Raw genomic sequence first — 57,671 nt, 5'->3', positions numbered from 1 at the left:
GGCCGCAGGCTGGCCGGCGGACGTCCTGTCATGGGCATCTGCGTCGGCATGCAGATCCTGTTCGAGCGCGGCATCGAGCACGGCGTGGAGACCGCAGGGCTGGACGAGTGGCCAGGCACCGTCGGCCCGCTCAAGGCCGACGTCGTCCCGCACATGGGCTGGAACACCGTCCAGGCCCCCGGGGACTCCCAGCTCTTCGCCGGTCTCGACGCCGGGGCACGGTACTACTTCGTGCACTCCTACGCGGCGCACGACTGGTCCCTGGAAGTCACCAACGCCAAGATCCGCGCGCCCAGGGTCACCTGGTCCACGCACGGCGAGCGCTTCGTGGCGGCCGTGGAGAACGGCGCGCTGTGGGCCACCCAGTTCCACCCCGAGAAGTCCGGCGACGCCGGCGCCCAGCTGCTGACCAACTGGATCGAGACGCTGTAATGACGAAGCTTGAACTGCTCCCCGCCGTCGACGTCCGCGACGGCCAGGCCGTCCGTCTCGTCCACGGCGAGTCCGGCTCCGAGACCTCGTACGGTGACCCGCTGCAGGCCGCCCTCACGTGGCAGCGGGCGGGCGCCGAGTGGCTGCACCTCGTGGACCTGGACGCCGCGTTCGGCACCGGTGACAACCGGGCGCGGATCGCCGAGGTCGCCCGCTCCATGGACATCAAGGTGGAGCTCTCCGGCGGCATCCGTGACGACGCCTCGCTCGCCGCGGCCCTCGCCACCGGCTGCACCCGCGTCAACCTCGGCACCGCTGCCCTGGAGACCCCGGAGTGGGTCGCCAAGGTGATCGCCGAGCACGGCGACAAGATCGCCGTGGGCCTCGACGTCCGCGGCACCACCCTGCGCGGCCGCGGCTGGACCCGCGACGGCGGAGACCTCTACGAGACGCTGGCCCGCCTCGACTCCGAGGGCTGCGCCCGCTACGTCGTCACCGACATCGCCAAGGACGGCACCCTCCAGGGCCCCAACCTGGAGCTCCTGAGGAACGTCTGCGCAGCCACCGACAAGCCCGTCGTCGCCTCCGGCGGCGTCTCCTCGCTGGACGACCTGCGGGCGATCTCCTCGCTCGTCCCGGACGGCGTCGAGGGCGCGATCGTCGGCAAGGCGCTCTACGCGAAGGCGTTCACCCTCGAAGAGGCGCTCAAGGCGGTCTCCGCATGACGGACTCCGTACGCCGCCTCTCCACCGGCGCCCCCTGGGAGGACAGGTTCGGCTACTCCCGCGCCGTGGAACTGCCCGGCGGACTCGTCCTGGTCTCCGGCTGCACGTCGGTGGTGAAGGGCGAGATCTCGGCGGGCAGCCCGTACGAACAGACCATGACCGCCTTCGGTGTCGCCTTCGAGGCGCTGAAGGAGCTCGGCCTCGGCCGCGAGGACGTCGTGCGCACCCGGCTGTACCTCACGCACGCCCGGGACGTCGACGACGTGGGCCGCGCCCACAGGGAACTCTTCGAAGACGTCCGGCCCGCCGCCACGATGATCATCGTGTCCGGGTTCGTCGACCCGAGCCTGGTCGTCGAGGTCGAGGTCGAGGCATTCAGGGCAGGTACGCAGTGAGCCTCGCCGTACGGGTCATCCCCTGCCTGGACGTGGACAACGGCCGGGTCGTCAAGGGCGTCAACTTCCAGAACCTCCGCGACGCGGGCGACCCGGTGGAGATGGCGAAGCTGTACGACGCCGAGGGCGCCGACGAGCTGACCTTCCTGGACATCACCGCGTCGAGCGGCGACCGGGAGACCACCTACGACGTGGTGCGCCGCACCGCCGAGCAGGTCTTCATCCCGCTCACGGTCGGCGGGGGCGTCCGCACCACCGACGACGTCGACAAGCTGCTGCGCGCCGGTGCCGACAAGGTCGGCGTCAACACCGCGGCCATCGCCAGGCCCGAGCTGATCCGCGAGATCGCCGAACGCTTCGGGCGCCAGGTGCTCGTCCTCTCGGTCGACGCCCGCCGCACCCCGGCGGGCACGTTCGAGGTGACGACGCACGGCGGACGCAAGGGCACCGGCATCGACGCCGTCGAGTGGGCGCACCGGGCGGCCGAGCTCGGCGCGGGCGAGATCCTGCTCAACTCGATGGACGCCGACGGGACGAAGGACGGCTACGACACCGAGATGATCGCCGCCGTGCGCAAGCACGTCACGGTTCCCGTCATCGCCTCCGGTGGGGCCGGCCGGCTCGCGGACTTCGCGCCCGCGATCGTCGCGGGCGCCGACGCGGTGCTCGCCGCGTCCGTCTTCCACTTCGGTGACCTGCGGATCTCCGAGGTCAAGGGTGCCCTCCGGGAAGCCGGCCACCCGGTCCGCTGAGGACCGCTCGACGGCAGGAATCCCGCGAGGGGCACAGAGGCCCGGTCGCGAAGACCGGTGATCTCACCGATGTGCGCACCCGGGGTGCACCACCAGAGTGACGACCGCCAACGAAGAACGGCGGCAGCCACGCGGTGCACCCCGGAGCCTTGGGCGAGGTTCCCGGGTCCCCGAGCACGGTGTGGTTGCGCCACAACCGAGAGGACCCCCTCGTGCACCAGCTCCTCACCTCCGGCGGCACATCCCCGCGCCGTCACCCGGTGGCCACGGGCCGCACCCGCACTCTCAGGAATTTGCTGGTCACCGCAGCCGCCACCGCCGGTCTCTTCACCGCGCTGGTCCCCGCCGGCGCCCAGGCCGCCGACAACCCCTACCAGCGCGGCCCCGCGCCGACCGTGTCGAGCATCGAGGCGAGCCGCGGCACGTACGCCGTCTCGCAGACCACGGTCTCCTCGCTGGTGAGCGGCTTCGGCGGCGGCACCATCTACTACCCGACGTCCACCGCCGACGGCACCTTCGGCGCGGTCGCCGTCGCCCCCGGTTTCACCGCCTCCCAGTCCAGCATGGCCTGGTACGGACCGCGGCTCGCCTCCCAGGGCTTCGTCGTCTTCACCATCGACACCAACTCCACGATGGACCAGCCCGCCAGCCGCGGCGACCAGCTCCTGGCCGCACTGGACTACCTGACGCAGCAGAGCTCGGTGCGCAGCCGGATCGACAGCTCCCGGCTCGGCGTGATGGGCCACTCCATGGGCGGGGGCGGCGCGCTGGAAGCCGCCAAGGACCGCACTTCGCTGAAGGCGGCGATCCCGCTGACCGGCTGGAACACCGACAAGACGTGGCCGGAGGTGCGGACGCCCACCCTGGTCGTCGGCGCGGACGGTGACACCGTGGCGTCGGTCGCCTCGCACTCCGAGCCGTTCTACAACACCCTGCCCAGCACGCTCGACAAGGCGTACCTGGAGCTCCGCGGAGCCTCGCACTTCACGCCCAACTCCTCCAACACCACGATCGCGAAGTACAGCATCTCGTGGCTGAAGCGCTTCATCGACAACGACACCCGGTACGAGCAGTTCCTCTGCCCGCTGCCGCAGGCGAGCCTGACCATCGCCGAGTACCGGGGCACGTGCCCGCACGGCTCCTGACGCAGGGCGCAAGGGCCGTACCGGGACATCCCGGTCCGGCCCTTCCGCATGCCGCCAACCCCCGGGTACTGTGCCGCCGCACAGCACCCGGCGCCTTCCGTTGGGAGACCGCCCCGCACCGGGCCGTCCGGGCCCGGCATCCGGACCGGCATCTTCCGAGGTTGTTTACGCAGAAGTAACGTGGCGGCCGTGACCTCATCCACGACCGTGCACAGTCCGCTCCGGCTGTACGGCCGCAGCGGTGAACTCGCCATTCTCCAGGGGCTGCTGGCGCGACTGCGGGCAGGTGACGGCGGTGCGCTCGTCCTGGCGTCGCCGCCCGGCCTCGGCCGCACCGCGCTCCTGAGAAGGACCGCCGCCCACCACGCGGACGACCAGGGGCCGGTGCTGTACGCCACGGGGGCGCCCGCCGAGCAGCGGCTGCCCTACAGCGGACTGCACGCCCTGCTCTGCTCGGCGCCCGGCGTGCCGCCGGCGGAGGCCGACCGGGTGCTGCGCTCCGGCGTCACCCCGGGCGGTCTGCTCGGCCTGCTGAGAGGGCTCGGCGCCCGACGGCCCCTGCTGGTCTGCGTCGACGACGCGCACGCCTGGGACCCCGACTCGCGGGCCGCGCTCGGCTTCGCCGCCCGCCGGCTCGGCGCGGGCAGCAGGGTCGCCGTGGTCCTGGGAGCGGAGGACGAGAGCAGCTTCGCCGGGCTGCCGGCGCTCCGGCTCGGCCCGCTCGGCGACGACGCGGCCGCCGCCCTGCTGGACCGGCTCACCGAAGGGACCGGCGGCGTCGACCCGGTCGTACGCGGCGAACTGCTGCGGGAAGCGGCCGGGAACCCGCGCCTGCTCGCCGGAATCGCCGGCCGGCTCACCGCCGACCAGCTCGCAGGACGCACCGCGCTGCCCTACCCGCTGCCCGGCGCCGAAGGCGTCCTCGACGCGCACGCGGCCCACCTCGACGCCCTCGCTCCGGACACCCGCACCCTGCTGCTGCTGGCCGCGGCGGCCGACGAACACGAACCGGACGGCGCGGGCACCGACGCCGCGCTCCTCATGCGGGCGGGGGCGGGCGCCGGGCTCACCGCCGGCTTCCTCGACGACGTGCTCCTGGGCTCCGCCGGAATCACGGGCATCCTCCAACGGACCGGCAGCCGGCTGCACTTCAGCCATCCGCTGCTGCGCCGCGCCGTCCTGCACCACGCGCCCCCGGCCAGGCGCCGGGCCGCTCACGAACTGCTCGCCACCCTGCTGGCCGGGCCCGGCGCGTCACCGCTGCCCTCCCTCGTCCAGCGGGCCTGCGCCGCTCCGGGCCCCGACGCGGCGCTCGCCGGACAACTGGCGGCGGCGGCCGTCGCACCCCGCCCGCACGCCGAACGCTCCGCCGCGCTCGCCCGGTCCGCCGCGCTCTCCCTGGACGAACCGCTGCGCGCCGCCCGGTTCGCCGCCGCGGCCGAACACGCCAGGCTCGCGGGCGACGCGGGCCGCTCCCGCGCCCTGCTCGCCCGCACCGGCGCCCACACGGTGGCCGGGCACCCCTCCTCGTACGGCACGGCCCGGGGGAGCGGCACCCTCACCGCCGGAGGTCTCGCCGCCTACGTACGCGGCATGCTCGCCCTGCGCGACGGACCCGTCGCCGACGCCCGGGAGGCCCTCATCACCGCGGCCGGGCTGCTCGCGGCGCACGACCCGCGCCGCGCCCTTGACGCCCTCCTCGGGGCGGCCGAGGCCGCCTGGGCGATGGGGGACGCCGTCGCCTACCTGGACGCGATGAGCAGGATTCCCGGCTCCCCGCAGGACCGGGCGCTGGCGCTCTACCGGGCCGGGATGTGCGCGATGCTCGGCGGGCGCACCGAGGAGGGCCACGCCTCGCTGCGGGAGTGCCTGGACACCTCCGAGGCCACCGAGGACCCGGGCGCCCTGCTGCGGGCCGGGGTCTCGGCACTGGTCCTCGGCGAGGTCGAGGACGCCTGCCGGTCCGGCGCCCGGGCGCTGGCGGCCGTCCGTACGCGCGGCCCCGAAGCGCTGCTGCCGCAAGCCCTGGAACACCTCGCCTACGCCGAACTGCGCGCCGGCCGCCACGCCAGAGCCCGCGCACACGCCCTGGAGGGCCTGCACGCCGCCCGCCGTACCGGGCAGCCCAACGCCTCCGCCCACCTGCACGCCGTCCTGGCGCTCGCCGCCTCGGTCGAGGGCCCCGCCGAGGCGTGCGCCGCCCACTGCGACGCGGCCCTGGCCGGTGCGGGGCCGCACGGCCTCACGCAGGCGGCGACCCTGGCGACCTGGGCCGTGGCCCGCGCCGACCTGGCCGCCGGACGGCCGGGCGAGGCGGCGGCCAGGCTCGCGCCGCTGGTCGGCCCGGGGCCCCGGCGCGGCCACTTCGCCACCCGGCTGCTCGCCATACCGTGCTACGTCGAGGCCGCGGTGCTCTCCGGCCGCGCGGACGAGTCGCCGAGCGCCGTGGCGGCGGCCGTCGAGGAGTTCGCCGCCTGGTCCGGGCGCACCACCGACCCGCAGGTCCCCGCCCAGCTGGCCCGCTGCCAGGCCCTGCTGGCGCCCCGGAGGAGGCCGCCGCCCGTTACGCGGAGGCCATGGCCCACCACGACCGGGCGGGCGGCGACTTCGAACGCGCCCGTACGCAGCTCCTCCACGGCCAGTGGCTGCGGCGCCGCCGGCAGACCCGGGCGGCCCGGAGCCCTCTGCGCGACGCCCTGGTCGCCTTCGAACGCTGCTCGGCCCGCGCCTGGGCCGAGCGGGCCGCCGGCGAGCTCCGCGCGGCCGGGGAGGCGGTGGACGCACCCGAGACCACGGGGCCCGCCCCGCTCGCCGGGCTCACCCCGCAGCAGCAGCGGATCGCCCGGTACGTGGCGGAGGGCGCCACCAACCGGGAGGTGGCGGTACGCCTCTCCGTGAGCCCCCGGACGGTCGACCACCATCTGCGCAACGTCTTCGCCACCCTCGGCATCAGGTCGAGGACCGAACTCGCCAGGGTGCTGGGGCGCGCGTAGGGGGCGGCGTTCCGGTGCTCCGGCGACCGCATGTGTCCGGGAGGTTGCAGGACCGTGATGATAAGAACTCCGCAGACCCCTAGGTACCGACTGGGCGGTATGCCATTCTGCGGGCGTCAGGATCATTCGGTGTGCTCGTGCCCAAGGCCGGGCCGGGTCACCGGAGCCGGTCTGTCCACGAGCCGGCCGATTCCCGGTGGAGGCCGCCATGCCACAGGTCGTACGTTCACGGATCAGGGCGCTGCACGGGCCGCCCCCCGTAGCGCCGTCGCCGCACCGCTTCCGTTCGCTGGCCGACCGCGAGGCCGTCGCCGTACTGCACCGGGCCGCCCGGGTGCTCATCGCGGGCCTGCCCGAGCTCACGGACCGGCTCGTCGAGGCGCTCCGGGAGCAGGAACCCGGGTACCGCACCGCCATCGAGAACGAACCGGCCGAGGTGTGGCAGGAGGTGCACCACTCCCTGCGGCACAACGTCGGTTCTCTCCTCCGGCCCCGCGAGTCCCGGGAGGCCGCCCACCGGACCTCCCGGTGGATCGGCGAGGCCCGGGCCAAGCAGGGCGTACCCCTGGACGCGGTGCTGCACGCCTTCCGGATGGGCGGCGCGATGGTCTGGCAGGACCTCGTCGACGAGACCGCGCGCCGCCACCCCGAGGACATCAGACTGCTCGTGCATGTCGCCGCCGACGTCTGGAACTTCGTCGACGAGCACTGCGCCGTGGTCGCGGACGCCTACCGGCAGGCCGAACGCAGGCTGGTCTGGCGGCGCGAGAACCAGCAGCGCCTGATGACGGCCGCCCTGCTCGACGGCACGGCCAGGATCGCGGAGCTGCCGGACGCGGCGGCGATGCTGGGGCTTCCGGTGGACGGCCGGTACGCCGTGCTCGCGGTCGCCGCCGCGCGCCGGGCCCCGCACGGCGCGGACGAGCAGCCGCTGACGCTGCCCGCCGGCACGGACGTGCTGTGGCACCCGGGCCAGGAGACCGAGTTCGCGATCCTGGCACTGGCCCCGGGGTCCGCGTCCGTGGAGGGCGACGCGCACGGCCGGGCGCTGGACCAGGACGAACTGGCCGTACTGGCAGGCGGTTTGTCGGCGGCGCCGGGGACCCGGGTCGGCATCAGCTCCGTGGTCGGCGGCCTCGCCGCGCTCGGCGACGCGCGCCGGCTCGCCGAGACCGCGCTGCGGTCCTGCCCCTCCTCGGGCGGAGTCGTACTGCTCGACGAGCACCTGCCGACCGCGCTCGTCGTCTCGTCCCCCGGCCTCGGCAGGGCACTGGCCGCCCGGGTGCTGGGGCCGCTCGACCGCCTCGACCCGGCCGACCGCGACGTACTGATCGGGACGCTGACCGCCTGGCTGGACTCCGACGGGTCGGCGCAGCGGGCGGGGGCGCGGCTGTACTGCCACCGCAACACGGTGCTCAACCGGCTGCGGCGCTTCGAGCAGCTGACGGGCCGGTGTCTGACACGCCCGTCCGACGCGGTGGAGGTCTCCCTGGCGCTGGCGGCACGCCGGCTGCTCGGCGTCTGAGGGCGGGGCCGGGGGTTCGGGGACCCTGCCCCGCCCTCCCGGCCCCCCATCGCCGGACGGGCGCCACGTACGCCCGCCACGTCCGCGCCCGCACAGTCCTCCACCGGCGCGCTGTCCGGGGCGCCACCGGCACGTTCGGGCCGCCGGCCTCCGCCGCCCGCGGCTTCGGAGTCCCGCCGGTGACCGGCGCGTCGGACGCGCCGGTCCTACATCTCCAGGCGCGACAGCCGCAGCCTGGCCACCGCGTCCTGATCGCCCTCCAGACCGGCCTTCGCCACGTCCTGCCGCCCGAACAGGAACATCAGCAGCTCACCCGGTTCCCCGGTCACCGTCACCACAGGGGAGCCCTTGCGCGCGACCACCGTCCGGCCGTCCGGGCGGCGCAGGACCAGCCCGACCGGGGACCGGCGGCCCACCAGCCGGGCCGTCCGTTCCAGACGCGACCAGAGCGCGTCGGCGAAGACCGCGTCCAGCTCACGGGGCGACCAGTCGGGCTGGGCCCGGCGGACGTCCTCCGCGTGGACGTAGAACTCGACCGTGTTCGCCGCCTCGTCCACCTGCTTCAGGGCGAACGGGGAGAGCCTCGGCGGACCCGTGCGGATGAGCTGGACCAGCTCCTCGTAGGGCTTCGCGGCGAACTCGGCCTGCACCCGCTCCAGCCGGTTCCTGAGTGCTCCCAGGACCACTCCGCCCGCCGCGTCCGGGCGCCGCTCGCGCACCACCGCATGGGCGGCCAGGTCACGGGTACGCCAGCCCTCGCAGAGCGTCGGCGCGTCGGGACCCGCCGCCTCCAGCAGGTCGGCGAACAGAAGACGTTCACGCTTCGCATGGGTCGACATGTCCGCCAGGGTACGACCGCGCCCCGCCGTCCGCCCAGTGGACGCCCGCCCGGAAGGCCCTTCCCGGCACGGCACAATGGGGGCCATGACCAGCACGCCCACGCCCGGCGCCCCGTCGCCCGGTACGCCCGCCAGCAGCCTCGACCCCGCCATCGCCGCCCGCCTCAGGCGCGGCGCCGACGGGCTGGTCCCGGCCATCGCCCAGCAGTACGACACGGGCGAGGTCCTGATGCTCGGCTGGATGGACGACGAGGCGCTGCACCGCACCCTCACCACGGGCCGCTGCACCTACTGGTCCCGCAGCCGCCAGGAGTACTGGGTCAAGGGCGACACCTCCGGCCACGTCCAGCGGGTGAGATCCGTGGCGCTGGACTGCGACGCCGACACCGTCCTCGTCCGGGTGGACCAGACGGGCGCCGCCTGCCACACGGGCGACCGCACCTGCTTCGACGCCGACGTCCTCCCCCTCGCCGAGTAAGGTCACCGGCCATGGATCTTGAGACCTTCCGCAAGCTGGCCGTCGACCGGCGCGTCATCCCCGTCAGCCGCCGGCTCCTCGCGGACGGCGACACCCCGGTCGGGCTCTACCGCAAGCTCGCGGCCGAACGCACCGGCACCTTCCTGCTGGAATCCGCGGAGAACGGCCGGACCTGGTCCCGCTACTCCTTCATCGGCGTCCGCAGCGCCGCCACCCTGACGGTCCGCGACGGACAGGCCCACTGGCTGGGCACCCCACCCGTCGGAGTCCCCACGGACGGGGACCCGCTGCACGCCCTGCGCGCCACCATCGAGACCCTCCACACGCCGCGCGACCTGACCGACGACGAGAAGCTGCCGCCGTTCACCGGCGGCATGGTCGGCTACCTCGGTTACGACATCGTGCGCCGGCTGGAACGCATCGAGGAGCACGGCGGGGACGACCTGAAGCTCCCCGAGCTCACCATGCTGCTCACCTCGGACCTGGCCGTCCTCGACCACTGGGACGGCACGGTCCTCCTGATCGCCAACGCGATCAACCACAACGACCTCCAGACGGGCGCCGACGAGGCGTACGCGGACGCCGTGACCCGGCTCGACGCCATGGAGCAGGACCTCCGCCGCCCCGTCGAGAACGCCCCCACCGCGCTGCCGCCCTCCGAACTCCCGCCGTACACCGCCCTCTGGGGCGGCCCGGCCTACCAGGACGCCGTCGACGACATCAAGGAGCGCATCAGGGCCGGCGAAGCCTTCCAGGTGGTGCCCTCCCAGCGCTTCGAGACCCCGTGCACGGCGAGCGCCCTGGACGTCTACCGGGTGCTGCGCGCCACCAACCCCTCGCCGTACATGTACCTCCTGCGCTTCGACGGCTTCGACGTCGTCGGCTCCAGCCCGGAGGCCCTGGTCAAGGTGGAGGACGGGCGGGCCATGGTCCACCCCATCGCGGGCACCCGGCACCGCGGCGCCACCCCGCGGGAGGACCAGGCCCTCGCGGACGAACTCCTCGCCGACCCGAAGGAGCGCGCCGAGCACCTGATGCTCGTCGACCTCGGCCGCAACGACCTGGGGCGGGTCTGCGAACCCGGCAGCGTCGAGGTCGTCGACTTCATGTCCGTCGAGCGGTACTCGCACGTGATGCACATCGTCTCCACCGTCACCGGCCGCGTCGCCGACGACCGCACCGCGTTCGACGTCCTCACCGCCTGCTTCCCCGCGGGCACCCTCTCCGGAGCGCCCAAGCCGCGCGCCATGCAGATCATCGAGGAGCTGGAACCGACCAGGCGCGGACTGTACGGAGGCTGCGTCGGCTACCTCGACTTCGCGGGCGACTCCGACACCGCCATCGCCATCCGTACCGCCCTCCTGCGCGACGGCACCGCGTACGTCCAGGCCGGAGCGGGCGTCGTCGCCGACTCCGACCCGGTCTCCGAGGACACCGAATGCCGCAACAAGGCCGCCGCGGTCCTGCGCGCCGTCCACACGGCCAACCGCCTCCACGCGCTCTGAAGGCGTAAGGGATAGTGGAGTACGTGAGTGCTGTGCCCGTACCCCCGACCCGTGACCGAGCCGCCACCGCGCCCGACAGCGCGGGAAACCGCCGGAGCCTGGCCGCCGCCCTGCTCCTCGGGGCGGCGGGCTCGACCGTCGTTCTGCTCGCGTCCGGACAGACGTGGGCGAAGGGCGAGGCCGCGGTAGGCGGCGGGACCCTGCCCCTGACGGCCGAGGGCCAGGAGGTCACGGGCCTGCCCGCGGCCCTGGCCGTCGTCGCGCTGGCCGCCCTCGTCGCCGTGTTCGCGGTCCGGGGCGCCGGCCGCGTACTGGTCGCCGGACTCCTCGCCCTCAGTGGCCTGGGCGCCGCCCTGAGCGCCGGTTCCGGTGGTTCCGACAGCGCTGCCCTGGACGAGAAGGCCGCGCAGACCACCGGGAACACCTCGGCCACCATCGATGCCCTGACCCACACCGCCTGGCCCTACGTCACGGCCGCCGGCGGGCTGCTGATCCTGCTCGCGGGGCTGCTCGCCCTGCGCCACGGAAGCCGCTGGCCCACCATGTCGGGACGGTACGAGCGCGACGGCTCCCCCGCCCCCGCAGGGCCGCGCTCACCGCCCCGGACCCCGACCGCCCCGAGGACCTCTGGAAGGCCCTGGACCGCGGCGAGGACCCCACGCGCGAGGCATGACCCCCCAGCTCACGCCCCACCCGCGCGTACGGGACAATGGGAGCGAGCTTTCCGCACAGCGACACCTTCAGCGCAACACCAACGAGGAGCAACTCATGGCGGGCACCAGCCACGGACACACCCCGGCCGCCTGGACGGGTGTCATCATCGCGTTCATCGGCTTCTGTGTCGCGGGCGTCTTCACGGTCGCGGCCAACCCGCTCGGCTTCTGGGCCGGCATCGCCGTCATCTTCATCGGCGGCATCGTCGGTCTCGCCATGAGGGCCGCCGGGCTCGGCATGCCGAAGGAGTCGGACGAAGTGGCGCAGGCCAGGGCACGGGCGGGCCAGGCCCAGACGTCCTGACGTCCGGCCACCGGAAACACCACGCGAGGCGCGGCCCGGCCCGGGCTGCGCCTCGCCGCGTGAACGGGGACAATCACCGGGTGGACGCCTCGCCAGCCCAAGACGCCGCCCCGCTCCCGGACGGCCCCCCGCCCGCCACCGCCCCCGTCCCCGGCTCCGCCCGTGAGCGCACCTCCCGGCTCAGGCGGCTCGCCGCCCCCGCGGGCGTGCTCGCCCTCGTCCTCGGAGCCTTCGGTTACGTGGGCACGGTCGACCCGAACGAACCGGGCCACTACCCGGTCTGCCCGCTGCTCCAGCTCACCGGAGTGCTCTGCCCCGGCTGCGGCGGCCTGCGCAGCGCCCACGCCTTCGCACACGGCGACCTCGCCACCGCACTGGGCTCGAACGCCGTCGCCGTCGCCGGCTACGCCGTGTCCGCCGTCGTCTGGGTGCTGTGGGTGGTCCGCGCGAGCCGGGGCGAGCCCCTGCGCATCGCGCTCGCCCCGGTCCTCTGGTGGGGCGCCGGCGCGCTGCTGCTGATCTTCGCGATCGTCCGGAATCTGCCGTTCGGATCGGCGCTGGCGCCGTGAATGCCCAGGTACTGGGACGCGTGTCGACACGATGCGGGCCAGGCGGCCTCCTGCGGATACCATCGGGATGGCTGATCCTGTTCTCTCATCACCGTCATCACCGTCCCGGAAGGGGGCCGCTCGCGTGAGTGTGCTCGACGAGATCATCGAAGGCGTTCGCGCCGACCTCGCGGAGCGGCAGACGCGCGTCAGCCTCGACGAGCTCAAGGAGCGCGCGGCCCGCGCTCCCGCGGCGAAGGACGGGGTCGCCGCACTGCGCGGCGAGGGCGTGACCGTCATCTGCGAGGTCAAGCGTTCCAGCCCCTCCAAGGGGGCCCTGGCCGCGATCGCCGACCCGGCCGCGCTCGCCGCGGACTACGAGGCCGGCGGCGCGTCCGTCATCTCCGTCCTCACCGAGGAGCGCCGCTTCGGCGGCTCGCTCGCGGACCTGGAGGCCGTCCGCGCGAAGGTCGACACCCCGATCCTGCGCAAGGACTTCATCGTCACCTCGTACCAGCTGTGGGAGGCCCGCGCCTACGGCGCCGACCTCGCGCTGCTGATCGTCGCCGCCCTCGACCAGGAGGCCCTGGTCTCGCTGATCGAGCGCGCCGAGTCGATCGGCCTGACGCCGCTCGTCGAAGCGCACGACGAGGAGGAGGCGGAGCGCGCGGTCGACGCCGGAGCGAAGATCATCGGTGTCAACGCGCGCAACCTGAAGGACCTCAAGGTCGACCGCTCCACCTTCGAGCGCGTCGCCCCCGAGATCCCCGACCACATCGTCAAGGTCGCCGAGTCCGGAGTCCGCGGGCCGCACGACCTGATCGCCTACGCCAACGCGGGCGCCGACGCCGTGCTCGTCGGCGAGTCCCTGGTCACCGGCCGCGACCCGCGGGCCGCCGTCGCCGACCTGGTCGCCGCGGGTGCCCACCCCGCTCTCCGGCACGGACGGGGCTGACCACTCCGATGTCCGCCGACCGTCCCGTACGCCGCCTCCGGCAGGGCTCGCGCCCCGTCGGGGCGGGCGCCCGGGTCCCGCACGCGCCGCTGGCCCGCGGCTGCCGCCCCCGCGGCTGCCGCGCCCCCGCCAGGCGCGTGCACGGCCGGCGCGTGCGGTACGTGATCGGCGACGAGCCGGGACAGGTCAACGGCATGCGATGGCGCACGGGGTCCGCGCCGTAGCGAGCCCCGGCCGTCACCCCCCGTCGCAGCAGACGGGGGACCCGCACGACCGCACCGCACCGACCGCACCGCGGTGGGCGTGGCGCTCGCCCCACGGCGCACACGGTGAATCCATCCGTTGCAATGTCGAGGAGCATGTCGCATGTCGTCCGACTTCTTCGTTCCGGACCCCGAGGGTCTGATCCCCAGCGCAGAGGGGTATTTCGGCGCCTTCGGCGGCGCGTTCATCCCGGAGGCGCTCGTCGCCGCCGTGGACGAGGTCGCCGTCGAGTACGACAAGGCCAAGAGCGATCCGGCCTTCGCCGCCGAGCTCAACGAGCTCATGGTCAACTACACCGGGCGCCCCAGCGCGCTGACCGAGGTCCCGCGCTTCGCCGAGCACGCCGGCGGCGCCCGGGTCTTCCTCAAGCGCGAGGACCTGAACCACACCGGCTCGCACAAGATCAACAACGTGCTGGGCCAGGCGCTGCTCACCAAGCGCATGGGCAAGACCCGCGTCATCGCCGAGACCGGCGCGGGCCAGCACGGAGTCGCCACGGCGACCGCCTGCGCGCTCTTCGGTCTCGACTGCACCATCTACATGGGCGAGATCGACACCGAGCGGCAGGCGCTCAACGTGGCGCGGATGCGGATGCTCGGCGCCGAGGTCGTCGCGGTGAAGTCGGGCTCCCGCACGCTCAAGGACGCCATCAACGAGGCGTTCCGCGACTGGGTCGCCAACGTGGACCGCACGCACTACCTCTTCGGCACGGTCGCGGGCCCGCACCCGTTCCCCGCGATGGTCCGCGACTTCCACCGGGTCATCGGTGTCGAGGCCAGGCGGCAGCTCCTGGAGCGCACCGGCCGGCTGCCGGACGCGGCGGTCGCCTGCGTCGGCGGCGGCTCCAACGCCATCGGCCTCTTCCACGCCTTCATCCCGGACGCCGGGGTCCGTCTGATCGGCTGCGAGCCGGCCGGACACGGCGTGGAGAGCGGTGAGCACGCGGCGACGCTCACCGCGGGCGAGCCCGGCATCCTGCACGGTTCGCGGTCCTACGTCCTCCAGGACGACGAGGGCCAGATCACCGAGCCGTACTCGATCTCGGCCGGACTCGACTACCCGGGCATCGGCCCGGAGCACGCCTACCTGAAGGACGTCGGCCGCGGCGAGTACCGCGCGGTCACCGACGACGCCGCCATGCAGGCGCTGCGCCTCCTCTCCCGTACCGAGGGGATCATCCCGGCCATCGAGAGCGCGCACGCGCTGGCCGGGGCACTGGAGGTCGGGAGGGAACTCGGCGGGGACGGACTGATCCTGATCAACCTGTCCGGCCGGGGCGACAAGGACATGGACACGGCCGCCCGTTACTTCGGGCTGTACGGCGGGGCCGACGCGGTCGTCGAGGCCGACGTCGCAGACGGGGAAGCAGAGGTCACCAAGTGAGCGGCAACGTGGAGCTGTTGGACACCGTCCTCGCCAAGGCGAAGGCGGAGGACCGGGCGGCGCTCATCGCCTACCTGCCCGCCGGGTTCCCGACCGTCGACGGCGCCATCGCCGCGGTCAAGGCGGTCATCGCCGGCGGCGCGGACGTCGTCGAGGTCGGCCTGCCGCACAGCGACCCGGTGCTCGACGGACCGGTCATCCAGACCGCCGACGACATCGCGCTGCGCGGCGGCGTCAGGATCGCCGACGTGATGCGGACGGTCCGCGAGGTGTACGAGGCGACCGGCGTCCCGGTCCTCGTCATGACGTACTGGAACCCCATCGACCGGTACGGCATCGCCCGCTTCACCGCGGAGCTCGCCGAGGCGGGCGGCGCCGGGTGCATCCTGCCCGACCTGCCGGTCCAGGAGTCGGCGGTATGGCGTGAGCACGCGGCCGAGCACGGCCTCGCGACCGTGTTCGTCGTCGCGCCGAGCAGCCAGGACAAGCGTCTCGCCACCATCACGGCGGCGGGCTCGGGCTTCGTCTACGCGGCCTCCCTCATGGGCGTCACCGGCACCCGGGTGTCGGTCGGCGAGCAGGCCCAGGACCTCGTGCGGCGCACCCGCGCCACCACCGGCCTGCCGGTCTGCGTGGGGCTCGGCGTCTCCGACGCAGCGCAGGCCCAGGAGGTCGCCGGCTTCGCGGACGGCGTGATCGTCGGCTCGGCCTTCGTCAAGCAGTTGCTGGACGCTCCCGACGAGGCCGCCGGTCTGGAAGCGGTCCGCGCGCTCGCGGCCGAACTGGCCGAAGGCGTTCGAAAGCGCTGAGACCGGGCGTCCCCCGTACGGGTGGACTCGGACCGGGGAGGCACGCACGTGCCTCCCCGGTTCGTTGCTGCGGGTGTGAGCGAGAACCATGAGGGAAACAGGACCGCGCGCGACCGGCTCGTCCAGCAGCGTGAGCGGGACCGGGCGCGCGAGCGCCGCCGGCGCACGCTGATCGTCGCGAGCGCGGTGGTGGGAGTGCTGGGGCTGGCCGCCGTGGTCGGTCTGATCGCCGCCGAGGCGGGCAAGGACGACGGCGGCAGCGGGGCGGGACCCGCGGTCGCGCCGTCGGGCGCCACCGGCGAGGAGGCCCTCACCCTGCGGGTCGGGCCGGCCGACGCGCCGTCCACGCTCACGATCTGGGAGGACTTCCGCTGCCCGGTCTGCGCCCAGTTCGAGACCGCCTTCCGCAAGACCCTCCACGACCTGCAGAGCAGCGGCCGGATCAAGGTCGAGTACCACCTCGCCACGATCATCGACGGCAACGTCGGCGGCAGCGGATCGCTGCGCGCCGCCAACGCGGCGGCCTGCGCGCAGGACGCCGGCAAGTTCGCCGACTACCACGACGTGCTCTTCGCCAACCAGCCCGCCGAGTCCGACGACGCCTTCGCCAGGAACAGCAAGCTGATCGAGCTGGCGGGCAAGGTCGAGGGCCTCGACACCCCGGCCTTCCGCAGCTGTGTGGAGGGCGGCACGCACGACAGCTGGGTCCAGAAGTCCAACACGGCCTTCGGGGACGGCGGATTCCAGGGCACTCCGACCGCCCTGCTCAACGGCGAGTCGATCTTTCCCAGCAAGGACGGGCAGCAGATCTCCGAGGCGAATCTCAAGAAGTGGGTCGCCGAGGCCAACAAGGGCAAGGAGCCGGCGAAGGTCACCCCGACGCCGTCGGCCTCCTGAGAAGGGCGCGGGGCGGGCCCGTCCGGGCCGCCCCGTTACCCAGAAGTTGCCGGACGGCCTGCCGTACGTCCCGCTCGGCAGGGTAGCGTCGACCCCGTCATGAACCTTGCCTTCATTCCCAGCCCGTCGACCGGTGTGATCGATCTCGGCCCGATCCCCCTTCGCGGCTACGCGTTCTGCATCATCATCGGTGTCTTCGTCGCCGTCTGGTTCGGCAACAAGCGCTGGCTCGCCCGGGGCGGCAAAGCCGGCACAGTCGCCGACATCGCCGTCTGGGCCGTGCCCTTCGGACTTGTCGGCGGCAGGCTCTACCACGTCATCACCGACTACCAGCTGTACTTCAGCGAGGGTGAGAACTGGGTCGACGCCTTCAAGATCTGGGAAGGCGGCCTCGGCATCTGGGGCGCGATCGCGCTCGGCGCGGTCGGTGCCTGGATCGGCTGCCGCCGCCGCGGAATCCCGCTGCCCGCCTGGGCCGACGCGCTCGCCCCCGGTATCGCTCTCGCCCAGGCCATCGGCCGCTGGGGCAACTGGTTCAACCAGGAGCTCTACGGCAGGCCGACCGATCTGCCCTGGGCGGTGAAGATCAGCGAGGGCCCGAACCGCGTCGAGGGCACCTACCACCCGACCTTCCTGTACGAGTCCCTGTGGTGCATCGGCGTCGCACTCCTGGTCATCTGGGCTGACCGCCGCTTCAGGCTCGGACACGGGCGGGCGTTCGCGCTCTACGTAGCGGCCTACTGCTCGGGCCGCGCCTGGATCGAGTACATGCGGGTCGACGAGGCCCACCACGTGCTGGGGCTCCGGCTCAACGTGTGGACCTCGATCATCGTCTTCGTGCTCGCCGTGACGTACATCGTGATCTCGGCGAAGCTGCGGCCGGGGCGCGAGGAGGTCGTGGAGCCCGAGGAGCGGGGCCGGGCCGACCTGTCCAAGGACGGTGCGGGCACCGGTGAAGACGCCGGTGCCGCCGATTCGGCCGACACCGCTGATCCGGCCGGCACCGCCGATTCGACCGACGCCACCGGCTCCGGCGGGCCCAGGGCCAACGGCGCTCCGGAGACCGCGGACAAGGGCTGAGGCTTCCGCGCGGGCGCACCCACCGCACCACGGCCGCCGGACGGGCTCGGTACTCCGAGCCCGTCCGGCGTCTCTCACGCCCGTCCGGCCAGCGTCAGTGTCCGCCGCGCGGCGGCCACCACCGCCGCGTCCACGAACCGCCCGTCCGCCAGCGCCTGCGCGCCCGTGTCCCGCAGGGCCGCCGCGACGATCTCCTCGGCGGCCTCGATCTCCTGGGCCGTGGGCCGGAACGCCCGCTCGATGACCGGAAGCTGGCGGGGATGGATCGCCGCCCGGCCCCACAGCCCCAGGGACCGGCCGCGGGCGCACGACGACCGCAGGCCGTCCAGATCCCGCAGGTCGGGGTAGACCGACTGGACGGGCGGGTCGAGCCCGGCCGCTCGCGCCGCGACCACGGTGCGGCCGCGCGCCCAGTCCAGCCCGGCGTCGTCCCGTACCCCCAGGTCCGCCCTGAGGTCCGCCTCGCCCAGCGCGACGCCCCGGACCGAACGGTGGGCGGAGGCGATGGTGTACGCGTGCTCGACGGCGAGCGCCGACTCCAGGAGCGGGTAGAGCGGGACGCCCGGTGCCAGCGCCGCCAGATGCTGGACGCCCGCCGCGTGCGTGATCTTGGGGAGCCGGAGCCCGGAGAGGCCCGGCAGCCCCGCCAGGGCCCGTACGTCGTCCTCGCCGTGGACCCGGACGTGCACCGGTACCGCGTGGGCCGCCGCCGGTTCGGTGAGGAGTTCGGCGGTGGCCGTCCGCGCGTACTCCTTCCGCTCGGGGGCGACCGCGTCCTCCAGGTCGACGATCACCACGTCCGCACCCGAGCGGAGCGCCTTGTCCACCACGTCCGGCCGGTCCCCGGGGACGTACAGCCAGGTCACAGGGATCGCGGTGGTCATAGCGCGCCCTCCGAGCGCAGCGCCGCTACCTGCGCCGCGGAGAGCCCGAGCTCACCGAGGATCTCCTCGGTGTCCGCTCCGTGCGGACGGCCGGCCCAGCGGATCGCGCCGGGGGTCTCCGAGAGGCGGAAGAGGACGTTCTGCATGCGCAGCGGGCCCAGTTCCGGGTCGTCGACCTCGGTGACCGAGTCGAGTGCCCGGTACTGCGGGTCCTCCATCACGTCCCGTACGTCATGGATCGGCGCGATGGCCGCCTCCGCCTTCTCGAACGCGGAGACCGCGTCCTCACGGGTGTGCCGGGCGATCCAGTTGCCGACCGCCTCGTCGAGCTCCTCGGTGTGCTCGGCGCGGGTCGTCCCGGCGGCGAACCACGGTTCGTCGATCAGCTCGGGGCGGCCGACCAGGCGCATCACGCGTTCGGCGACCGACTGGGCCGAGGTGGAGACCGCGACCCAGTGGCCGTCGGACGTGCGGTAGGTGTTGCGCGGGGCGTTGTTGCGGGAGCGGTTGCCGGTGCGCTCCTGGAGGTAACCGAGCTGGTCGTACCAGAGCGGCTGGGGGCCCAGGACCGTCAGGATCGGTTCGATGATCGCCATGTCGACGACCTGGCCCCGCCCGGTACGGTCCCGCCCGGCGAGCGCGGTCATCACGGCATACGCGGTGGCGAGCGCGGCGATCGAGTCGGCGAGGCCGAAGGGCGGCAGGGTCGGCGGGCCGTCCGGTTCGCCGGTGATCGCCGCGAAGCCGCTCATCGCCTCCGCGAGCGTGCCGAAGCCGGGCGGTGGGAGTAGGGGCCGAACTGGCCGAAGCCGGTGACCCGTGCCAGGACCAGGCGGGGGTTGACCGCGTGCAGCTCCGCGGGGCCGATGCCCCAGCGTTCCAGGGTGCCGGGCCGGAAGTTCTCGATGACGACGTCGGTGCCGGCGGCCAGTCCCAGCAGGACGTCACGGCCCCGGGGCTGGACAGGTCGAGGGTGAGGTTGCGCTTGTTGCGGCCCAGCAGCTTCCACCACAGGCCGATGCCGTCCTTCGCCGGGCCGTGCCCGCGCGAGGGGTCGGGCCTGCGGGGATGCTCGACCTTGATCACCTCGGCGCCGAAGTCGCCGAGCATGGTGGCCGCGAGAGGGCCCGCGAAGAGCGTCGCCAGGTCCAGGACGCGCAGGCCCGCCAGGGGAGTGGTGCGCGGAGTGCTCATACGGCATCGATCTCGCCGCGGTAGGGCATGGACGTGGAGGCGCCGGGTCTCTGTACGCAGAGCGCGGCGGCCGATGAGGCCCAGGCCAGCGCCTCGGGTACGGGCCTGCCCTCGCCGAGTGCCACGGCCAGGGTGCCCACGAAGGTGTCCCCGGCGCCCGTCGTGTCGACGGCGGTGACCTCGGGCGCGGGGAAGAGGACGGGCTCGCCGCCCCGCCCCGCGTACAGGCAGCCCCTCGCCCCGAGGGTGATGACGACCTCGGGGACGTGCCGCAGGAGCACCGCCGCCGCGGCCCGCGGATCACCCACCCCGGTGAGCGCCGCTGCCTCGTGTTCGTTGGGGACCAGTACGCCGACGCAGTCGAGGAGTTCGTCCGGGAGGAGCTGGACGGGCGAGGGGGTGAGGATCGTGCGTACGCCCTGCGCCCGGGCCGCTTGGGCGCCCTCGACCACCGCGGGCAGCGGCAGTTCGAGCTGGAGGAGCAGCAGGTCCGCGGCGGCGATGGCGGCGGTCTCGCCGGGGCCGAGCGTGGTCATGGTGGCGTTGGCGCCGGGGATCACGACGATCGCGTTGCCGCCCTCGTCGTCCACGACGATGTGCGCGGTGCCGCTGGGGCCCTGCGCGGTGCGCAGGAGATCGGTGCGGACCCCCGAGTGCTCCAGGCCGGCCCGGAGCGTGACCCCGTACGCGTCGTCGCCGACCGCGCCGATCATCACCACCTCGGCGCCCGCCCGTGCGGCGGCGACGGCCTGGTTGGCTCCCTTGCCGCCGGGAATCGTCCGGAACTCCCGGCCGGTCACGGTCTCACCGCGCCCGGGGGCGCGTGCGACGTAGGCGACCAGGTCCATGTTGGTGCTGCCGAGCACCGCGATACCGGTCATGGGCGCAGTACCTCCTGGTAGGTCAGATCAGCGAGCGTGTCGAAGCCGGGGGAGTCGAACCCCGGTACGGAGGTGGTCAGGCGGTTCTTCAGCGGGGCGGTCCAGTGGGCGGGGAGCGCGGTGGGCCGCCCGGCCAGCAGGCCCGCGAGCGAACCGGCCGTGGCACCGTTCGAGTCGGTGTCCCAGCCCCCGGAGACCGCGCACCCGATGGAGCGCCCGAAGTCCCCGTCGGCGTGGGTGAGGGCCGCGGCCAGCAGTGCGGCGTTGGGCAGCACGTGCACCCAGTGGTGGGTCTCCGCGTAGACGGCGTGGAGCCGGTCGACGACCCGGTCGAAGTCCGTCTCGGCGCGGGCCGCCTCGATGCCCAGGCGCACCGCGCCCGCGTACCGGGAACGGGGCGGCACCACCCGCAGTCCCACGGCCAGACAGCCGTGCACGTCGGTCTCGCCCCCGGCCGCCTCGGCGAGGGCGGCGGCCGTGAACATCGCCCCGTACACCCCGTTGGCGGTGTGGGTGAGCACGGCGTCCCGGTGCGCCTGCGCGGCGGCCGCGGACGGGTCGCCCGGATGGGTCCAGCCGTGCACGTCGGCGCGGATCTGCGCGCCGATCCACTCACGGAACGGGTTGCGGTACCGGGCGGTGTCCGGTGGTTCCACGCCGTCGAGCAGGTTGCGGTACGCGATCCGCTCGGCGGTGAAGACCCGGCCCGCCGGGAGCTCGTCGAGCCAGAGGCGGCCCAGGTCGGCGGTGGTGAAGGAGCGTCCGTGGCGTTGCAGCAGCAGAAGGGTGAGCAGGGGGTGGTCGAGGTCGTCGTCCTCGGGCATGCCGTCGACGTTCTCGGCGAGCGAGGTGGAGGCGGACCTGCGGTTCCAGGGGTGGGCGGCCAGCAGCCCGGCCGGCACCCCCTTCGCGGTGAACCAGGTGCTGAGCGGCCAGTTCCCGGCGGCGGAGGCCAGGGCCCGGATACCGGCGAGCGGCAGCTTCTCGACGGGCTTGCCGAGCAGGCAGCCCGCGGCGCGGCCGAGCCAGGCGGCGTGCAGCCGGTCGGGTTCGACGAGGGTGTGCCCGGCCTGGGGGGCCGGCCAGCGCGGGCAGGCCGCCCGGATCGCGTCGAGCCCGGTCGGTTCGTCATCGGCCAAGGGTGAGGCCAGTGCGGCCAGTTCGTCGAGCAGCCGTCCGGCCAGGGCGCGCAGACGGGGCGCGGCGGGCGTCCCCGACGCACCGGCGCGCTCGGGGGCGGGGGCGCCGCCCGCCTCGTACCAGCGGCGCTCGACGTCCTCCGCGTCCCGGCCGTCCTGGGCCGCCTGGCGCAGCTCGTGTCCGACCAGGTCCTCGGGCTGCACCCAGGTCAGGCGCACGTTCACCGGGAGCCGGCCAGGGTCGCGAAGGCCGACTCGTGCGCGCGGCGCCGTGCGGTGTCCCGTACGAAGATCTCCCGGGCGACCTCGGTCAGGGTCCTGGCGGGGGCGTGCAGGTCGAGGCGGCTGGCCTCGGCGACCGTCTTCACCCAGGTGGCGGGGACGGACCGCTCGCCGTGGAGCGCGCCCGCCAGCGCGCCGCTCATCGTGGCGATGGAGTCGCTGTCGCGGCCGTAGTTGACCGAGCCGAGGACCGCGTGCCGGTAGTCGCCTTCCGCCACGAGCAGCATGCCGAGCGCGATCGGCAGCTCCTCGACGGAGTGCAGCCGGGAGGGGCGGCGGGCGCCGAGGGAGGGGGCGCGGTAGTCCGGGCCCACCGTGTCGAAGGGGGCGACCGCGTTCCGCAGGGGGATCAGCGCCGACTCGAAGTCGCGGTGTCCTGCGGCGGCTTCGCAGACCGCCTCGATCGCCGCGCGGGTGCCGTCCTTGGCGAGCGCCAGGCAGGCGTCGACCACCGTGGACGGGGTGGCGCCCGGGGCGCAGGCTGCGGCGACGGCCGCCGCGAAGACTCCGGCCGCCTCCCGCCCGTACGAGGACTGGTGCGCGCCCGCGATGTCCAGCGCCTCGGCGTACGCGGCCTGCGGGTGGGCGGCGTTGACCAGCCCGGCGGGTGCCATGTACATCGCCGCCCCGCAGTTGACGATGTTTCCCGAGCCCGCTTCGCGCGGGTCGACGTGCCCGTAGTGCAGCCGCGCAACGATCCACTTCTCGGCGAGGAAGATCCGCTGGAGGGGGAGCGCCTCGGCCTCCAGCTCCGGAATCCAGCGGGGGTTGGAGATCAGGTCCGGCACGAGGTGGTCCGCGACGGAGTACGCGTCGAGGTGGTCGCGCACGGTGGCATAGACCCGTACCAGCGCGTGGGTCATCAGGGTGTCGTCGGTGATGTGCCCGTCGCCCTTGTGGTACGGGGCGATGGGGCGGGCGGTCCGCCAGTCCTCGCCGTGCCAGGGGCCCACGATGCCGTCGATCCGGCCGCCGTGGCGTTCGGTGATCTGCTGGGGGGTCCAGCCCTCGACCGGGCCGCCGAGCGCGTCGCCTACCGCGGCACCGACGAGCGCGCCGGTGATCCGTTCATCGAGGGTCAGGGTGCCGGGTGCGGTGGATGCCGTGGATGTCATGGATGCCGTGAATGCCGTGGGCGTCATGTCGGAATTGTCCACCCGGAGTGGCTGGTTCCGTGTCTGCCAGGAGCCCGGCGAGTTCGATCAAGTCGGTACCCGCGAAACGGGGGAGCGCGCACCCCGCGAGCGTGCGGCACGCCTCCCGCCAGCCCGCGGGCACGGTGGCGCTCCCGCCGAGCGCGCCGGTCAGCGCCCCAACCAGGGCGGGGGCGGAGTCGGCGACCCGCGAGAGGCAGGCGGCCGAAGGCACCGCCTGCGCCAGCTCGCCCCGGGCCGCGGTGGCCAGGGCGAGGGCGACCGGCACGGTCTCGGCGGCGGCGATCCCGTAGCTGTAGACGTGGTCGACGATCTGGTGCTCCAGGACGGGGACCAGGGCGAACGCGCCCGCCGGCTCATCCGCGAACTCCCGGGCGAGCCGTACGGCGTGCGCGGCGTTGCGGGCGATCTCGGTGCCCTCGGGGAGCTGGGTGAGTGCCGCGTCCACCGCGCTGTCGACACCGCCCCCCGCGAGCGCCACGGAGATCGCGGCGGCGACGGCACGGGCGCCGTGCACCCCGTCGCCGTCCTGCGTGTAGCGGGCGTCGAACTCGGCGAGCGCGGCCGCGGCGTCGGGATCGCCCGGATGGACGACCGCGAGCACGGCGGCGCGTACGCAGGCGGCGTCGTCGAAGTAGTGCGGGTTGTCGTGCCCGGTGGCGGGCGGACGTAGACCCGCGGCGAGATTGCCGAGCCCGGCCCGCACCGAGATCCGGGCCCGCAGAGGCAGCACGGCGGCCTCCACCTCCGGCGCACGGGCACCCGCCTCGGCGACCTTCGCGGCCAGGGCGTTCCAGGCGCGGTCGACGGCATCGCGTGTCCGGCGCCCGCCGCACTGCCCGAGCCCCTGGCCGGCCGAGGCGGCCAGCACCGTACGGGCCGCGAAGGCGGCCCACTCGGCGTCGTCGGAGGGGCCCAGCCTGAGGGGTTCGGGCGGCTGGTTCAGGGCGATCGGGACGGGCAGCGTGGTGGTGGCGTTCCGCTCGGCGAAGGTGTCGAGCTCGCGGGTCAGCCGCCGCGTCCACTCCGGCATCCGGGCCGCCCGGTGCCGCGCGGCGGGCCAGCCCGCCGCGTCCCCGGCGGCCAGTCCGAGCAGCAGCCCCTCGATACGGGCGCGCCGCCCGGGCGCGCTCCTGGCGCGCCCCACGTCCGCGGTCACCGGCCCGGGGGAAGCCGTGGGCCGGGCCGTCGTCATCGTGCCACCCGCTGTCCGCCGGTGAGCCGGGCCGCGCCGGAGGGCGGGGGCGCCGGGCCGTCCGCCTCGTCCGGCGTCAGCAGCTCCGCGATGTCCAGCACGTGGTACCCCCGCATCGAGGGCAGGCAGCTGCCGCGTACCGGACCGATCGCCGCGCCCCACTCCCGGGGGATCGCCGACGCCCCGTTCAGCGCCCCCGCGAGGGCCCCGGCCACCGCGGCGGTGGTGTCCGCGTCGCGCCCCATGTTGACGGCCGTCAGCACCGACGCACGGAAGTCGCCGCGCGCCGCGGTGAACGCGCCGAAGGCCAGCCCCACCGCCTCGGGCGCCAGGTCCGTCCACGGATACCCGCCGATCACCACCGCGGAGCGCACGGCGCGCTCCGTCGTCAGCCGGTCGGAGTAGGACCGCCGCGCGGCCGACACCGCACGCCGCAGCGACCGCGCCGTCCAGGAGTCCATCGGTACGACGGACAGGGCGGCGGCGATCACCGACGCCGGCCCCGCCCCCACCATCGCGGCGGCCACCCCGGCCGCGACCGCCTGCCCGCCGTAGATGCCCTCCCCGTCGTGGCTCACCCGGCCGTCCACCGCCACCAGCCGGGCCGCCTCCGAGGGGCGGCCCGCCGCGTAGACCCCGAACGGCGCCGCCCGCATCGCGAGACCGTCGCTCCAGGCGTGCCGGTGCTGTGCCGAGATCGGGGCGGCCAGACCCCGGCGCAGATTCTCCAGGGTGCCGCGTTCACTGAATCCGGCCCCCCGGAACGGCCCCTCGTCCAGATCGGCGATCCAGTGGTGCCAGGCGCGCTCCACATGCGAGACGGTCAGCGCGGAGCCGTGCCTGGCGAGCAGCAGCCCGGAGAAGATCGCGTACTCCGTGTCGTCCGTGCCCGCCGGGTCCTCGCTCACGAAGCCCTCGATCCGGCCCCAGCGGCGGCGGATCTCCGAGGGGCGCAGGTTCTCCGCCGGAGCGCCCAGCGCGTCGCCCACCGCCAGACCGAGCAGCGCGCCACGGGCCCGCTCACCCCGTACCGGCGCGGGGCGGGCGGGCCCGCTGACGTCCGCCCCCGTACGCGCCGGGGTGTCCTCGGCGCCCACACCCCCCTGCGGCCCGTCCGCACCGCCCGCAATCAGCTCCATCGCCTCGACCCTTCCCTCGTCACCCGGCCGTCCGCCACCGGTGCGGCCACCCGCGGCCACCTGAGCGATCTGTCCCACGCGCGGGCCCGGGCGAGGCCGCCCGGGGCGACAAAAGGGCCACACGGATGACAGGGCGGACCCCCCGCCCAGGGCTGCTCCGAGCCGCCCCCAGGAGGAGGTAAGTACGGCCTTCCTTGCTGGCGGGAGACGTTTTCCGTGCGTACTTTCGACTGTGTCGGCAGGGGCGGGGACGAAGGGCCCTTGCCTCGGGAGAAGGGAAGAGCTGTGTCCATCATCGAGACCGACGCCGTCCTGCACGAGGCGCACCGCGACAACCACACCCACCGCGATGTGAACGGTGGCTGGCTGCGTCCGGCGGTGTTCGGTGCGATGGACGGGCTGGTCTCCAACCTCGCCCTGATGACCGGGGTGGCGGGCGGCTCCGTCTCGCAGCAGACCATCGTGATCACCGGTCTGGCGGGCCTGGCCGCGGGCGCGTTCTCCATGGCGGCAGGCGAGTACACCTCCGTCGCCTCGCAGCGCGAGCTCGTCGAAGCCGAACTCGACGTCGAGCGGCGGGAGTTGCGCAAGCACCCCAAGGACGAGCTGGCGGAGCTCGCGGCGCTCTACACCTCCCGCGGAGTCGAGCCCGGGCTGGCCCACGAAGTCGCCAGGCAGCTGTCCAGGGACCCCGAGCAGGCGCTGGAGATCCATGCCCGCGAGGAGCTCGGGATCGACCCGGGCGACCTGCCGTCGCCGCTGGTCGCCGCGGTCTCCTCCTTCGGCGCCTTCGCGCTCGGCGCGCTGCTGCCCGTGCTGCCCTTCCTGCTCGGCGCCACCGCCCTGTGGCCCGCCGTCCTGCTCGCCCTGACCGGCCTCTTCGGCTGCGGAGCCGTGGTCGCCAGGGTGACCGCCCGCAGCTGGTGGTCGAGCGGTCTGCGCCAGCTCCTGCTCGGCGGCACCGCGGCGGCCCTCACCTACGGACTCGGCACGGCCTTCGGGGTGGCGGTCGGCGGCTGAGGCGGTGTGACGTACGTCGTGCCGCGCCTCACTGGGCGGAACGAGCCGCCACGACGTAAAATCAGCCTCTATACAGGACTACACGTAAGTAGCTGTTACCCAGCGGTTTCATTTAGCTGACCACTGGGGAAGAGGCTCAGACACACGTGGGCAACGACGCCCGCTCTCCGCGGCCTCCCCCGGGTACCGGCCGACTGCGGTGCGCCCCGACTGCGAGCCACCCACGCCGCGCTCACCGTGGCGTCCGCATGCTGGAACGGACTTTCCGCTTTTTGAGAAGCGTTCCATCATGTAACCTGCACGAAATTTCGCAGAGGGCCAACGTCGTCCCTCGGCACTGCATATGCCACGACGACGACGGGAGAGCCGATGCGCATCCACGCCTGGTCGCCCATGGACGGTCGCCCCGCCCAGCAGGGGATGTACGACCCCCGTAACGAGCACGACGCCTGTGGCGTCGGGTTCGTGGCCACTCTGACCGGTGTGGCCAGCCATGAGCTGGTCGAGCAGGCGCTGACCGTACTGCGCAACCTCGAACACCGCGGCGCCACAGGTTCCGAGCCCGACTCCGGTGACGGCGCCGGCATCCTGCTCCAGGTCCCGGACGCCTTCCTGCGCGATGAGGTCACCTTCGACCTCCCCGAGGCCGGCTCCTACGCCGTCGGAATCGCCTTCCTGCCCGCGGACGACTCCTCCGAATCCGTCCGCACGATCGAGGAGATCGCCGCCGAAGAGGGCCTCACGGTCCTGGGCTGGCGCCACGTCCCGGTCGCCCCGGACCTCCTGGGCAACGGGGCCCGCTTCACCATGCCCGAGTTCCGCCAGCTCTTCGTCGCCGACGGCACGAGCACAGGTGTCGTCCTCGACCGCAAGGCGTTCGTGCTGCGCAAGCGCGCCGAGCGCGAGGCCGGGGTCTACTTCCCCTCGCTCTCCGCGCGCACGATCGTCTACAAGGGCATGCTCACCACCGGCCAGCTGGAGCCGTTCTTCCCGGACCTCTCCGACCGCCGCTTCGCCACCGCCGTCGCGCTCGTCCACTCGCGCTTCTCCACCAACACCTTCCCGAGCTGGCCGCTCGCACACCCCTACCGCTTCGTCGCGCACAACGGCGAGATCAACACCGTCAAGGGCAACCGCAACTGGATGAAGGCCCGCGAGTCCCAGCTCGCCTCCAGCCTCTTCAGCGGCGAGACCCTGGACCGGATCTTCCCCGTCTGCACCCCGGACGCCTCCGACTCGGCCTCCTTCGACGAGGTCCTGGAACTGCTCCACCTCGGCGGCCGCTCGCTGCCGCACTCGGTGCTGATGATGGTCCCCGAGGCATGGGAGAACCACGCCTCGATGGAGCCCGCACGCCGCGCCTTCTACCAGTACCACGCCACGATGATGGAGCCCTGGGACGGTCCGGCCTGCGTCACCTTCACCGACGGCACCCAGGTCGGCGCGGTCCTCGACCGCAACGGTCTGCGCCCCGGCCGCTACTGGGTCACCGACGACGGCCTCGTCGTCCTCTCCTCCGAGGTCGGCGTCCTGGACATCGACCCCGCCAAGGTCGTCCGCAAGGGCCGCCTCCAGCCCGGCAAGATGTTCCTCGTCGACACCGCCGAGCACCGCATCGTCGAGGACGACGAGATCAAGGCGTCCCTCGCCGCCGAGCAGCCCTACCAGGAGTGGCTGGAGACCGGCGAGATCGAGCTCTCCGACCTCCCCGAGCGCGAGCACATCGTGCACACCCACGCCTCGGTCACCCGCCGCCAGCAGACCTTCGGCTACACCGAGGAAGAGCTCCGCGTCATCCTCGCGCCGATGGCCCGCACCGCGGGCGAACCGCTCGGCTCCATGGGCACGGACTCGCCGATCGCCGCCCTCTCCGAGCGCCCCCGGCTGCTCTTCGACTACTTCACCCAGCTCTTCGCCCAGGTCACCAACCCGCCGCTGGACGCCATCCGCGAGGAGCTCGTCACCTCGCTGCGCTCCACGCTCGGCCCGCAGGGCAACCTCCTGGAGCCGACCGCCGCCGCGTGCCGCAGCGTCGCGCTGCCCTTCCCGGTGATCGACAACGACGAGCTGGCCAAGCTCATCCACATCAACGCGGACGGCGACATGCCGGGCCTGAAGGCGGCCACGCTCTCCGGGCTCTACCGGGTCAGCGGCGGCGGCGACGCCCTCGCCGCCCGGATCGAGGCGATCTGCAACGAGGTCGACGCCGCCATAGAGAGCGGCGCCCGCCTGGTCGTCCTCTCCGACCGGCACTCCGACGCCGAACACGCGCCGATCCCCTCCCTGCTCCTCACCTCGGCCGTCCACCACCACCTCATCCGCACCAAGCAGCGCACCCAGGTGGGGCTGCTGGTCGAGGCCGGCGACGTCCGCGAGGTCCACCACGTCGCCCTCCTGATCGGTTACGGCGCCGCCGCGGTCAACCCGTACCTGGCGATGGAGTCCGTCGAGGACCTCGGCCGCGCCGGTACGTTCATCGAGGGCATCGAGGCCGAGCAGGCCATCCGGAACCTGATCTACGCGCTCGGCAAGGGCGTCCTGAAGGTCATGTCCAAGATGGGCATCTCGACCGTCGCCTCCTACCGCGGCGCCCAGGTCTTCGAGGCCGTCGGCCTGGACGAGGCGTTCGTCGCGAAGTACTTCAACGGCACCGCGACCAAGATCGGCGGCGCCGGCCTGGAGGTCGTCGCCAAGGAGGTCGCCGCCCGGCACACCAAGGCGTACCCCGCCTCCGGCATCGCGGCCTCGCACCGCGCGCTGGAGATCGGCGGCGAGTACCAGTGGCGCCGGGAGGGCGAACCCCACCTGTTCGACCCGGAGACGGTCTTCCGCCTCCAGCACGCCACCCGCAACCGCCGGTACGACATCTTCAAGCAGTACACGGGCCGGGTGAACGAGCAGTCCGAGCGCCTCATGACGCTCCGCGGCCTGTTCAACTTCGCACCGGGCCGCGAGCCGGTCCCGGTCGACGAGGTCGAGCCCGTCTCCGAGATCGTCAAGCGCTTCTCGACCGGAGCCATGTCCTACGGCTCGATCTCCGGCGAGGCGCACGAGACCCTCGCCATCGCCATGAACCAGCTGGGCGGCAAGTCCAACACCGGTGAGGGCGGCGAGGACGCGGACCGCCTGTACGACCCGGCACGCCGCTCCTCCATCAAGCAGGTCGCCTCCGGCCGCTTCGGAGTGACCAGCGAGTACCTGGTCAACGCGGACGACATCCAGATCAAGATGGCGCAGGGCGCCAAGCCAGGCGAGGGCGGCCAGCTGCCCGGCCACAAGGTCTACCCGTGGGTCGCCAGGACCCGGCACTCCACCCCGGGCGTCGGCCTGATCTCCCCGCCGCCGCACCACGACATCTACTCCATCGAGGACCTGGCCCAGCTGATCCACGACCTCAAGAACGCCAACCCGGCGGCCCGCATCCACGTGAAGCTGGTCTCCGAGGTCGGTGTCGGCACGGTCGCCGCTGGTGTCTCCAAGGCACACGCGGACGTCGTCCTCATCTCCGGCCACGACGGCGGCACGGGCGCCTCCCCGCTCACCTCGCTCAAGCACGCGGGCGGCCCCTGGGAGCTCGGCCTCGCCGAGACCCAGCAGACCCTTCTCCTCAACGGCCTGCGCGACCGCATCGTCGTCCAGACCGACGGACAGCTCAAGACCGGCCGCGACGTCGTCATCGCCGCGCTGCTGGGCGCCGAGGAGTTCGGCTTCGCGACCGCGCCGCTCGTCGTCTCCGGCTGCGTCATGATGCGCGTCTGCCACCTGGACACCTGTCCGGTCGGCATCGCCACCCAGAACCCCGTCCTGCGCGAGCGGTTCTCCGGCAAAGCCGAGTACATCGTCAACTTCTTCGAGTTCATCGCCGAGGAGGTCCGCGAGATCCTCGCCGAGCTCGGCTTCCGTTCGATCGAGGAGGCAGTCGGCCACGCCGAACTCCTCGACACCGACCGGGCCGTCACCCACTGGAAGGCGCAGGGCCTCGACCTCAAGCCCCTCTTCCACGTGCCGGCACTGCCCGAGGGCGCGGTCCGCCACCAGGTCGTCGAGCAGGACCACGGCCTCACCAAGGCACTCGACAACGAACTGATCAAGCTCGCCGCCGACGCGCTCGGTGCCGAGAGCGCCGAAGCGGCCCAGCCCGTCCGGGCGCAGATCGCCATCCGCAACATCAACCGGACGGTCGGCACCATGCTCGGCCACGAGGTCACCAAGAAGTTCGGCGGTGCGGGCCTGCCCGAGAACACCATCGACGTGACCTTCACCGGTTCCGCCGGCCAGTCCTTCGGCGCCTTCGTCCCCCGCGGCGTCACGCTGCGCCTTGAGGGCGACGCCAACGACTACGTCGGCAAGGGCCTCTCCGGCGGGCGCGTCATCGTCCGCCCGGACCGCGGCGCCGACCACCTCGCCGAGTACTCCACCATCGCGGGCAACACCATCGCCTACGGTGCGACCAGCGGCGAACTGTTCCTGCGCGGCCGGACCGGGGAGCGGTTCTGCGTCCGCAACTCCGGCGCGACGGTCGTCTCCGAGGGCGTGGGCGACCACGGCTGCGAGTACATGACCGGTGGTTACGCCGTCGTGCTCGGCGAGACCGGACGCAACTTCGCCGCGGGCATGTCCGGCGGCGTCGCGTACGTCATCGACCTGGACCGCGACAACGTCAACATCGGCAACCTCGGCGCCATCGAGACACTCGACGACACCGACAAGCAGTGGCTGCACGACGTGGTGCGCCGCCACCAGGAGGAGACCGGTTCCACGGTCGCCGAGAAGCTGCTCGCCGAGTGGGACCGCTCCGACGGCGGTGCCTCCAGGTTCAGCAAGATCATCCCGTCCGCCTACAAGGCAGTGCTCGCCGCCAAGGACGCCGCCGAGCTCGCCGGTCTCTCCGAGCAGGAGACCACCGAGAAGATGATGGAGGCGGCGACCAATGGCTGACCCCAAGGGCTTCCTGACCACCGGCCGCGAGGTCGCCGAGACCCGCCCCGTCGGCGAACGGCTCAAGGACTGGAACGAGGTCTACGTTCCGGGCTCGCTGCTCCCGATCATCAGCAAGCAGGCCGGCCGCTGCATGGACTGCGGCATCCCGTTCTGCCACAACGGCTGCCCGCTCGGAAACCTCATCCCCGAGTGGAACGACTACGCCTACCGCGAGGACTGGACGGCCGCGTCCGAGCGCCTCCACGCCACGAACAACTTCCCGGAGTTCACGGGCCGCCTGTGCCCCGCTCCGTGCGAGTCGGCGTGTGTGCTCGGCATCAACCAGCCGGCCGTCACCATCAAGAACGTCGAGGTCTCCATCATCGACAAGGCGTGGGACCGGGGCGACGTCACCCCGCAGCCGCCCGAGCGCCTCTCCGGCAAGACCGTGGCCGTCATCGGCTCAGGCCCCGCCGGTCTGGCCGCCGCCCAGCAGCTGACCCGGGCCGGCCACACGGTCGTCGTCTACGAGCGCGCCGACCGCATCGGCGGCCTGCTCCGTTACGGCATCCCCGAGTTCAAGATGGAGAAGTCGCACATCAACCGCCGCATCGAGCAGATGCGCGCGGAAGGCACCAAGTTCCGTACGGAGGTGGAGATCGGCAAGGACATCGACGCCGCCAAGCTCCGGCGCCGCTACGACTCGGTCGTCATCGCCGCGGGCGCCACCGTCTCCCGCGACCTGCCCGTCCCGGGCCGTGAGCTGAACGGCGTGCACTTCGCGATGGAGTACCTGCCGCTCGCCAACAAGGTGCGGGAGGGCGACCTGACGGTCTCCCCGATCTCCGCCGAGGGCAAGCACGTCGTCGTCATCGGCGGCGGCGACACCGGCGCCGACTGCGTCGGCACCGCCCACCGGCAGGGCGCGGCCTCCGTCACCCAGCTGGAGATCATGCCGAAGCCGGGCGAGGACCGGAACGCCAACCAGCCGTGGCCGACCTTCCCGATGCTCTACAAGGTCACCTCCGCGCACGAGGAGGGCGGCGAGCGGGTCTACTCCGTCTCGACCACCCACTTCGAGGGCGACGAGAACGGCGACGTCCAGGCACTCCACCTGGTCGAGGTGGAGTTCAAGGGCGGTAAGCTGGAGCAGAAGCCCGGGACCGAGCGGCGCATCCCCGCCCAGCTCGTCACCCTGGCCATGGGCTTCACCGGAACCGACCAGGCCAACGGCCTCGTCCACCAGTTCGGCCTCGACCTCGACGAGCGGGGTAACGTGGCACGGGACGGGGAGTACGCGACCAACGTCGACGGCGTGTTCGTCGCCGGAGACGCGGGCCGAGGCCAGTCACTGATCGTCTGGGCCATCGCCGAGGGCCGCTCCGCGGCACGCGGTGTGGACCGGTACCTGACCGGGACCAGCGCACTGCCGGCCCCGATCCGCCCGACGGACCGTTCACTGACGGTCTGATCGCGGCACACAAAAGACGTCCCGTACAACGGCGTACGGAACTGAACGCGGCGCCTGCCCTGTCCCCGACCGGACTCTGGTGGGCGCCGTGGCGCGTCCCGGGGGCGTCGGGCACCGTGCGGCAGCGAGGCGGCCGGGCGGAGCGGGGGTCCCGGCGTGACCTACTCTCAGACGTCGGCAGACCGCAGAACGGAGACCGCCATGACCGGCCCGCCCACACCCCCAGGCCCGGCCATGCGGTCCATCGGCTCCGGCAACAAGCGGAGCTCCCGGTTCGACTCCCTGCGCGCACTCGACGACCCCGCCGTACCCGCCAGGCGCCCGGTGGACAACGCGGGCTCCTTCCGCGCGGGAGACGATCCGCGGCAGGTGCCCGACGCGGAACCGTACGACCGGCTTGCCGGAGAGTTCCCGCACTGGCTGACGGCGGCCACGGCGCGGGGGAGCGTCCGATGACGCCGCGTGTACTGCGGGCGGCCGGCCGCCCGCCCGTGCCCTGGAGGAACGGCGGGGGAGTCACCCGGGAGATCGCCGTATGGCCCGAGGACGCCGGCTCGGATGCCTTCGACTGGCGGATCAGCCTGGCGGACGTCGCCGATGACGGGCCCTTCTCCGTTTTCCCGGGGGTCGACCGCACCCTGACCGTCGTCGGGGGCGAGGGCATGGACCTGCTGGTGGGCGGGGAACACCACATCGTGGACGAGCCCCTCTGGCCGTACGACTTCCCCGGCGACCGGGAGACCGTCGGCCACCTCCTCGGCGGCCCGGTCGTCAACGTCAACGTGATGTACCGCCGATCCCGTACGCGGGCGGCGACCGCGGTCGTCCGCGGCACGGTCCTGCTGATGCCACCGGCCGGCGGCGCGGTCCTCGCCCTGGCCCTGGAGGACGGCGCGGCCGTGGACGGCACCGGGATCGAGCTGGACCGCTACGACGCGGTCCTGTCCACGGACGGGTCCCCGGGCGTGCTCAGGACGATGGGCTCCGCCCTGGTCGTCACCCTCGCACCGGTGAGCCGCTACGCCCCCGGCACCCCGTAGGGCGTCCGCCCCGGTGACGCTCGGGAAACCGGACAGAAGATGTCGGGTATCCCGTGTTCCCTGGTCTCATGACATCGAGTTCGTGGGCAGATTTCAGGACGGCGGAACCGGCGTTCGCCGAGACCGTGCGAAAGCGCTTCCAGCTGTACCGGCACCATGTCCTGGCGACCCTCCGCAAGGACGGCTCGCCCCGGGTCACCGGCCTGGAGGTGGACTTCCGCTACGACGAGCTGCTGCTCGGCATGATGCCGAACTCGCGCAAGGCGCTGGACCTGCGGCGCGACCCCAGGTTCGCGGTGCAGGCCAACCCGGGAGCCGGCGCGGAGATGGCGGACGGCGATGTCCGGATCTCCGGGCGCGCGGCCGAGGTGACCGACCCGGCGACGCTGGCGCGGTTCATCGAGGACGCGAGCCCGCCGGTGCCGTTCCACCTGTTCCGTACGGAGCTGACCGAGGTGGTCCACACGGGCCTGGAGGGCGGTGACACCCTGGTGGTACGGGTGTGGCGCCCGGGGCACCCCCTGCGCACGGTCCGCCGGACCAACGACGGGTGAGAGCGCAGCCCCCTGGGAGCCGCACCGACGATCATCGGGCGGCTCCGTGGGGGGCGCCTTCCCGCGTTCCCCGCCGCTCGATGTGGCGTGATCCACAAGGACTCCCGCAGAGCGAGATGACGTGCTACGGTGGTCCAGTTGCAGTTTTGGTACCCATGAACTTTATGTGCGCCTGACGGGAATGCTTCCTCAGGCGCTTTATTGTTTTCCGGCTTTCTCCGGGTGGGGCTCAATGCGGCGACTTGGAATTCGTAAAGTGCGGATTTCCGGCACTGCACCTATTTTAGGAGATCGACATGGCTACTGGAACCGTGAAGTGGTTCAACTCGGAAAAGGGCTTCGGCTTCATCGAGCAGGACGGCGGCGGCGCCGACGTCTTCGCCCACTACTCGAACATCGCCACCCAGGGCTTCCGTGAGCTCCAGGAGGGCCAGAAGGTCTCCTTCGACGTCACGCAGGGCCAGAAGGGCCCGCAGGCGGAGAACATCGTCCCGGCCTGATCGCCGGACGCGTACCTCGCGACCGGGGCCCGCACCGTGAAGGTGCGGGCCCCGGTTTGTGCTGTCTCCGGGACATCCCGCTTTGTGCTGCATCCTGGGGCGCACATCAAGCAGTCCACCAAGCAGTCCGCAGTAACCCAGGAATCCCCCAGGAGGGCAATTCCGTATGACCCGCTCCGAACGCCAGGACCGACCGGCCACCCGCACCACCCGTCCGACCCGGGGACGTGGCCCGGTCCAGGCACAGGCAACCGGCCGGGGAGCCGGCAAGGCACCGGCCAGGCGCCGTGCCCCCGCTCCCCAGGGTGAGTTCGCCCTGCCGGAATCCATGACCCCCGCCCTGCCCGCCGTCGAGGCGTTCGCCGAGCTGGACATGCCCGCAGCACTGCTCAAGACGCTCACCGCGCAGGGCGTCACCGAGCCGTTCCCCATCCAGGGCGCCACCCTGCCGAACTCGCTGGCCGGCCGGGACATCCTCGGCCGCGGCCGCACCGGTTCCGGCAAGACGCTCGCCTTCGGCCTGGCCCTGCTGGCCCGCACCGCCGGCCGCCGCGCCGAGCCGCGCGCGCCGCTGGTGATGGTCCTCGTGCCGACCCGTGAGCTCGCCCAGCAGGTCAGTGACGCCCTCACGCCGTACGCCACGGCCGTGAACCTGCGGCTCGCCACCGTCGTCGGCGGTATGTCGATCAGCAAGCAGTCCGGCACGCTGCGCCGTGGTGCCGAGGTGCTCGTCGCCACGCCGGGCCGCCTCAAGGACCTCATCGAGCGCGGCGACTGCCGTCTCGACGAGGTCGCGATCACCGTCCTCGACGAGGCCGACCAGATGGCCGACATGGGCTTCATGCCGCAGGTCGTCGCCCTGCTCAAGCAGGTCGAGCCGGACGGTCAGCGGATGCTGTTCTCCGCGACCCTGGACAAGAACATCGACCGCCTGGTGAAGATGTTCCTCACCGACCCGGTCGTGCACTCCGTCGACCCGTCGGCCGGTGCGGTCACCACCATGGAGCACCACGTGCTGCATGTCATGGACGAGACCGACAAGAAGGCCGTCGCCCTCAGGATCGCCGCCCGCCAGGGCCGCGTGATCATGTTCGTCGACACCAAGCGCGCCGCCGACCGCTTCGCCAAGCGCCTGCTCGCCAGCGGTGTCAGGGCCGCCGCCCTGCACGGCGGCCGGTCCCAGCCGCAGCGCAACCGGACGCTGGACCAGTTCAAGACCGGCGAGGTCACCGCGCTCGTGGCGACCAACGTGGCAGCCCGTGGCATCCACGTCGACGACCTCGACCTGGTCGTCAACGTGGACCCGCCCACCGATCACAAGGACTACCTCCACCGCGGCGGGCGCACGGCACGTGCCGGGGAGTCAGGCAGCGTCGTCACGCTGGTGCTGCCCGAGGAGAAGCGCGAGATGACGCGGCTGATGCAGGACGCGGGCATCGCCCCGCACACCACCCGCATCAAGTCGAGCGACGAGGAACTGGTCCGGATCACGGGGGCCCGCGAGCCCTCCGGTATCGCGATCGTCATCGAGGTTCCGCAGCAGGCCCAGCCGAAGCCGCGCACACGGTCAGCCGGCGGCGCGGCGGGCGCGACGTCCGGCGGATTCCGAGCCGGGACCCGGGGCCGCGGGCGCCGCGGTGGTGCGGGTGGTGCGGGTGGCGCCGGTGGCACCGGTGGCGAGGCGCGTACCGGTGGTGCGGGGTCCGCACGCGGTGGCGGTGAGTCCCGGGGCGCCGGGGCGGGCCGTTCCGGTGGTGCGGGCCGTGCGGCCGGAGCCGGCCGTGGTGGCTCCGCCTCGCGCGGTCGCCGGGCGGCGTAGTACGACGACGGAGCGGTGACCGGCCACCTGGTCCCGCTCCGTCCCCGCTCGCGGGGCTCGCCCCGCACACGGTCGGGCCGGACGAGCCCGTCCGGCGGGGGAGGGCGAAGGGGTCGGGCCAGGCGCCCGCCCCTTTTTCACGTATCGCACTCCAGCACCATCCGGCACACCCCGCAGCGCACCCGCACCCGCCCCCGTACCGGCATCCTCAGGCGCTGGTGGCACGTGGGGCAGCCGAACGACACCCGCAGTCCCGCACCACCGCCCTCGAACGCGTACGGGGCGGCCGGGTCCGCGACGGCTCCCGGGTGCTCGCGCGCGTACCGCCGCTCCTTCGCGTAACGGCGCCGGCCCGCCCACCCCGCCTCCGTCAGCGGCGGCTGCCGCCCGTCGCGCAGGGCCAGTTCCCGCCCCTTCGTGTACGCCGTGTACGCCTGCGGGCTGGTGAACCACGGCGAGGGGTCCTCGTCGAAGACCAGCGCCCGCTTCGCCAGGACGTATCCGAACTCCTCCGGTGTGAGATAGCCGAGCTTCTGGCTGGACGTCGCGTCCTCACGGAAGGCGTCGAGCAGCAGCCAGCCCGCCCCGAGGTACGCGGCCACCGTGTCGGTCAGGATCTCGTTGTCGCGCGTGCCGGGGAACTCCAGTCCCAGCCGGTGCAGCAGGACGTGCGTGACCTCGTGCGCCAGCGCGGCACCGATGTCCCGGCGGTGTGTGCGGAACCGGTCGTTGAGCTCGATGAAGTACTCGGGCCCCGCCGCCAGTTCGACGCTCGCGGCGTGGTCCATCCGCCGGAAGCCGACGATCATGCGCGCATCCGGCAGCCTCAGGTGCTGGACCATCGCGTGCGCCACCCGCTGGGCCCCCGCACGCGCGTCGTCCACGTCGGAGAAGGCCGCGTCGGCGGGTACCAGGCTCGTGGCGTACGCGTGCACACCGTCGCGGGAGATCCGCCGGTACAGCGCGGTGATCGCGCGCCGGACGGTGTCGATATGCGGGAACCCGTGGACCACCGGACTGCCCTCACGCACGCCGGCACCCCCATCCGTAACGCTCGGCGGAGTTCCACTGTATGCCGCCAGGCGCGCCCGCCGGCCGCCGTGCACCCGGCGGGCGTGGCTGGAAAGTATGCCTTGTGGACGCGGTGATCACTTCCCGATAATCCCCTCACGCCCTTGTCGGGTTCATGTCGAGAACTGCCTGTGGCAGGACTCCGGCTCCGGCGTGCCACCCTCCACGCACCCACGAAAGAAGGCAGTCCGTGAAGCAGCTTCTACGCGCGCTGAAAAGATGCGCCGTCATAGCCGCCGTGGCCCTCGCCACCGTCAGCCTCCAGCCCACCGCCTCCGCCGCCCCCACCCCCGTCGTCGGCGGAACCCGCGCCGCCCAGGGCGAGTTCCCCTTCATGGTCCGGCTCTCCATGGGCTGCGGCGGCGCCCTCTACGCCAAGGACATCGTCCTGACCGCCGCCCACTGCGTGAACGGCTCGGGCAGCAACACCTCCATCGTCGCCACCACGGGCGTCGTCGACCTCCAGTCGTCCTCCGCCGTCAAGGTCAGGTCGACCAAGGTCCTCAGGGCCCCCGGCTACAACGGCACGGGCAAGGACTGGGCACTGATCAAACTCGCCGCGCCCGTCAACCAGCCGACCCTGAAGATCGCCACGACCACCGCTTACAACCAGGGCACCTTCACCGTCGCCGGGTGGGGCGCCGCCACCGAGGGCGGCAGCCAGCAGCGCTACCTCCTCAAGGCCAACGTGCCCTTCGTCTCCGACGCCAACTGCCAGGCCGCGTACGGCGGCTCCCTCGTCCCCGCCGAGGAGATCTGCGCCGGATACCTCGCCACCGGTGGCGTCGACACCTGCCAGGGCGACTCCGGCGGCCCCATGTTCCGCAAGGACAACGCCGGAGCCTGGCTCCAGGTCGGCATCGTCAGCTGGGGCGACGGCTGCGCACGGGCCGGCTCCCCGGGTGTGTACACCGAGGTCTCGACCTTCGCCTCCGCCATCGCATCCGCGGCGGCCACACTCTGACCCCTCAGCCCGGTCACCACTGACCACCCCCGGGGGCGCCGGTCACACCCGCGCCCCCGGGCCCAGCTCCACCAACAGGACGCCCACGCCCCCGGTTCCGGCACCCGCACCCCGCCGGAACCGGCCGGCAGCACCGGACCGGCACGTACAGCCGGTCAGTGCAGTGTCCCGGGCGGCCGGATACCCCATTGCACACACCCATCGGCCCCCACCGGACGACACCTCTCGTTTAAGCTCCCTGACCATGACCACGAGCGACATCGACGAGTCCGTACGCGCCGAACTGAACCGGCTGCGTGAGAGCATCGACAACATCGACGCCGCAGTCGTCCACATGCTCGCCGAACGCTTCAAATGCACCCAGCAGGTCGGCCACCTCAAGGCCCAGCACCAGCTGCCGCCCGCCGACCCCGCCCGCGAAGGCCGCCAGATCGCCCGGCTGCGCCAACTCGCCGAAAGCGCGAAACTCGACCCCGCGTTCGCCGAGAAACTCCTCAACTTCGTCGTGGCCGAAGTCATCCGCCACCACGAACGGATCGCCGAGGAGTCAGCGAACGGCGACACCACCTGAACCCGGCCCCACCGGACCACCCACCCCCGCACCCAGCTCTGCGGGAACCCGGCTGCACACCCTCGCACGCGTACGGCAGCATGGGCGCATGTCCGTACTGACGCGCAGCGAAGCGCAGACCCGAGCCCAGCTCCTCGACGTACACAGGTACACGATCGACCTCGATCTCACCACCGGCGAGGAGACCTTCGACTCCCGCACCGTCATCCACTTCACCGCCCACGCGGCCGGAGACACGTTCGTCGAGCTCAAGCCCGCCACCCTGCGCTCCCTCACGCTGGACGGACACCCCCTCGACCCGGACCTCCTCGTCGACAGCCGCTACCCCCTCACCGCACTCACCGAGGGCCCGCACGAACTGCGCGCCGACGCCGCCATGCGCTACAGCCGCACCGGCGAAGGCATGCACCGCTTCACCGACCCCACCGACGGTGAGACATACCTCTACACCCAGCTCTTCATGGACGACGTCCAGCGCGTCTTCGCCGCGTTCGACCAGCCCGACCTCAAATCCGTCTTCGAGATCACCGTCACCGCCCCCACCGGCTGGACCGTCCTCGGCAACGGAACCGCCGAACACACCGGCGACGGCCGCTGGTCCATCGCCCCCACCCCCCGCATCTCCACCTACCTCGTCGCCGTCGCCGCCGGCCCCTGGTACTCGATCACCACCGAACACGCCGGACTGCCCTTCGGCATCCATTGCCGCCGCTCCCTCGCCCCCTATCTCGACGCCGACGCCGACGAGATCCTCGACATCACCCGCGCCTGCTTCGACCGGTACCACGAGAAGTTCGACGAGCCCTACCCCTTCGACTCGTACGACCAGGCATTCGTCCCCGAATTCAACGCGGGCGCCATGGAGAACCCCGGCCTCGTCACCTTCCGCGACGAGTTCGTCTACCGCTCCGCCGTCACCGACACCGAACGCCAGACCCGCGCCATGGTCATCTCCCACGAGATGGCCCACATGTGGTTCGGCGACCTCGTCACCCTCTCCTGGTGGGACGACATCTGGCTCAACGAGTCCTTCGCCGAGTACATGGGCTACCAGACCCTCGCCGAAGCCACCCGCTTCACCGACACCTGGGTCGAGTTCGGCGTCGCCCGCAAGGGCTGGGGCTACGACGCCGACCAGCGCCCCTCCACCCACCCCGTCGCCCCCGACCCCGACGCCGTCCCCGACACCGCGTCCGCCCTCCTCAACTTCGACGGCATCAGCTACGCCAAGGGCGCGTCCGCCCTGCGCCAGCTCGTCGCCTGGCTCGGCGAGAAGGACTTCCTCGCCGGCATCAACACCCACTTCGCCCGCCACAAATTCGCCAACGCCACCCTCGCCGACTTTATCGACAACCTCGCCTCCGCCACCGACCGCGACGTCCACGCCTGGGCCGGACACTGGCTGCGCACCACCGGCATCGACACCCTCACCGCCCAGGTCAGCGAGAGCGACGGCCGGTGGACCCTCACCGTCGACCACGACGGCAGCCGCCCCCACCGCATCACCGTCGGCGCCTACGAGCACACCCTGGACACCCAGTCAGGACCCGACCGGCTCGTCCTGCGCGAACGCTTCGAACTCGACGTCCCCCAGAGCGAGAGCGCCGCCCCGCTGCCCGGCCGCCGCCCCGCCCTCCTCGTCCTCAACGACAACGACCTCACCTACGCCAAGATCCGCCTCGACCCCGAGTCCTGGGAAACCGCCCTGCGCTCCCTCTCCGGCATCCCCGACCCGCTGACCCGCGCCCTCCTCTGGAACACCGCACGCGACATGGTCCGCGACGGCGAACTCGCCCCCGCCGCCTACCTGGCCGCAGCCCGCACCCACCTCCCGCACGAATCCGACCTCGCCGTCGTCCAGGGAGTCCTCTCCTTCGCCGCCCTCCACATCACCGACCGCTACCTGGCTCCCGAGCACCGCCCCACCGCCCTCGCCACCCTCACCACCATCTGCCGCGACCTGATCCGCCGCACCGAGGACGGCTCCGCACCCGGCCTGCGCCTCATCGCCGTACGCCACTTCATCGACGCCGCCACCCAGCCCGACTGCATCCAGGACTGGCTCACCGGCGGCACCGTCCCCGGCGGACCCGAACTCGACCCCGAACTCCGCTGGCGCATCCTCACCCGCCTCGCCGTCCTCGGCGCCACCGACCAGGCCACCATCGACGCCGAACTCGCCCAGGACCCCAGCGCCACCGGACAGGAAGGCGCCGCCCGCTGCCGGGCCGCCCTCCCCACCCCCGAAGCCAAAGCCGCCGCCTGGCACGCCATGTTCGGCGACGACACCCTCTCCAACTACCTCTTCACCGCCACCGCCCAAGGCTTCTGGCAACCCGAACAGGACGAACTCGTACGCGAGTACGTACCCCGCTACTACCCCGCGGCGACCGCCCTCGCCCTGCGCCGCGGCCCCGCCATCGCCGAAGCAGCCGGACGCTACGCCTTCCCCGCCACCACCGTCGACACCCCGAGCCTCGACCTCGGCACCCGCGCCCTCGACGACCAGACCCTCACCCCCGCCCTGCGCCGCAAACTCACCGACCAGCTCGACGACCTCCGCCGCGCCCTCACCGTCCGCGACACCCACTGACCCACCCCGCCCCACCCCCCACCCGTGCCCGGCCGCCCCTCCCCAAGGGCGACCGGGCACACCCATAGCAGGCGAACCCCCGGCAAACGGACCCGACCGACCAGCAGTACCCCTTTAGAGTCCGAATCGTTGAGCTCTTCGGCCGCGCCGCACGAAACCCGGACAAGCTGGCATGTCCACCCCCGCGCACCCGAAGGGCCCACCACCCATGCCCACCCCACCCCTCGCCGGAGGCACCGCAGGCCCCGCCGCCCTGCGCCCCCTCCTCGACACGGTCCTCGACGCCCTCCAGCAAGGAGCGGACCGGCGCGGCGGCCCCCTGCCCGCAGGCGGACCCCACACCACCACCGCCCGCATGCGCACCACAGGCCACCCCCTCATCCCGCACACCGGAGTCGGCGCCGAACACGCCCTGCGCACCCTCGTCACCGCACTCGCCGAAGGCGCCGCAGACCCCGCACACCCCCACTGCGCCGCCCACCTCCACACCCCACCCCTCGCACTCGCCGCCGCCGCCGACCTCGCCGCCAGCGCACTCAACCCCTCCATGGACTCCTGGGACCAGGCCCCCGCCGCCTCCACCCTCGAAACCGACCTCACCGCCGCACTCGCCGCCGAGATCTACCCCCACGCCACCACACCAGACGCCGTCATCACCACCGGCGGCACCGAAGCCAACCAACTCGCCCTTCTCCTCGCCCGCGAACGCCACGGCCCCGTACAGACCATCCGCGGAGCCAACGCCCACCACAGCATCCACCGCGCCACCTGGCTCCTCGGACTCCCCGAACCCACCGTCATCCCCGCCCCCACAGGCGTCATCGACCTCACCGCACTCGACGAAACCCTCACCCGCCTTCACCACCACCCCCTCCTCGTCACCGCCACCGCCGGCACCACCGACACCGGACAGATCGACCCCATCGACGCCATCGCCGACCTCTGCACCACCCACGGCGCCGAACTCCACATCGACGCCGCCTACGGCGGACCACTCCTCTTCAGCCCCACCCACCGCGGCACACTCCACGGCCTCGACCGCGCCCACAGCGTCACCTTCGACCTGCACAAACTCGGCTGGCAACCCGCCTCCGCCTCACTCCTCGCCGTCCCCGACCACCACCACCTCGACCCACTCCACCACCACGCCCCCTACCTCAACGCCGACGACGACACCGAAGCCGGCCTCCCCGACCTCCTCGGCCGCTCCCTGCGCACCACCCGCAGACCCGACGCCCTCAAAATCGCCGTCACCCTCCAGGCACTCGGCCGCACCGGACTCGCCGACCTCATCGACCGCACCATCGCCACCGCCCACCACCTCGCCGACCTCATCACCACCCACCCCACCCTCGACCTCTACGACCGCCCCACCATCAGCACCGTCCTCTTCCGCCCCACCGGCGCCTCCGACCACACCGTCGCCACCATCCGCCGCACCCTCCTCAACCGCGGCCACGCCGTACTCGGCCGCGCCGAAGCCCAGGGCCGCCGCTGGCTGAAAGCCACCCTCCTCAACCCCCACACCACCCCCGACGACCTCCACACCCTCATCGACCTCGTCACCACCGTCACAGACGCCCTCGCGGAAGGCAGCACACCCCGATGACCGACAGGCCCACACCCGAACCCGACCAGCCACACGACCTCGTCGGCATCGGCATCGGCCCCTTCAACCTCTCCCTCGCCGCCCTCGCCCACGGCGTACCCGCCACCCCCGGACACCACCAGCCCCTCACCACCGCCTTCTACGAACAACGCCCCGCCTTCCACTGGCACCCCGGCCTCCTCATCGACGGCGCCACCCTCCAAGTCCCCTTCCTCGCCGACCTCGTCACCCTCGCCGACCCCGCCAGCCCCTGGTCCTTCCTCAACTACCTACGCGACCAGGACCGCCTCTACCCCTTCTACTTCGCCGAGCGCTTCCACATCCAACGCACCGAATACGACTCCTACTGCCGCTGGGTCAGCGACCGGCTCCCCGGACTCCACTACGGCCACCAGGTCGACGCCGTCCGCTGGAACACCGAACACGCCCTCTTCGAAGTCGACTTCACCCAAATCGACACCCACGGCGAAGCCAGAGCCCTCGGCCGCGCCCACACCCGCAACGTCGCCATCGGCGTCGGCACCGAACCCTTCATCCCCGACCCCCTCAAACCCCTCGCCGAAGCCGAATCCGCCCCCGTCATCCACTCCGCGGACTACCTCCACCACCGCGAACACCTCCTCAAAGCCCCCCACATCACCGTGATCGGCTCCGGCCAGTCAGGCGCCGAAATCTTCCTCGACCTCCTGCGCGCCCGCCCCGCCGGAGCCGAAAAAATCCACTGGCTCGCCCGCACCGCCGCCTTCGCCCCCATGGAGTACTCCAAACTCGGCCTCGAACACTTCACCCCCGACTACAGCCGCTACTTCCACGCACTCCCCGAATCCGTACGCGACGAACTCATCCCCCGCCAATGGCAACTCCACAAAGGCATCGACGCCGACACCATCGCCGCCATCCACGACGAGCTCTACCGACGCACCCTCCACGGCGGCTGGCCCGACACCACCCTCACCCCCGGCGTCCGCGTACGCACCGCAGGCCGCGTCGCCACCACCCGCGTCGAACTCCACCTCGAACACACCCAGCAAGGCACCCGCTCCCGCCTCACCACCGACGCCGTCGTCCTCGCCACCGGTTACCGCGAACGCCCCCTCGACAACCTCCTCAATGGCCTCGACCCCTACCTGCGCCGCGACGCCTCCGCACGCCCCCGCATCGACGACCACTTCCGCCTCGTCCTCGACCCCACCGTCACCGGCCACGTCTACGTCCAGAACGCCGAACGCCACACCCACGGCGTCGGCGCCCCCGACCTCGGCCTCGCCGCCTGGCGCAGCGCCACCATCCTCAACGACCTCACCGGCACCACCCCCTACCCCCTCCCCAACCGCACCGCCTTCACCACCTTTGGCCTCAACCCCGCCCACAACCCCCGAATCCCCACCCCGAGCCCCGTCCTCACCCCCCTCGTCCAGACCAACTGACCCCCCCCACAGACAGAAGCGGCCGCCCCCTGCCCACAGGGAACGGCCGCTCCATCACAGGACAGCCCTCAGAACACCGGCACACCATCCCGCGTCAACCGCCAGCCCACCGAAGCGAACCCCGCCGGATCCACCGACCCCTTCGCCTTCACCCAGTTGATGATCGTGTTGCGGATCTCGTCCGAATCCGCCCACACCTGCTTCGCACCCGGCACATGCGGAAAATTACCGCCCCCGCCCGCCCGGTAATTGTTCACCGCCAAAACGAACCACGCCGCCGGATCGACCGCCACACCCTCGAACGACAGATCCACGATCCGCGCACCCACCGGCTTCGCGATGTCGATGTCATACGACACCCCCGAAACCGCGTCATAGTTGTAATCCGGCGTGCCACCCGCATTCGTCAACTTCGACGTGTCCACCACAGCGCCCGCAGCCGTCTGCACGAAATACCGCGCCGAATACTCCAAGTAGTCCTTCAACTGCGCACCCGTCAACAACCGCGCCTCAAGCGTGTTCTCGAACGGATACAACCCCGCCGCATCCCGGATCGTCACCTCACCCTCCGGAACACCCGCCGTACGCGAGAAACACGACGCCTGCGACAGCACAGGCAACCCCGCGTACTCACCACCCGCCAGCCCCGCCCGCACCGTCTCCGTCTGCACCTCATTGATCAGATCGATGATCGGCTCGTCCTTCCACGGCGCCTGGGCCGTCGACATCGCCACCACCGACGTACCGATCACCTGATTCACATACGCCACCACCTTCGCGTGCTCGTCACCGAGCAACGAAGTGATCTTCCGGTCCTCCGCCACCTCGTTGGAGTTCAGCACCGAAGCCCCGACCCCCTCCACCGACCAACGGCCCCCCTCCCACACCAGCTCGAAGTCGAACAACGTCAACCGCTGCCCCCACTTCAACGGCTCCGACAACACCACCCGCTTCCCGGTCCCCACATGCGTCACGAAATGCTCAGGAATCTCCGCGTGCGCGTGCCCCACCAGAATCGCGTCGATACCCGCGACCCGCTCCGCCACCAGACCCGCCGCGTTCTCCACATAGGGCAACTGATCCCCGTACGACGACGTACCACTCGACCCCGAATGCGCCGACACGATCACCACATCCGCACCCATCGACCGCAACCTCGGAACCCAGTGCGCCGCCTGCTCCTCAAGACCCGGAAACACCATCTTCCCGCCCACATGAGCCTTGTCCCAGATCGCGATCCCCGGATTCGTCAACCCCAGCACCGCCACCCGCACATCACGCCCGTACGGCGTACGAAGCCTCTTGATCACATACGGTGCAAAAGCCGGCCGCAACGTCTTCGCATCCAGCGCGTTCGCACCCAGCAGCGGAAAATCACACTGCTCCTCGAACTTCCGCAGCACCGGAATCCCGTAGTTGAACTCATGATTGCCGAGCGCCGCCGCGTCATAACCGATCGCGTTCATCGCCTGCGCCATCGGATGCACCGGCCCACGCCGCGCCGTGATCGGATCGACCTTCGCGTAGTAGTACGAGAGCTGAGTGCCCTGAATCGTGTCGCCCGCGTCGATCAGCAGCGTGTTGTGCCGCCCACGCTTCTCCCTGACCCGGTCGACCAACGTCGATATCTTCGCCAGACCCACATCGTTGTGCGCCTTGTCGTCGAACTCCTTGTCCGTGAAGTAGTCCCAGTTGAAGACGTTGCCATGCAGATCGGTCGTCCCCATCACGGTGAAGGAGTACCGCTTCGCCGGACGACGCCGGCCCACCGGCTCCACGGCCGCCGCCTGCCCCGCGACAGCACCGCCCGCCATCGCCGCACCCGCACCGGCGGCAGCCGAACGGCCCAGAAACGTCCTACGGTTCAACGGCATCCTTGACTCCTCGTTCGATCGGGCAACGCGCGTAGATTCTGACCCGGCCGGCCATGCCGGCAACACCCCGGACAGGTTTCGATTCGATGACCACATCGCACACACCCAAGCCCCCTCCACCCCATCCCGTGCCACCCCACACCGCCCCGTGCCACAGTGAACGCATGAGCGAAAACGACACCCCCCGCCCCTACGGAACACCCCAGACCCCCCGCGTCACCGTCCGAGGCGAAGCCCACATCGAAGCCGACCCCGAGACCGCCCGCATCTTCGTCACCGTCTCCGCCCGAGGCACCGACCGACGCACCGCCCTCGACGACCTCACCCGGCGCAACACCCAAGCCACCGAACTCATCAGAAGCTACGGCGAAGCCATCGACGCACTCGAAACAGGCGCCCTCTCCATCAGCCCCGAACTCACCCGCCACGGCCGCGGCGAACGCGTCCGCGCCTACCACGGCAGCGTCCAGCTCAACGTCACCCTCACCGACTTCACCGCCCTCGGCGAACTCACCAGCCGCCTCGCCGACCAGGAACTCACCCACGTCACAGGCCCCCGATGGGCCCTGCGCCCCACCTCACCCGTCCACGCACACGCCCGCCGCCAGGCCGTACGCGAAGCCGTCCAACGAGCCCGCGAATACGCCGAAGCCCTCGACACCGAACTCGGCGCCCTCCTCGAACTCGCCGACACCGGCCCGAACCCCGGCAGCACCACCCGCCCCGGATTCGCCCACCGCGGCGCCCCCACCCCACCCCCCATGGCTGACGCCGAGGCCACCCCGGAACCCCTCGACCTCGAACCCGTACGCCAGGCCGTCCACGCCCAGGTCGAGGCGTCGTTCACCCTCGCCCCACCCACACTCCGATAAACGCTCATCAGAGCGCCCTGCCGCACAATTCAACACTTGTCAATAACCCTTCACGCAGAGGTTGTTGAGGTGTCATGCAGAGCCAATTACCTACCCATAGGTAAGGTCTAGGCTCGAACCATGCGCCGAGCAAAAATCGTTTGTACCCTGGGACCCGCAACCGACACATACGACCAGATCAAGGCATTGGTCGAAGCCGGAATGGACATCGCCCGCTTCAACCTCAGCCACGGCACCTACGCCGACCACGAAGCGCGCTACCACCACGTACGCAAGGCATGCCGGGAAACCGGCCGCAGCGTCGGCATCCTCGCAGACCTTCAAGGCCCGAAGATCCGCCTCGGACGCTTCCGCGAAGGCCCCGTACTCCTTGAACGCGGCGACGACTTCACCATCACCGTCGAACCCATGGAAGGCGACCGCCACACCTGCGGCACCACCTACGACGGCCTCGCCGCCGACGTCACCCCAGGCGAGCGCATCCTCGTCGACGACGGCCGCGTCACCCTCGAAGTCACCGAGATCGACGGACCCCGCGTCCGCACCACCGTCATCGAAGGCGGCATGGTCTCCGACCACAAGGGACTCAACCTCCCCGGCGTCGCCGTCTCCGTCCCCGCACTCTCCGAGAAGGACATCGACGACCTCCGCTGGGCCCTGCGCACCGGCGCCGACATCATCGCCCTCTCCTTCGTACGCAGCGGACGCGACATCGACGACGTCCACCGCGTCATGGACGAGGAGAACCGACGCCTCCCCGTCATCGCCAAGGTCGAGAAGCCCCAGGCCGTCGAGAACATCGACAGCATCGTCGCCGCCTTCGACGGCATCATGGTCGCCCGCGGAGACCTCGGCGTCGAAATGCCCCTCGAACAGGTCCCGATCGTCCAGAAACGCGCCATCAAGCTCGCCAAGCGCAACGCCAAACCGGTCATCGTCGCCACCCAGATGCTCGAGTCGATGATCGACAACTCCCGCCCCACCCGCGCCGAGGCGTCCGACGTGGCCAACGCCGTCATCGACGGCACGGACGCCGTGATGCTCTCGGGCGAGACCAGCGTCGGCAAGTACCCGGTCGAGACCGTCCGCACGATGTCCCGGATCGTCGAGGCCGCCGAGGAGGACATCCTCGCCAAGGGCCTCCCCCCGCTCAACGACCTCAACAAGCCGCGCACCCAGGGCGGCGCGGTCGCCCGCGCGGCGGCCGAGATGGGCGACTTCCTCGGCGCGAAGTTCCTGGTGGCCTTCACCCAGAGCGGCGACACGGTCAAACGCCTCTCGCGCTACCGCTCCCCGATCCCCCTCCTGGCCTTCACCCCGGACCCGGCCACCCGCAGCCAGCTGAACCTGACCTGGGGCGTGGAGACCTTCCTCGGCCCGCACGTCGACTCGACGGACGCGATGGTGGCCCAGGTCGACGAGGAACTCCTGCGGATCGGCCGCTGCCGCAAGGGCGACATCGTGGTGATCACGGCGGGCTCCCCGCCCGGGGTGGCCGGCTCGACGAACCTGGTGCGGGTGCACCACATCGGCGAGGACTAGGCCGGTCGTCAGTACTTCGGCCCGACATGGGCGTCCATGAGCGCGACGGACGCCCGTCGGGCGACGGAGATGTTGTACGCCTTACCGGCGCGGGTGCAGTGCGTCCATGTAATGCCGAGCTTGTCGAGGGTGTCGGTGTACAGCTGCCGGATGTCGTCCGAGACGTTGGTGAACCAGTACCTCGGGTACTCATACCGCTTCTGTACGCCGCCGACGATGCGGGTGGTCCAGTTCGTGATGCGACAACCGTCCGAGTGGATGAGGCCCCGCACGAATTGCCACGGCTGGTGGTCGACAATTTCGCGCTGCCATGGTTCGAGCACGATCTTGCGGGCGTGTTTCTTTCCGGGGCCGTGCTGAGGGAACAGGCACACGAGGTGCTTCGAGTACACCTTGATGTTGTGGCAGCCAGGCTTGCGCACCCGACATGTGGCATTGTCCGGGAACACCTTGCGCATTGCCGCCTCGGCCTCGTCCTGAACGCCGGGCCAGACGTCGTCCAGGGTGATCATGAGGTTCGGCACCCGGTGCTGGGAGTGCTGGCTCACATGCCCGTCGCCCAGGTAGAGCCCGAGGAGATACGCGTAGGCGGACTCGTCGAGTTCGACACCGTCGCACCGATGGCACTGAGGGTTCGACGAGCCAGGACACTCACCTCGTCTGGAGCGGTCAATATGGAGCCAATACGAGACGGTGCCACGCGGCACGTTCAGTTGGCGGGCGACTTCGGCGCCCTTGGTGCCGGATCGGAGAAGGGCGAGTGCCTTCTGGCGCACTTCTGTGCCGTGGAAGTTCACATCACAACTGTGGGTGATGCAGCATGGCGGTGAGTAGCAAAAAGCGGATGTTCACGAGAACGTGAACATCCGCTTTCATCTATGCGTGCCGAGTGCGGGATTCGAACCCGCATGCTCTTTCGAGCAGATGTGTTTGAGACATCCGTGTATACCCTTCCACCAACCCGGCGAGGGTGCTGTCAGGAGTGTACCGGGTGCCTCGCCGCCCGCGCTGCTAGGTAGGCTGCTTCGCAGCAGCACCTGCCCTGAATCAAGGAGCCCCGTGACCACCCCCGAGTCGCCCCAGCCCGTAGACGCCGTCGACGACGACAAGTCGCACGTGCCGCCGCTGACGACCCGTGTCGTCATCGCCGAGGACGAGGCCCTCATCCGCCTCGACCTCAAAGAGATGCTGGAGGAAGAGGGCTACTCGGTCGTCGGGGAGGCCGGTGACGGGCAGCGGGCCGTCGAGCTGGCCCGGGAGCACAAGCCGGACCTCGTGATCCTCGACGTGAAGATGCCCGTCCTCGACGGGATCTCCGCCGCCGAGAAGATCGCAGAGGAGTCCATCGCGCCGGTCCTCATGCTCACCGCGTTCTCGCAGCGCGACCTCGTCGAGCGGGCCCGGGACGCCGGGGCGATGGCGTACCTCGTGAAGCCGTTCAGCAAGAGCGACGTCGTGCCGGCCATCGAGATGGCGGTGTCCCGGTTCGCGGAGCTGAAGGCCCTTGAGGGCGAGGTCGCGGACCTCTCGCAGCGCCTGGAGACCCGCAAGCTCGTCGACCGGGCCAAGAGCATCCTCCAGACGGACTACGGCCTCTCCGAGCCGGCCGCGTTCCGCTGGATCCAGAAGACGTCGATGGACCGCAGGCTGTCCATGCAGCAGCTCGCCGAGGCGCTGATCGAGGACGCCGAGGAGAAGAAGAAGGCGGCCGAGTAGCCGCGTACGGACCACGTGGAGGAGGCCCGCACCCCGGATCGATCGGGGTGCGGGCCTCCTCCACGTACCGAGTACCGGAGTGCGGGGTCTCAGTCCTCGCCGAGGTACGCCTTGCGTACGGACTCGTCGTGCAGGAGGTCCGCTCCGGTGCCGGTGAGGACGATCTTGCCGACCTCCATGACGTGGCCCTGGTCCGCGAGGGACAGCGCCGCCTGGGCGTTCTGCTCGACGAGCAGGATCGTGGTGCCCGACGCCTTGAGTTCGACGATGGTCTCCATGATCTTCTGCATCATGATCGGGGAGAGGCCCATGGAGGGCTCGTCGAGCATGAGCAGCTTGGGCTGGGACATGAGGGCGCGTCCCATGGCGAGCATCTGCTGTTCGCCGCCGGAGAGGGTGCCCGCGGCCTGCTTCCGGCGTTCCCCGAGGATGGGGAAGAGGTCGTAGGCGCGCTGGACGTCCTTCTCGATGCCTGCCTTGTCGCTGCGGAGGTAGGCGCCGAGGAGGAGGTTCTCGGTGATCGTCAGCCGGGGGAAGATGTGGCGTCCCTCGGGGGAGTGGGCGAGTCCGAGGGCGACGATCTTGTGTGCGGGGATGTTGGTGAGTGGCTTGCCCTCGAAGAGGATGCGGCCGCCGAGGGGCTTGAGCAGTCCGGAGAGGGTGCGCAGGGTGGTGGTTTTTCCGGCGCCGTTGGTGCCGATGAGGGTGACCACCTGGCCGGCTTCGACGCTGAAGGAGATCCCCTTGACGGCTTCGATCTTGCCGTAGGCGACGCGGAGGTCCTCGACCTCTAGCAGTGCGGTCATCGGGTGTCCTCCTCCTCGGTGGTGGTGGTTTTGGTGGTGCTGGTGCCGGCTTCGGCTTCGGCCGCTTCGACTTCGGCGACCTCGTCGGCGCCGGGGGCGCCTTCGAAGGGGGTGCCGAGGTAGGCGGCGACGACGCGTTCGTCTCCCTGGACGACTTCGGCGGTGCCCTCGACGAGCTTCTCGCCCTGGACGAGGACGGTGACGCGGTCGCACAGGTTGAAGATGAAGCGCATGTCGTGCTCGATGACGAGTACGGCGATGCCCTGGTCCCGGATGGCGAAGATGAGTTCTTCGGTGACGCGGGTTTCCTGGGGGTTCATGCCTGCGGTGGGCTCGTCCAGGAGGAGGAGTCCGGGGTCGCTGGCGAGTGCGCGCGCGATCTCCAGCTTGCGCTGGTCTCCGTAGGGGAGGTTGCGGGCGAGGTGGTCGGCCTTGTCCTGGAGGCCGATGAACTCCAGGATCTCCATGCACCGCGCGCGGCTGGCGTTTTCGGCTTTCTTGTAGCCGGGGAGGCGCAGGAGCGCGGACCAGAGTCCTTCTTTGGTCCTGGTGTGGCGTCCGACGAGGACGTTTTCCAGGACGGTCATGTTGGCGAAGAGCCTGATGTTCTGGAAGGTGCGGGCGATGCCTGCCTGGGTGACGAGGTGGGGCTTGGGCGGCAGGACGGTGCCCTTGTAGCTGACCTTGCCCTCGGTGGGGACGTAGAGGCCGGTGAGGCAGTTGAAGAAGGTGGTTTTTCCGGCGCCGTTGGGGCCGATGAGGCCGACGATCTCTCCGGCGTTGACGGTGAGGTCGACGTCGCGTACGGCGGTGAGTCCGCCGAAGCGCATGGTGACGCCGCTTGCGTCGAGTACGGGGGTGCCGGTGTCGGTGGTGGTCGTGGCTGTCCTGGTCATGTCGGTCACGCCCCCGCCTTCGTGGTTCCGGCGGCCGTGTCGGTGAGTGGTTCGTCCGGTGGTACGTCGAGTTGGCCGGTCTCGTGGAATTCGAGTTGCTTCCTGCGGTCGGCGACCAGGCCCTCGGGGCGGAAGCGCATCAGGAGGATGAGTGCGAGTCCGAAGAGGAAGAGCTGGTAGTCCTGCATGAACTGCAGTTTGGCCGGGATCAGGTAGAGCAGTGCGGCGCCGACGAGGGGGCCGCTGAGGGTTCCCATGCCGCCGAGGATGACGGCGGCGAGGAGGAACGCGGAGTTGGGCGGTACGGAGCCGGCGAACTGGTACTGCTCGGGGGTGACCGTGTAGGAGACGTGCGCCTGTACGGTTCCGGCGAGTCCGGCGAGGGTGGCGCCGAGTGCGAAGGCGAGCAGCTTGAGCCGGAAGGCGTTGATGCCCATGGCGGTGGCGGCGGTTTCGTCTTCGCGGATGGCGACCCAGGCGCGGCCGATGCGGGATTCGTTGGAGCGGCGGAACACCATGACGACGACGCCGGTGAAGAGGAGCATCAGCAGGTAGTAGTTGGCTGATCTGCCGAGGGTGAAGCCGCCGATGTCGTGGCTGATCCCGAAGTCGAATCCGAGGATGTTGAGGTCGGGGATGCTGGGGATGCCCTGGGAGCCGTTGGTGAGGTCGGGGCCGCTGACGCCGTTGAGGGCGTTGACGGTGAGCCGGAAGATCTCTCCGAAGCCGAGGGTGACGATGGCGAGGTAGTCGCCGCGCAGCCGGAGTGTCGGGGCGCCGATGATGACGCCGAAGACGAGTGAGGCTGCGGCGCCGGTGAGGACGGCGGCCCAGAAGGGGAACTGGACGCCGATGGGTGACAGCGGGGAGCCGGAGACCAGGGCGGCGGCGTAGGCGCCGACGCCGAGGAAGGCGACGTATCCGAGGTCGAGGAGGCCGGCGAGGCCGACGACGACGTTGAGGCCGAGTGCGACGGTCGCGAAGATGAGGATGTTCGCGCCGATGAGGGCGTATTCCTCGTTCTGCTGGGTGAAGGGGAAGCAGAACGCCGCGACGAGTGCGGCGGTGAGGGTGACGTTGCGGTGTTTGGTGGTGAGTGCGGTGATGCGGGCGATGAGTCCGGCGCGGCTGACGGCGGTGAAGCCGAAGGCGACGGTGATCATGAAGCCGATGAAGAGTTCGGCGTATTCGGTGTCGATGCCGTAGGTGAAGACGTACAGCCCGATGCCGAAGGCGCCGGCGATGATCAGGATCTCGGCCCAGGCGGGGAGTTCCTTGGCGCGGTCGGGGGTGGGTGCGCGCAGGCTGTCGCGGAATCGGTTCCAGGGGTTGGGTGAGCTGTCCGGGTCGGCGGGCAGGTCGTTGGGGAGGCCGAGGGAGGCGATGACGGCGATGAGTGCGCCGGTGGCGCTGATCCAGGCTCCGGGTTCCAGGTTGACGATGCCGCCGAGTTTCACGGTGATGGCGCCGATGGAGTAGCCGACGACGCCGAGGGTGCCGAGGGCGAGGAGCCGGGTGGGGCTGTTGGTGCCGCCTGGGGTGAGCCAGCGCAGTCCCTTGATGCCGTATCCGGAGAGTGCGAAGAGCAGGGTGAGGGCCGCGCCGATGAGGGCGAGGACCTGGAGGCCGCCGGGGTAGCCGGTGACGGTGAGGTCGCCGGGGAATTCGTCGGTCCAGGTCCAGGCGAGGAAGGTGCCGACGAGTGCGATGGCGGCGCCGGCGGTGGTGGCGGGGCGGGCGGCCGCGGTGGGCAGGGCGAGGAAGGCCGGGGCGTTCTGGGTGGTCATCGGTATCACGCCCTGTCCGCGACGCGTTCGCCCAGCAGGCCCTGGGGCCTGATGAGCAGGACGAGGATGAGGAGGGCGAAGGCCCACACGTCCTTCCAGGCGCCGCCGCCGAAGAGTTCCATGCCGGGGACCTCGCTCATGTAGCCGGTGGCGAGTGATTCGGCGACGCCGAGTACGACGCCGCCGAGCATGGCGCCGTAGATGTTGCCGATGCCGCCGAGTACGGCTGCGGTGAATGCTTTGAGCCCCATGATGAAGCCCATGCGGAAGCCGATCTGGCCGTTCTTGAGCCCGTAGGCGACGGCGGCGACGGCGGCGAACGCGGCACCGATGGCGAAGGCCATGACGATGATGCGGTCGGTGTTGATTCCCATGAGCTTGGCGGTGTCGGGGTCCTGTGAGGTGGCCTGCATGCCGCGGCCTGCGCGGGTCTTGGAGACGAAGAGGCCGAGGGCGATCATGCAGAGGGGTGCGACGACGAGGACGAAGAGGTCGCCGCGCTGGATGTTGGCGCCGAAGACCTCGAACGCCTCACCTTCGAACTGGGGGAAGGAGCGGTCCTTCGTGGCGTTCGGGTACCACATCCACACTGCTTGCTGGAGTGCGAGCGAGAGGCCGATGGCGGTGATGAGGGGGGCTAGGCGTGGTGCTGTGCGCAGTGGCCGGTAGGCGAAGCGTTCAGCGGCCATGCTGATCGCGACGGCGGCGATGACGCCGCCGGCGATCATGAGGGGTATCGCAGCTATGAGGGAGAGACCTGAGGGAAGGCCGAGGTAGACCGTGAGGGCTCCGAAGCCTCCGATCATGAAGATCTCGCCGTGTGCGAAGTTGATGAGCTGGATGATTCCGTAGACCATCGTGTAACCGATCGCGATGAGACCGTACATCGCGCCGAGGATGAGTCCATTGGCCAGCTGTTGCGGCAGTTCGTTCACCGCAGGGCCTCCGTGGAGTGGTTCGGATATGGCACCGCGCGGGAGCGCTCGTAGCGCTCCCGCGCGGTCTGGTTGGTTGGTGCGGCCGGGAGCCCCTGGGGACTTACTTGACGGCCTCGCTGAACTTGGAGACCCACTTGCCGCCGTCGACCTGGTAGGCGGTCATCATGGTGTTGGTGGTGTCGCCGTACTCGTCGAAGGAGACGGGGCCGGTGACGCCTTCGAACTGGACCTTGCTCATCGCGTCGAGGACCTTGGCGCGGGCGTCCTCGGGGAGCTTGCCGTCGTTCTCGGCGACTACGGCCTTGACGGCTTCGATGATCGCCCAGGTGGCGTCGTAGGTGCCGCCGCCGTATGCCTCGTAGGCGTCCTTGTAGCCGGCGGTCTTGTAGTCCGCGATGAACTTCTTGGCGGACTCGAGCTCTTCGACGGGCTTGCCGACGGAGGTGGCGATGTCGCCCTGGGCCTTCTTGTTCAGCTCGATGAAGTCGGCGCTGTACATGCCGTCGCCGCCCATGAGCGGGATCTTCACGCTGTCCTTGAGCTGCTGGCTGAGGGGTGCGCCGGCGGGGTACTCGCCACCGTAGTAGACGGCCTTGGCCTTGGAGCCCTTGATCTTGGTGACGATCGAGTTGAAGTCGCGGTCGTCGGGGTTGATGTGGTCGGCGCCGACGATCTTGCCGCCGAGCCCGGTGAACGTCGTCTTGAAGGAGGCGGCGAGACCGGCGCCGTAGGGCTTCTGGTCGTCGATGAGGTAGACGTCCTTGATCTTCGCGGTCTTGAAGAGGTAGTTCGCCGCGAAGGCACCCTGGATGGCGTCGGTGGTGGCGGTCCGGAAGTACGTCTTGTACGGACGCTTCTTGTCGCCGGTCTTCCAGTCGTTGCCCTGGGTCAATTCGGTGCCGGTGTTGGCGGGGGAGACCTGGGTGAGGCTGGCGTCGTTGAGGGGCTTCTGCATCGACTGCGAGACGCCGGAGTTCAGCGGGCCGACGACGCCGAGGAGGTCCTTGTTGCCGATGAACTTCTGGGCGTTCTGCTGGCCGACGGAGGGCTGCGCCTGGTCGTCGAGCGGCTGGATCTCGAACTTGATGCCCGGGACCGTCTTCTCCTTGTTCGCCGTCTTGGCGGCGAGGTCGGCGGAGTTCTTGATGCCGAGGCCGAGGGCGGAGAGGTCGCCGGTCAGGGGGGCGTCGACGCCGATGACGACGGTCTGGGTCTCGCCGCCGCCGCTGCTCTTCTTGTCGTCCTCGCGCGACCCGCAGGCGGTGAGTGTGAGTGCTCCGGTGGTGAGCACTGCGGTGAGTATGAGCAAAGAACGGTGTCGCACGAAAGAGGTCCTTTCCTGGCGCGGCCTCCTCTGCTGAGGTGCCGTGACGATCGCCGGGCCGTACTGGGTCGTGCAGGCGGTGCAGCAGACGCGCCCGGCGGCGCGGTGACTGGCCGTGACTCTAAGGGCAGGGCCGGGGGTGCGGGACGGGCAGCGGCAGGATGTGACTGTCTTGTTATGCCCTTGAGGAAGGCTTGAGGTGACTGTGTGGACATGTGCGGTTTTATCGCTGGGTGCGGAAGTGACCGCATGGTGAGAACGCGCAGCTCTGCTAAGGCGCTTGAAGCGATCTTGGTGCTGTCGCGTTCGGGGGTGCGTGAGGGCGTGTCGCGCCGGCCCCCGGGTCCGGGGCCGCGCCCCGGGTGCGGCCCTCTCCTTGCGCGTGTGTTACGCAGTGTGACATCGGGAAAGGTGTATCCGGCCGCTATCGTGCCCGTGGCTGATGAGTGCCTCATGGCGGAGGGTGTGGGGTCAAGGGAGTTGACGGAGTCCGCTGGTCAACGGAGTTCCGGCGGTGGGGATATGGGGCTGCCCGGCCGGAATGCGTGGTGCGTTCCGGGCCGGGCAGGGGGTGTGCGGGCCGCTGTGGGCTAGCCGGCGGTGGGCTGGGGTGCGTCACGGAGGAGGCAGGTGAGGCGGGCGGTGCAGACCCGCTTGTCCTGTTCGTCGGTGATGACGATCTCGTACGTGGCGGTGGTGCGGCCGCGGTGGACGGGGGTGGCGACACCGGTCACGAGGCCGCTGCGT

General features: G+C 71.4%; 48 protein-coding genes, 1 tRNA gene and 3 pseudogenes (2 of these 52 cut by a window edge). 34 read left to right on the top strand and 18 right to left on the bottom strand.

Annotated elements, in window-relative coordinates; genetic code table 11:
- From hisH to Sfulv_RS06345, 7 genes and pseudogenes are all read left to right on the top strand, one after another.
- Positions 1-432: the 3' portion of an imidazole glycerol phosphate synthase subunit HisH gene (hisH, locus tag Sfulv_RS06375; RefSeq protein ID WP_173312590.1), read on the top strand. It extends 210 nt beyond the left edge of the window; only the last 432 of its 642 coding nucleotides appear in the window; its start codon lies off the left edge, out of view; it ends in the stop codon at positions 430-432.
- Positions 432-1,157, top strand: a complete 726-nt coding sequence (priA, locus tag Sfulv_RS06370; RefSeq protein ID WP_173312587.1) for a bifunctional 1-(5-phosphoribosyl)-5-((5-phosphoribosylamino)methylideneamino)imidazole-4-carboxamide isomerase/phosphoribosylanthranilate isomerase PriA — start codon at positions 432-434, stop codon at positions 1,155-1,157. Before hisH ends, priA begins: the two co-directional genes overlap by 1 nt.
- Complete coding sequence (locus Sfulv_RS06365; RefSeq protein WP_173312584.1) at positions 1,154-1,552, top strand: RidA family protein; 399 nt, start codon at positions 1,154-1,156, stop codon at positions 1,550-1,552. The genes priA and Sfulv_RS06365 overlap by 4 nt, the downstream gene beginning before the upstream one ends.
- The gene (gene hisF / locus Sfulv_RS06360) at positions 1,549-2,304 is read left to right on the top strand and encodes an imidazole glycerol phosphate synthase subunit HisF (protein WP_173312581.1); all 756 of its coding nucleotides are present in this window, start codon (positions 1,549-1,551) and stop codon (positions 2,302-2,304) included. Before Sfulv_RS06365 ends, hisF begins: the two co-directional genes overlap by 4 nt.
- Positions 2,305-2,516: 212 nt before the next feature.
- Positions 2,517-3,449 carry a bis(hydroxyethyl) terephthalate hydrolase gene (gene bdeA, locus Sfulv_RS06355; RefSeq protein ID WP_173312578.1) on the top strand — a complete coding sequence of 311 codons (933 nt, stop codon included), beginning with the start codon at positions 2,517-2,519 and terminating at the stop codon, positions 3,447-3,449.
- 207 nt (positions 3,450-3,656) lie between these two features.
- Positions 3,657-6,442 (top strand): annotated as a pseudogene (locus Sfulv_RS06350) (helix-turn-helix transcriptional regulator).
- A gap of 208 nt (positions 6,443-6,650) precedes the next feature.
- On the top strand, positions 6,651-7,967 hold the full coding sequence (locus Sfulv_RS06345; protein ID WP_173312575.1) for a PucR family transcriptional regulator: 1,317 nt from the start codon (positions 6,651-6,653) through the stop codon (positions 7,965-7,967).
- A 206-nt stretch (positions 7,968-8,173) separates the two neighbouring features.
- Here Sfulv_RS06345 and Sfulv_RS06340 read toward each other — a convergent pair whose 3' ends face one another.
- Positions 8,174-8,806 carry a TIGR03085 family metal-binding protein gene (locus Sfulv_RS06340; protein WP_173312572.1) on the bottom strand — a complete coding sequence of 211 codons (633 nt, stop codon included), beginning with the start codon at positions 8,804-8,806 and terminating at the stop codon, positions 8,174-8,176.
- 85 nt (positions 8,807-8,891) lie between these two features.
- Between Sfulv_RS06340 and hisI the strand changes: the two genes are divergently transcribed.
- The 11 genes and pseudogenes from hisI (at position 8,892) to lgt (ending at position 17,742) form a co-directional block, all read left to right on the top strand.
- The gene (hisI, locus tag Sfulv_RS06335) at positions 8,892-9,284 is read left to right on the top strand and encodes a phosphoribosyl-AMP cyclohydrolase (RefSeq protein ID WP_173312569.1); all 393 of its coding nucleotides are present in this window, start codon (positions 8,892-8,894) and stop codon (positions 9,282-9,284) included.
- A gap of 11 nt (positions 9,285-9,295) precedes the next feature.
- Positions 9,296-10,789: an anthranilate synthase component I gene (locus tag Sfulv_RS06330; protein WP_173312566.1), complete on the top strand. Its 1,494-nt coding sequence runs from the start codon at positions 9,296-9,298 to the stop codon at positions 10,787-10,789.
- 14 nt (positions 10,790-10,803) lie between these two features.
- Positions 10,804-11,462 (top strand): annotated as a pseudogene (locus Sfulv_RS06325) (TIGR02234 family membrane protein).
- A 95-nt stretch (positions 11,463-11,557) separates the two neighbouring features.
- Entirely contained in the window at positions 11,558-11,806 is a 249-nt protein-coding gene (locus Sfulv_RS06320) for an HGxxPAAW family protein (RefSeq protein WP_173312563.1), read from the top strand.
- A gap of 80 nt (positions 11,807-11,886) precedes the next feature.
- Entirely contained in the window at positions 11,887-12,375 is a 489-nt protein-coding gene (locus Sfulv_RS06315) for a DUF2752 domain-containing protein (protein ID WP_218578037.1), read from the top strand.
- A 124-nt stretch (positions 12,376-12,499) separates the two neighbouring features.
- On the top strand, positions 12,500-13,309 hold the full coding sequence (gene trpC, locus Sfulv_RS06310; protein ID WP_173312557.1) for an indole-3-glycerol phosphate synthase TrpC: 810 nt from the start codon (positions 12,500-12,502) through the stop codon (positions 13,307-13,309).
- Between the two features lie 8 nt (positions 13,310-13,317).
- Complete coding sequence (gene trpM / locus Sfulv_RS06305) at positions 13,318-13,533, top strand: tryptophan biosynthesis modulator TrpM (protein ID WP_173312554.1); 216 nt, start codon at positions 13,318-13,320, stop codon at positions 13,531-13,533.
- Between the two features lie 142 nt (positions 13,534-13,675).
- A complete protein-coding gene (gene trpB, locus Sfulv_RS06300; protein WP_173312550.1) occupies positions 13,676-14,956 on the top strand; it encodes a tryptophan synthase subunit beta in 1,281 nt (426 codons plus the stop codon).
- Positions 14,953-15,765 carry a tryptophan synthase subunit alpha gene (gene trpA, locus Sfulv_RS06295; RefSeq protein WP_173312547.1) on the top strand — a complete coding sequence of 271 codons (813 nt, stop codon included), beginning with the start codon at positions 14,953-14,955 and terminating at the stop codon, positions 15,763-15,765. The genes trpB and trpA overlap by 4 nt, the downstream gene beginning before the upstream one ends.
- Positions 15,766-15,840: 75 nt before the next feature.
- Positions 15,841-16,662, top strand: coding sequence for a DsbA family protein (locus tag Sfulv_RS06290; protein WP_173312544.1), 822 nt, complete (start codon positions 15,841-15,843; stop codon positions 16,660-16,662).
- A gap of 99 nt (positions 16,663-16,761) precedes the next feature.
- A complete protein-coding gene (lgt, locus tag Sfulv_RS06285; protein ID WP_173312541.1) occupies positions 16,762-17,742 on the top strand; it encodes a prolipoprotein diacylglyceryl transferase in 981 nt (326 codons plus the stop codon).
- A 74-nt stretch (positions 17,743-17,816) separates the two neighbouring features.
- Here the strand turns inward: lgt and Sfulv_RS06280 are convergent, their stop codons facing one another.
- The 7 genes and pseudogenes from Sfulv_RS06280 to Sfulv_RS06250 form a co-directional block, all read right to left on the bottom strand.
- Entirely contained in the window at positions 17,817-18,626 is an 810-nt protein-coding gene (locus Sfulv_RS06280; RefSeq protein WP_173312538.1) for an HpcH/HpaI aldolase/citrate lyase family protein, read from the bottom strand.
- A pseudogene (locus Sfulv_RS06275) lies at positions 18,623-19,808 on the bottom strand (CaiB/BaiF CoA transferase family protein); the annotation flags it as partial. The gene Sfulv_RS06280 and the pseudogene Sfulv_RS06275, both read right to left, overlap by 4 nt.
- An 8-nt stretch (positions 19,809-19,816) precedes the next feature.
- Entirely contained in the window at positions 19,817-20,701 is an 885-nt protein-coding gene (rbsK, locus tag Sfulv_RS06270; RefSeq protein WP_173312534.1) for a ribokinase, read from the bottom strand.
- Positions 20,698-22,065, bottom strand: coding sequence for an ADP-ribosylglycohydrolase family protein (locus Sfulv_RS06265; RefSeq protein ID WP_173312531.1), 1,368 nt, complete (start codon positions 22,063-22,065; stop codon positions 20,698-20,700). The genes rbsK and Sfulv_RS06265 overlap by 4 nt, the downstream gene beginning before the upstream one ends.
- Complete coding sequence (locus tag Sfulv_RS06260) at positions 22,062-23,264, bottom strand: ADP-ribosylglycohydrolase family protein (protein WP_173312528.1); 1,203 nt, start codon at positions 23,262-23,264, stop codon at positions 22,062-22,064. Before Sfulv_RS06260 ends, Sfulv_RS06265 begins: the two co-directional genes overlap by 4 nt.
- Complete coding sequence (locus Sfulv_RS06255; protein ID WP_218900308.1) at positions 23,191-24,471, bottom strand: ADP-ribosylglycohydrolase family protein; 1,281 nt, start codon at positions 24,469-24,471, stop codon at positions 23,191-23,193. The genes Sfulv_RS06260 and Sfulv_RS06255 overlap by 74 nt, the downstream gene beginning before the upstream one ends.
- A complete protein-coding gene (locus tag Sfulv_RS06250; protein WP_256668815.1) occupies positions 24,468-25,688 on the bottom strand; it encodes an ADP-ribosylglycohydrolase family protein in 1,221 nt (406 codons plus the stop codon). The genes Sfulv_RS06255 and Sfulv_RS06250 overlap by 4 nt, the downstream gene beginning before the upstream one ends.
- A gap of 207 nt (positions 25,689-25,895) precedes the next feature.
- Between Sfulv_RS06250 and Sfulv_RS06245 the strand changes: the two genes are divergently transcribed.
- The 8 genes from Sfulv_RS06245 (at position 25,896) to Sfulv_RS06210 (ending at position 36,934) form a co-directional block, all read left to right on the top strand.
- Positions 25,896-26,630 carry a VIT1/CCC1 transporter family protein gene (locus tag Sfulv_RS06245; protein WP_173312525.1) on the top strand — a complete coding sequence of 245 codons (735 nt, stop codon included), beginning with the start codon at positions 25,896-25,898 and terminating at the stop codon, positions 26,628-26,630.
- Positions 26,631-26,999: 369 nt separating this feature from the next.
- Positions 27,000-31,568: a glutamate synthase large subunit gene (gltB, locus tag Sfulv_RS06240; RefSeq protein WP_173312522.1), complete on the top strand. Its 4,569-nt coding sequence runs from the start codon at positions 27,000-27,002 to the stop codon at positions 31,566-31,568.
- Positions 31,561-33,021 (top strand): glutamate synthase subunit beta, encoded by a 1,461-nt coding sequence (locus tag Sfulv_RS06235; RefSeq protein WP_173312519.1) that lies wholly within the window; start codon positions 31,561-31,563, stop codon positions 33,019-33,021. The genes gltB and Sfulv_RS06235 overlap by 8 nt, the downstream gene beginning before the upstream one ends.
- A 201-nt stretch (positions 33,022-33,222) precedes the next feature.
- Complete coding sequence (locus tag Sfulv_RS06230) at positions 33,223-33,477, top strand: VWA domain-containing protein (RefSeq protein WP_173312516.1); 255 nt, start codon at positions 33,223-33,225, stop codon at positions 33,475-33,477.
- Positions 33,474-34,061 (top strand): HutD/Ves family protein, encoded by a 588-nt coding sequence (locus tag Sfulv_RS06225; RefSeq protein WP_173312513.1) that lies wholly within the window; start codon positions 33,474-33,476, stop codon positions 34,059-34,061. Before Sfulv_RS06230 ends, Sfulv_RS06225 begins: the two co-directional genes overlap by 4 nt.
- Before the next feature lie 68 nt (positions 34,062-34,129).
- Positions 34,130-34,615, top strand: coding sequence for a pyridoxamine 5'-phosphate oxidase family protein (locus Sfulv_RS06220; protein WP_173312510.1), 486 nt, complete (start codon positions 34,130-34,132; stop codon positions 34,613-34,615).
- 296 nt (positions 34,616-34,911) lie between these two features.
- Positions 34,912-35,115 (top strand): cold-shock protein, encoded by a 204-nt coding sequence (locus tag Sfulv_RS06215; RefSeq protein WP_015607926.1) that lies wholly within the window; start codon positions 34,912-34,914, stop codon positions 35,113-35,115.
- 166 nt (positions 35,116-35,281) lie between these two features.
- Positions 35,282-36,934 carry a DEAD/DEAH box helicase gene (locus Sfulv_RS06210; RefSeq protein ID WP_173312507.1) on the top strand — a complete coding sequence of 551 codons (1,653 nt, stop codon included), beginning with the start codon at positions 35,282-35,284 and terminating at the stop codon, positions 36,932-36,934.
- 137 nt (positions 36,935-37,071) lie between these two features.
- Here the strand turns inward: Sfulv_RS06210 and Sfulv_RS06205 are convergent, their stop codons facing one another.
- Complete coding sequence (locus Sfulv_RS06205) at positions 37,072-37,965, bottom strand: hypothetical protein (protein ID WP_173312504.1); 894 nt, start codon at positions 37,963-37,965, stop codon at positions 37,072-37,074.
- Positions 37,966-38,195: 230 nt separating this feature from the next.
- Between Sfulv_RS06205 and Sfulv_RS06200 the strand changes: the two genes are divergently transcribed.
- The 5 genes from Sfulv_RS06200 (at position 38,196) to Sfulv_RS06180 (ending at position 45,169) form a co-directional block, all read left to right on the top strand.
- Positions 38,196-38,969, top strand: a complete 774-nt coding sequence (locus tag Sfulv_RS06200) for a S1 family peptidase (RefSeq protein WP_173312501.1) — start codon at positions 38,196-38,198, stop codon at positions 38,967-38,969.
- A 244-nt stretch (positions 38,970-39,213) separates the two neighbouring features.
- Positions 39,214-39,540 carry a chorismate mutase gene (locus tag Sfulv_RS06195; protein ID WP_173312497.1) on the top strand — a complete coding sequence of 109 codons (327 nt, stop codon included), beginning with the start codon at positions 39,214-39,216 and terminating at the stop codon, positions 39,538-39,540.
- An 88-nt stretch (positions 39,541-39,628) separates the two neighbouring features.
- On the top strand, positions 39,629-42,133 hold the full coding sequence (gene pepN, locus Sfulv_RS06190; protein WP_173312494.1) for an aminopeptidase N: 2,505 nt from the start codon (positions 39,629-39,631) through the stop codon (positions 42,131-42,133).
- Positions 42,134-42,341: 208 nt separating this feature from the next.
- Complete coding sequence (locus Sfulv_RS06185; protein WP_173312491.1) at positions 42,342-43,742, top strand: pyridoxal phosphate-dependent decarboxylase family protein; 1,401 nt, start codon at positions 42,342-42,344, stop codon at positions 43,740-43,742.
- The gene (locus Sfulv_RS06180; protein ID WP_173312488.1) at positions 43,739-45,169 is read left to right on the top strand and encodes a lysine N(6)-hydroxylase/L-ornithine N(5)-oxygenase family protein; all 1,431 of its coding nucleotides are present in this window, start codon (positions 43,739-43,741) and stop codon (positions 45,167-45,169) included. The genes Sfulv_RS06185 and Sfulv_RS06180 overlap by 4 nt, the downstream gene beginning before the upstream one ends.
- Before the next feature lie 68 nt (positions 45,170-45,237).
- Here the strand turns inward: Sfulv_RS06180 and Sfulv_RS06175 are convergent, their stop codons facing one another.
- Entirely contained in the window at positions 45,238-47,043 is a 1,806-nt protein-coding gene (locus tag Sfulv_RS06175) for a bifunctional metallophosphatase/5'-nucleotidase (RefSeq protein WP_173312485.1), read from the bottom strand.
- A gap of 164 nt (positions 47,044-47,207) precedes the next feature.
- Between Sfulv_RS06175 and Sfulv_RS06170 the strand changes: the two genes are divergently transcribed.
- Positions 47,208-47,915, top strand: a complete 708-nt coding sequence (locus Sfulv_RS06170) for an SIMPL domain-containing protein (RefSeq protein WP_173312482.1) — start codon at positions 47,208-47,210, stop codon at positions 47,913-47,915.
- Between the two features lie 120 nt (positions 47,916-48,035).
- Positions 48,036-49,457 (top strand): pyruvate kinase, encoded by a 1,422-nt coding sequence (pyk, locus tag Sfulv_RS06165; protein ID WP_173312479.1) that lies wholly within the window; start codon positions 48,036-48,038, stop codon positions 49,455-49,457.
- 8 nt (positions 49,458-49,465) lie between these two features.
- On the opposite strand, the gene Sfulv_RS06160 is transcribed toward pyk, so the two are convergent.
- Positions 49,466-50,254, bottom strand: a complete 789-nt coding sequence (locus tag Sfulv_RS06160; protein ID WP_173312476.1) for a helix-turn-helix domain-containing protein — start codon at positions 50,252-50,254, stop codon at positions 49,466-49,468.
- An 86-nt stretch (positions 50,255-50,340) separates the two neighbouring features.
- Positions 50,341-50,423, bottom strand: a tRNA-Leu gene (locus tag Sfulv_RS06155).
- 93 nt (positions 50,424-50,516) lie between these two features.
- Between Sfulv_RS06155 and Sfulv_RS06150 the strand changes: the two genes are divergently transcribed.
- Entirely contained in the window at positions 50,517-51,173 is a 657-nt protein-coding gene (locus tag Sfulv_RS06150) for an ANTAR domain-containing response regulator (RefSeq protein WP_173312473.1), read from the top strand.
- An 89-nt stretch (positions 51,174-51,262) separates the two neighbouring features.
- On the opposite strand, the gene Sfulv_RS06145 is transcribed toward Sfulv_RS06150, so the two are convergent.
- From Sfulv_RS06145 to Sfulv_RS06120, 6 genes are all read right to left on the bottom strand, one after another.
- Positions 51,263-51,979, bottom strand: a complete 717-nt coding sequence (locus Sfulv_RS06145) for an ABC transporter ATP-binding protein (protein ID WP_173312470.1) — start codon at positions 51,977-51,979, stop codon at positions 51,263-51,265.
- Positions 51,976-52,875 (bottom strand): ABC transporter ATP-binding protein, encoded by a 900-nt coding sequence (locus Sfulv_RS06140; protein WP_173317619.1) that lies wholly within the window; start codon positions 52,873-52,875, stop codon positions 51,976-51,978. The genes Sfulv_RS06145 and Sfulv_RS06140 overlap by 4 nt, the downstream gene beginning before the upstream one ends.
- A gap of 5 nt (positions 52,876-52,880) precedes the next feature.
- Entirely contained in the window at positions 52,881-54,662 is a 1,782-nt protein-coding gene (locus Sfulv_RS06135; protein WP_173312467.1) for a branched-chain amino acid ABC transporter permease, read from the bottom strand.
- A gap of 5 nt (positions 54,663-54,667) precedes the next feature.
- Positions 54,668-55,597, bottom strand: a complete 930-nt coding sequence (locus tag Sfulv_RS06130) for a branched-chain amino acid ABC transporter permease (protein WP_173312464.1) — start codon at positions 55,595-55,597, stop codon at positions 54,668-54,670.
- A gap of 103 nt (positions 55,598-55,700) precedes the next feature.
- The gene (locus Sfulv_RS06125) at positions 55,701-56,909 is read right to left on the bottom strand and encodes a branched-chain amino acid ABC transporter substrate-binding protein (RefSeq protein WP_173317617.1); all 1,209 of its coding nucleotides are present in this window, start codon (positions 56,907-56,909) and stop codon (positions 55,701-55,703) included.
- A 605-nt stretch (positions 56,910-57,514) separates the two neighbouring features.
- Positions 57,515-57,671 carry the end of a PaaI family thioesterase gene (locus tag Sfulv_RS06120; protein WP_173312461.1) on the bottom strand. It continues 314 nt past the right edge of the window, so the window shows 157 of its 471 coding nt (coding positions 315-471); its start codon lies off the right edge, out of view; the stop codon is at positions 57,515-57,517.

The sequence above is a fragment of the Streptomyces fulvorobeus genome (assembly GCF_013167895.1).
GTDB lineage: Bacteria > Actinomycetota > Actinomycetes > Streptomycetales > Streptomycetaceae > Streptomyces > Streptomyces fulvorobeus.
This window is presented reverse-complemented; position numbering and strand designations above follow the sequence as displayed.

What these genes read in the sequence shown, in the direction of transcription:
- priA (WP_173312587.1), top strand. Translation starts at nt 432, where the DNA reads ATGACGAAGCTTGAACTGCTCCCCGCCGTCGACGTCCGCGACGGCCAG.
- Sfulv_RS06365 (WP_173312584.1), top strand. Translation starts at nt 1,154, where the DNA reads ATGACGGACTCCGTACGCCGCCTCTCCACCGGCGCCCCCTGGGAGGAC.
- Sfulv_RS06345 (WP_173312575.1), top strand. Translation starts at nt 6,651, where the DNA reads ATGCCACAGGTCGTACGTTCACGGATCAGGGCGCTGCACGGGCCGCCC.
- Sfulv_RS06340 (WP_173312572.1), bottom strand. Translation starts at nt 8,806, where the DNA reads ATGTCGACCCATGCGAAGCGTGAACGTCTTCTGTTCGCCGACCTGCTG.
- hisI (WP_173312569.1), top strand. Translation starts at nt 8,892, where the DNA reads ATGACCAGCACGCCCACGCCCGGCGCCCCGTCGCCCGGTACGCCCGCC.
- Sfulv_RS06330 (WP_173312566.1), top strand. Translation starts at nt 9,296, where the DNA reads ATGGATCTTGAGACCTTCCGCAAGCTGGCCGTCGACCGGCGCGTCATC.
- Sfulv_RS06320 (WP_173312563.1), top strand. Translation starts at nt 11,558, where the DNA reads ATGGCGGGCACCAGCCACGGACACACCCCGGCCGCCTGGACGGGTGTC.
- trpM (WP_173312554.1), top strand. Translation starts at nt 13,318, where the DNA reads ATGTCCGCCGACCGTCCCGTACGCCGCCTCCGGCAGGGCTCGCGCCCC.
- trpB (WP_173312550.1), top strand. Translation starts at nt 13,676, where the DNA reads ATGTCGTCCGACTTCTTCGTTCCGGACCCCGAGGGTCTGATCCCCAGC.
- lgt (WP_173312541.1), top strand. Translation starts at nt 16,762, where the DNA reads ATGAACCTTGCCTTCATTCCCAGCCCGTCGACCGGTGTGATCGATCTC.
- Sfulv_RS06280 (WP_173312538.1), bottom strand. Translation starts at nt 18,626, where the DNA reads ATGACCACCGCGATCCCTGTGACCTGGCTGTACGTCCCCGGGGACCGG.
- rbsK (WP_173312534.1), bottom strand. Translation starts at nt 20,701, where the DNA reads ATGACCGGTATCGCGGTGCTCGGCAGCACCAACATGGACCTGGTCGCC.
- Sfulv_RS06260 (WP_173312528.1), bottom strand. Translation starts at nt 23,264, where the DNA reads ATGACGCCCACGGCATTCACGGCATCCATGACATCCACGGCATCCACC.
- Sfulv_RS06255 (WP_218900308.1), bottom strand. Translation starts at nt 24,471, where the DNA reads ATGACGACGGCCCGGCCCACGGCTTCCCCCGGGCCGGTGACCGCGGAC.
- gltB (WP_173312522.1), top strand. Translation starts at nt 27,000, where the DNA reads ATGCGCATCCACGCCTGGTCGCCCATGGACGGTCGCCCCGCCCAGCAG.
- Sfulv_RS06235 (WP_173312519.1), top strand. Translation starts at nt 31,561, where the DNA reads ATGGCTGACCCCAAGGGCTTCCTGACCACCGGCCGCGAGGTCGCCGAG.
- Sfulv_RS06230 (WP_173312516.1), top strand. Translation starts at nt 33,223, where the DNA reads ATGACCGGCCCGCCCACACCCCCAGGCCCGGCCATGCGGTCCATCGGC.
- Sfulv_RS06225 (WP_173312513.1), top strand. Translation starts at nt 33,474, where the DNA reads ATGACGCCGCGTGTACTGCGGGCGGCCGGCCGCCCGCCCGTGCCCTGG.
- Sfulv_RS06220 (WP_173312510.1), top strand. Translation starts at nt 34,130, where the DNA reads ATGACATCGAGTTCGTGGGCAGATTTCAGGACGGCGGAACCGGCGTTC.
- Sfulv_RS06215 (WP_015607926.1), top strand. Translation starts at nt 34,912, where the DNA reads ATGGCTACTGGAACCGTGAAGTGGTTCAACTCGGAAAAGGGCTTCGGC.
- Sfulv_RS06210 (WP_173312507.1), top strand. Translation starts at nt 35,282, where the DNA reads ATGACCCGCTCCGAACGCCAGGACCGACCGGCCACCCGCACCACCCGT.
- Sfulv_RS06195 (WP_173312497.1), top strand. Translation starts at nt 39,214, where the DNA reads ATGACCACGAGCGACATCGACGAGTCCGTACGCGCCGAACTGAACCGG.
- pepN (WP_173312494.1), top strand. Translation starts at nt 39,629, where the DNA reads ATGTCCGTACTGACGCGCAGCGAAGCGCAGACCCGAGCCCAGCTCCTC.
- Sfulv_RS06185 (WP_173312491.1), top strand. Translation starts at nt 42,342, where the DNA reads ATGCCCACCCCACCCCTCGCCGGAGGCACCGCAGGCCCCGCCGCCCTG.
- Sfulv_RS06180 (WP_173312488.1), top strand. Translation starts at nt 43,739, where the DNA reads ATGACCGACAGGCCCACACCCGAACCCGACCAGCCACACGACCTCGTC.
- Sfulv_RS06175 (WP_173312485.1), bottom strand. Translation starts at nt 47,043, where the DNA reads ATGCCGTTGAACCGTAGGACGTTTCTGGGCCGTTCGGCTGCCGCCGGT.
- Sfulv_RS06170 (WP_173312482.1), top strand. Translation starts at nt 47,208, where the DNA reads ATGAGCGAAAACGACACCCCCCGCCCCTACGGAACACCCCAGACCCCC.
- pyk (WP_173312479.1), top strand. Translation starts at nt 48,036, where the DNA reads ATGCGCCGAGCAAAAATCGTTTGTACCCTGGGACCCGCAACCGACACA.
- Sfulv_RS06145 (WP_173312470.1), bottom strand. Translation starts at nt 51,979, where the DNA reads ATGACCGCACTGCTAGAGGTCGAGGACCTCCGCGTCGCCTACGGCAAG.
- Sfulv_RS06140 (WP_173317619.1), bottom strand. Translation starts at nt 52,875, where the DNA reads ATGACCAGGACAGCCACGACCACCACCGACACCGGCACCCCCGTACTC.
- Sfulv_RS06135 (WP_173312467.1), bottom strand. Translation starts at nt 54,662, where the DNA reads ATGACCACCCAGAACGCCCCGGCCTTCCTCGCCCTGCCCACCGCGGCC.